We start from the raw sequence: 57,671 nt of genomic DNA on the forward strand, positions 1-57,671 counted from the left end.
CCAGACATCAAGCCCGACCAGCACGGGGTATAACTTAATTGGCACTGGCTTATCAAGCACCCTGTTGAGTTCTCAAAGAACAACCACACACCATCCGGCAACCCCCTCAGGGGCCCCATCCGGGGCATCTCGTCCTCGCACCCGCCGCTTCCGCGTCGAGCACTTCTACTACGTTACCTCACCGTTTCCGCCGTGTCAAACCGTGTGTCCCGGTCTGTCGTGCTTGGTACGGTTTGGCCCCGCTGACCGCAGGCAGCGGCGAACCACTGCGCTTTGATCATCGGATTCAGCAGGCCGGCCGCTGCGGTCTCCCGCTCGCTCGCCCGGTTCCCTGCCGGTCGTAAACCTTACCCGGCCGGTTCCGCCCCGCCAAATCGACCCCTCGGTCGACCGGTGAAGCACCACCCGGTCCCGGTGCCAGAGGAGTGAACCCCTCCCGCTCCGGTGCCGGCCCGTTTCGGACTCCCAGGTGTTTTGCCCTGTTTCGTCCGTTCCGCGCTGGCAGAGAGAAAGTTACGCGTCGGGGGTTTGAACGTCAAATCGAGGGGGTAGCGGTCCGCGTCACATCGTCGATGACTGGCTATATCGCATGGTCAGACGGGTGATGGGCACGGCTGTGGGCACGCCGCTGGGCGAGCACGCCACGGACACCCAGCACGCCGACCGCCGTACCGATGGTCAGGGACGCAGCGATCAACAACGCGTGGATCCAGAGGAAACCCGTACCGCCGCCCTCGCCGACCGTCCCGGTCGACCAGGCCCTCGGGTCGTTCCAGATCGCGACCGCGAACCTCGGCCAGATCGCCCAGGTCCAGACCCCGACACCGACAAGGAAGAGCGCCCAGCCCCGTGACAGCACCATGGCCGCCGAGTATGCCAGCGCCGGGGACGCGTCGCCCCTGGTCAGGGCAGCACGCATCGGCCTGCGGGGTTAACGTGGACCCGTGGTCCGGACGAGCAACCTCCCGGCGGCGGGCGTCGAGCTGAGCGACGACCTGCCCGCCGGTGCCGCGTCGTATCCGGCGGCGACCATCTCCGGAGACGGGCGTGACCGCCTCCTGGACGTCCTTCGTGCCCGCGGGCTCCGGTTCCGCGACGGCGCGCGATGGCAACCGGCTCGCTGAGCCGACCCCTGCCGACACACCGACCGGGACGTTCCGTCCCGCGTCGACGCGCGCCCGCGAAACCCCACCCGTACGACACGAGAGGCGTACCACCATGTCCGCTGCACGGATGCTCACCGGCGACCGCCCGACCGGGCGGCTGCACCTCGGCCACTACGTGGGCAGCATCGCCAACCGGGTCCGGTTGCACCAGCGCTACGAGAGCTTCTTCATCATCGCCGACCTGCACATGCTCACCACGAGGAACACCCGCGAGGACATCTCCCGGGTCGCCGGCAACGCCCGGGAGATGGTCCTCGACATCCTCGCCGCCGGGGTCGATCCGGACCGGGCCACGTTCTACCTCCAGTCCGCCGTCCCCGAGGTCGGCGACCTGAACACGCTCTTCCAGAACCTGGTCAGCGTGCCGAGGCTGGAGCGGGTGCCGTCGCTGAAGGAGATGGCCCGGGCCGCCGGCAAGGAGGAGATGCCGTACGGGCTGCTCGGCTATCCCGTCCTCCAGGCGGCGGACATCCTCTGCGTCCGGGCCGACGTCGTGCCGGTGGGCCGGGACAACGCCGCGCACGTGGAGGTGACCCGGGAGGTGGCGCGCCGGTTCAACCATCTCTACGGGGAGGTGCTCCCGGTACCGGAGATGATCCACGCGGAGACGCCGACGCTGGTCGGCACGGACGGCCGCGCCAAGATGAGCAAGAGTCTCGGCAACGCCATCGCGCTCGCCGACGAGCCGGCGGTGGTACGGCGCAAGGTGCGGGGCATGTACACCGACCCGAAACGGGTCCGGGCCGACGTGCCGGGGACCGTGGCGGGGAACCCGGTCTTCGTCTACCACGACGTGTTCAACCCGGACCGGGCCGAGGTCGACGAGCTGAAGGAGCGCTACCGGGCCGGCCGGGTCGGCGACGTGGAGGTCAAGGAGCGTCTCGCCGCGGCGCTCAACCGGTTCCTCGACCCGATGCGGGAGCGCCGGGCCGGCTTCGCGGCCGAGCGTGGCCTCGTCGACCAGCTGATCGCCGACGGCACCGAACGGACCCGGGAGGAGGTCCGGCGCACTCTCGCCGAGGTACGCCGGGCGATGGGGCTGACCGGCGCGTACCAGCAGATCCGCCGCCGGGCCGAACGGGCCCGTGGCCGGGCGGGCACGCCGGCCGCGGTGAGCACGAGCCGCGCCTGAGGAGCGGCCCGCCGGGGCACGTATCCTGGAGAATCCGTCTGCCCGCTGCCCAGGAGCTGCGACCTGATGACCTCCCCGGACCCTGCCGCCCCGGCGGGCCCCTCGCTGGACACCGCCCACGGGTCGGTCGTCCTGCCCACCTTCCTGCCCGACGGCACCCGGGCCTCGGTCCGGGCGGTCGACACCCTCGACCTGGCGACGGTGGGCATCCAGGCGGTGATGGTCAACGCGATGCACCTGGCCCAGCGTCCCGGGTTGCAGACCATCAAGCGGGCCGGCGGGCTCCACCGCTTCATGGCCTGGGACGGCGTGATCGTCTCCGACTCGGGTGGGTTCCAGGTCCTCTCCCTGCTCCGCAAGCAGGGCAAGAAGGGGGCCATCCGGTCCAGCGGGGTGACCTTCCAGGAGTCGCCGAGCGCGAAGAAGATCGTGCTGACCCCCGAGAAGGTCATCGAGTGGCAGTTCGGGCTCCGCTCGGACGTGGTGGTCGCCCTCGACGACTGCACCGGCCCGGAGGACTCCCCGGCCGAGCAGCTCGCCTCGACCGAGCGGACGATCCGCTGGTTCCGGCAGGCCCGGCAGGCGTACGACCTCCAGTGCCGGCAGCGTCGGATGACCGAGCCGCCGATGCTGGTCGGGGTGGTGCAGGGCGGTACCGATCCGGAGCTGCGCCAACGCTGCGTGGACGCCCTCGTCGAGTCCGGCGCGCAGGGGTTCGGCTTCGGTGGCTGGCCGTTGAGCGCCGAGGGTGAGCTGGAGCGTGAGATGTTCGCCCTGCTCTCCCGGATCACCCCGCAGGACGCGCCGTTGTTCGCCCTGGGGGTCGGCCGGCCCGAGCACCTGGTCTCCCTCTGTGAGCTGGACATGCGCTGGGTCTTCGACTGCACGATCCCGACCCGGGACGCCCGGCACGGCCGGTTGTACGCGTTCGTGCCGGAGATCGCCGACCGGCTGCTCACCCCGGACCGGAGCTTCTACCAGAACGTCTACATCCTGGACGAGGAGAACTCCCGCAAGGACGAGCCGATCTGCGCGACCTGCGACTGCCCGACCTGCCGGCGGTACAGCCGCAGCTACCTGCACCACCTCTTCCGGGTCAAGGACGGGCTGGCGGACCGGCTCGCCACCCTGCACAACCTGCGCTTCTACACCCGCCTACTGGAGATGATCCGGGCCGGGCGGATGGCTCGGCCGGGCCTGCGCGAGCCGGCCCGGCTGGGGTGACCGGCCGGTGACGTCGACCCCGCCGGACCTGGTGCCGGCCGGTGAACCGCCGCCGGCCACCCGGCCGGAGTCGGCTGCGCTGCCGGAGGCGGCTGCGGCCGTGCCGTCGTCGCCGGCGGCGGAGTCACCCGCCGTGCGGAAGGTGATCGCCCGGCTCACCGCCGCGGCGAAGTACCGCGACGTGCACCCGGAGACGATCGCCGACCTGGTCCGGCGGGAGGGCCGGGCCACCGGCGACGCCGCCGAGCTGGAACGGCGGGTCCGGGCCCGGCTGCACAAGGTCGCCGCCCTGCACCTGCTCACCGCCCGGCCGGCGGCGCTGCGCAAGGCGCTGGACCGGGCCGACCTCGACGACCCGCAGTCCCGGCGGGACTGGTGCCGGCAGGTGCTGGCCGGGCACTTCTCCACCGCCGAACGCCTGCCCGACCTGGACACCTTCTATCCGACCCTGTTCGGGCTGGTGCCGCCGCCGGAGACGGTGGCCGACATCGCGTGCGCGCTGAACCCGTTCACCGTGCCCTGGCTGCGGGAGGTGAGCGACGCCCGCTACGTCGGCTACGACTTCAACGCGACGTTCGTGGAGCTGGGCAACGCGTTCCTCGCCCGGACCCATCCGGACTGCGAGATCCGGCACGAGGACGTGCTCACCGACGGGCACCGGGTGAGCGCGGACCTGGGGTTGCTGCTCAAGACGTACCACTGCATGGAGGGACGCCGGCCCGGCGCGGGGCTGGCGCTGGTCGACCGGCTGGCGTGCCGGCACGTGGTGGTGTCGTTCCCCACCCGGGCCATGAACGGCCGGGCGGCGGTCTTCGTGCCCCGACACGTCGAGGAGCTGACCGAGCTGGCCCGCGACCGGGGATGGAGCTGGTCGCGGGCCACTCTGGCGTCCGAGGACCTGGTGGCGATCCACAAGGCGTGAACCGCCGGGTCTCAGTCCTCCCAGAGGCGCTCGACGATCGCGGTGGTCTCCTCCCGGGTGCGCGGCCGGTCCGCCAGGCCGTCCATCGCGCCCCAGGCGCTGGCGTACCAGGACTCCTCGGTGAGTTCGCGGTCGGTGAAGCGGCCGGTCAGCGCGGCGCTGACCCGGTCGATCCGGCCGCAGGCGTCCTCGACCACCTCGTCGGTGAAGGCCGCCGAGGGGGTCTGGTTGTCGCCCTCGAAGAAGAGCAGGCCCTCGGCCGCCGCGGCGGCGTGGAAGGCGTCGGCCACCTCGTCGTCGGCACAGACGAACTGGAAGAGGTTGCCGTTGCCGGCCAGGTCGATCGGGACTCCGGCGCCGGCGAACGCCGCCCGGGTGTGGGCGATGAACCGGTCGCCGGCGGCCCGGATGGCCTGCTGCGGTTCGCCGGTCGCCATCCGCCGCAGCGTGGTGGTCGCGGCGGCCATGGCGGTCGGCTCGAAGTACGAGGTGAACGAGACGTCCTCCAGCGCGGCGAGCAGGTGGGCGTCCCCGCCCACCGCCGCGACCGGGGAGCCGTTGGCCAGGCACTTCGCCACGATCCAGACGGCCGGGTCGAGGAGCGGGGTGGAGAGCCCGGCCCGGTAGCGGAGGCCGACCTTGACCTCGTCGGCGATGACCGGGACGTCCGCCTCCTTCGTCAGCCGGGTGAACTCGGTGTACCAGCGCTCGCCCAGGTGCATGTGGTCGGGGCTGATCACCACCGCCGCCACCTGCTCCGGGCGGCTGAGCCACTCGGCGAGCACGTCCAGGTCGAAGAGGAACTCGACGATGCCGTGCTGGTTGGGGGTGAACGGCTCGTCACAGTGCCACATCGGGTCGTACCCGTGGTAGCCCGAGCTGAGGACGATCGAGCGGTCCCGGGCGTCCCGGACGGCGCAGGTCACCGAGCGGAGCGCGGCGGTGCCGGTGCGGTAGAGACCGACCACGTCGCCGCCGCACACCTCCTGCAACTGGCCGAGCAGGGAGTCCAGCACCGGGCTCCAGGCGGTGCCCACGCCGGAGCGGCCCCGGGCGGCGCGGGCGATCGCCTCGGCGACCTCCTCGTCACCGTGGCCGAGGATGACCGAGCCCCGGGCGTTGTCGAAGTCGACCCACCGGCGGCCGTCCGGGTCGGTCAGGTACGCGCCCGAGCCCTCGACGAACACCCGGGGGCGTCCGTCGGCGTCCCGGGGGCAGGTGGGTTCCTGGGCCAGCAGCTTGCCGGCGCCGATGTCGATGGTCATGCACTCCGCTCGATTCGTTCCGTTCCGACAGGTCACAGCGAGAAGTCGGGATCGAGGCCGAACTCCCGGACCAGGAGCTCGCGGGCCATCCGTAGGGCGAGGGCCTGGATGGTGAGGGTGGGGTTGACGCCGCCCGGGTAGGGCATCACGCCGCCGTCGACCACCATCAGGTTGGTCAGGCCGTGCACCCGGCCGTCCGGGTCGGTGACCGAGGTGCGGGGATCGGTGCCGGAGCGGCAGGTGCCGTGCAGGTGGGTGCTGCCCATCCAGAAGTACGACGACTCACGCCAGGTCAGCTCGCAGCCAGCGGCGCGCAGGATCCCCTCGGCCCGCCGTTGCAGGTACTCCAGTCGGGCCCGGTCCCGGGGGTGGGCCGAGTAGTCCATCACCACGTCCGGCAGGCCGAACTCGTCGACGCCCCGGCCGAGGGACACCCGGTTCTCGGCGCGAGGCTGGTCGGGGACGATGCACTCCAGCCGGATGATCTGCTCGTCCGGACGCAGCCGGAGGGCCTCCTCCGGCTGGGACTCGAAGATCACCCCGCCGAGCCCGCCGGGTGCGTCGTCGGCGGTGTAGTAGTCGGTGATGGCGGCGGTGGAGAACGGCCCCGGACCGGTGACCCGGTCGCCGCCCGGGGTGTCGGTGCGCCGGTAGCCGAGGACGTACCCGCTCATCTTGAAGCACAGGCCTCGGCCGACCATGTCGTGCTCGTTGCCGAGTCCCTGTGGGCTCAGCTCGTCGGTCGAGCGCAGCAGCAGGGCGGCGCTCTGGACGGCGTTGCCGGCGACGACCACGTGCCGGGCCCGGAAGACGTGCCGGTTGCCGTTGTCCACCCGGACGCACTCGACACCGTCCACGCTGGTGGCGTCCCGCCGGAGCAGCCGGACGGCCTTCAGGCCGGCGAAGAGCCGCAGCCCCGCCTTGCGGGCCGGTTCGAGGAAGACGGTGAGGGCGTCCCCCTTGGCACCCCGGTCGCACCGGTTGGAGATGCACGGGCGCTCGCCGGCGCAGGGAAGCCGGCCGTGGTAGGCCTCGGTGGCGATGGCCAGCGGCGTCGGGAAGGGGTTCAGGCCCAGTGAGCGGGCCGCCTCCAGGATGACCGCCCCCTCCGCGGTGGTCTCCACCGGCCGCATCGGGTACGTCGGGTTGCGCGGCAGGCTCGGGTCGTTGCCCCCGCCGGAGATGCCGAGCGCCAACTCCACGAACTCGTAGTAGGGGTCGATCTCGTCCACCGTCCACGGCCAGCGCAGCGGCAGGTCGGAGCGGCCCAGCCGGCTCTCCGCGTCGAAGTCGACCGGACGGTAGCGGAAGGCCGCGCCGCCGAAGAAGACGGTTCCCCCACCGACGTTGCAGGTGGACCAGGGGTTACCGGTCTTCTCCCAGAGGCCGCTGTCCTGACGGATCCAGGCGGTCTCGGCAACCGTCTCGACGTCGTCGTAGCTCACCCAGGGATCCACGAAGGGACCCTGTTCGACGACCACGACGTCGAGACCGGCTCGTTGCAGGGCCCACGCGGTGATCGCACCGGAGGCGCCACTGCCGATCACACAGACGTCGGCGACGCGGGTGGTGTCGTCGGCGGTCGGCTCCGGACCGTACCGCAGCCGGGCTGTGATGTCCTCGTGACCGGTACTGAGGTCGGCGGAAACGCTGATGAGAACCTCCCGGGTTGGGTCTGCGTGCCGGCCGGCCGCCTGGGGTCCCGACGGGACCGACCGGTCACTGGGGTTGTCCGTGCGGGGGTACGACGGTCGGGGGTGCGCCGACGGTCACGGGGTCGGCCCGCAGCGCGTCGGGGGGTTGACGGACGCTGAGCACCTGCCCGGTGGTCCCGTGTTCCCGGGCGGCCGTGACGGCCCAGGCCACCAGGCGCGCGGCGGCCATGGTGTCGTCGGGCGCCTCCGGGCCGCCCATGTCGGTGGGGATCCAGCCCGGATCGATCGCGTTGACGACGATGTCCTGCTCGCGCAGGGCGACCGCCAGGTTGACGGTCATGATGTTCAGCGCGGCCTTGGACATCCGGTAGCCGGTGGCCTCCCCGTCGGCGGTGGCCGGGTCGGCGTCGTCGGCGCTCACGTTGACCACGGCGGCCCCGGTCGCGGCCCGTAGCAACGGCAGCATGGCGCGGGTCACCAGCAGGGGGCCGACCGCGTTGACGGCGAGCAGCTCGTGGACCGCCTCGGCGGTCACGCTCTCCAGGTCGGCGTCGCGTTCGTCGAGGAAGACCCCGGCGTTGTTGACCAGGCCGGCGAGGCGCCCGCCGGTGCGGTCGGCGACCAGGTCGACCGCGGCCGCGATGCTCGCCGGTGAGGTCACCTCCAGGGGTACGTGCGCGGCCCGACCGCCCCGGCGGCGCAGCGCCTCGGCGGCCGCCGCGCCCCGCCGCTCGTCGCGGCACCCGAGCAGGACGGACCAGCCGTCGTCGGCCAGGAGGGTGGCGGTGGCCAGCCCGAGGCCCCGGTTACCACCGGTCACCAGGACGTGGCCCCGGGTCGGGTGGACGTCCGTGCGCGTCGGGGCGGTGTCCATGCTCCGCTGCCCGGTCACTTCCCGCTCGCCGCCCCGGCCCCGGCGAGGGCGGCGCGGTAGCAGTCGATCATCCGGTCCCGGGTGGCGGCGACGTCGAAGGTGCTGGCGGTGCCGGTCTGCGCGGCGCGGATCTGGGCGACCACCGCGTCCCGGTCGGCCAGGACGTGCCGGACGACGTCAGCGAGTCCGCTCACGTCGCCGGGCTCGCTGAGCAGGTCGGGGCAGGCGGAGCCGATGGTGCTGCGCAGGCCCCCGACCGCGTAGGCGGCGACCGGGGTGCCCGTCATGATCGCCTCGATCGCGCTGCCGCCGAGTTCCTCGTGGATCGAGGGCATGACCAGGGTGTCCACCAGCGCGAGGGCGGCCGGCACCTGGTCGTGCGGGAGGAAACCGGTCACCACGAACTGGTGCGCGCGGCCGGCCTCGGCGATCTCCCGTTCCATCCGTTCCCGCTGGGGGCCGTCCCCGACGACGAGGAAGGTCGGGGAGAGGTCGTCCAGGAGTTCGGCCAGGCGGAGCAGGTCCGGCCAGCCCTTCTCGTGGGCGACCCGGCCGATGTAGCCGATGATCGGCCGGCGGCCGGTCAGGCCGTGCCGCTGCGCGAACGCCGCCGCTTCGGCGGGCGTGGCCGGGGTGATGTCGACCGCGTCCGGGTTGACCACGATGGCGGACCGGTCCAGGCCGGTCGCGGCGCTCACCACGTCGGCGGTGCGGGCGGTCAGGGTGCTGACCCGGGCGGCGGAGCGCAGCGCCTGTCGTTCCGCCTGGGTGACCAGGCGGTGCGCCATCGCGTCCACGGCCGACATCGGCTGGTAGACGGAGAGCCGGGAACAGTGCAGGGTGAGCACGTACGGCACGCCCAGGATCCGGGCGGCGATCCGCCCGGCGACCAGTGGCCAGATCTGGCCGTCGGCGTGCACGTGAACGAGATCGGGACGCCAGTCACCGCGGCGCAGCCGGAGGCATTCCCGGATGGTTCCGATCAACCATGCCTGTCCCAGCCCGACCAGACCGGTGATCTCGGAACGGATCTGGGGCAGGGACACCCGGGCGATACGAACGGTCAGCCCTGGCTCGATCTGCTTCGTCGGTGGTAGTCCCGGAAAGCCCAGGGTCAGCACGAGCTGGTCGACGCCCGCCCTGGCCAGGCTGCGGGACAACGCCAGGATCTGCACCTGCATACCGCCCACCGGATCGAACTCGGCCGGCCAGTGGTCGACGTAGTCGTGGTGGAAAAAGGGAGTCAGCCGAAGTACACGCACGACGCCATCCGATTCTTCCGGAAGAGTGCCGAAAAGCTATTTCTGAATGACGTAAATCAGCTCGTTGCCGATCTCCAGTCGCTGAATGCGGCACGACCGCTCTCTGGCCTGGGACTCAAAACTTTGTGAATAGTTCTGAAACATCCCCTTCGATCGCTGACCGAGAGACTTGGTCGGGAAGGTTACCACGATAATCGGCGAGTTGACAATGTCAATCACTTCCCAGCCGGAGCCTCGTCGCTGAGTCTCCAGACAGGGCAGCGTCTTCAGCAATAGCGTGACGTCGGTCGGCTCGTCAAGGCGGTCCTCGAGGAGGTCGACCACACTCGTGCGGTGCGCGACGCCCAACCTCGTCAGGGCGGCGTCCACGAAGTCGATCAGCCGGGCGTCGATGTCGGAGGCGACGTAGACGGTCTCGTCCGACAGGCTCATCCACGGGGCGGCCAGCGGGTTGAGGCCGCAGGCGAGGTCACGCAGCGTGTTGGGCCGGGGAACGTGGCGGAAGACCTCCCGGTAGAACTCCGCCAGGTGCGGCAACCGTTCGCGAGTGGACACGTGCACCGACATCGCGCGCCGCAGGGCCGCCTGGACCGCCTCGTCGTCACCGTCGTCCACGGCGGAGTCGAGCTGCCTGAGCAACGCTGCGTAGTTGGGTGGACTGGGCGGCAGGAAGGCGCCGTAGATCTCGTGCAGCCCGCGCTTGGTGCGCTTCACCGCGTCCGGCACGTCACCCCGCGTGGCGACGAGGGCAGCCCGGGCCAGCCGCCGCACGGTGGCCGGGGCCACCGTCTGGTAGCGCCGGCTCTTGGTGATGGCCTGCTCGACCTGCTCGATACGGTCGTCGGGCACAGATGTCGTCATCGAATCCTCCGAAAGATCATGAACCGGCAGCGAAGCGGAAAAATTCCCCCACCAATACCCGCTCCGCACACCAAGAGTCATTGCCTTGTGTACTTAAAGTTATTGCAGGAGTATTACCGAGCGAGCATGGGAGCGCTCGCAGCCCACCCCGCGCCACGTCCATATTGGTCGGCCTGTCCTGCAAGCCCGGCTTGGCCGGTTTTTGCACGTCGACACTGGTGATTGTGTCTGGCACACTTGGCCGGGGCCGCGATCTAACGGTTGCCGCAGTCTGGCTTGGGGAGGACGTGAAAGTGACCCTTCTTGCCGTCAATGGTGGTTCCCCTATACGTTCGCAGCAGTGGCCGTTGTGGCCCGCTCCTGCGCCCGGCGCCCTCGACGCCCTGAATGAGGTTCTCCATTCCGGTCGGTGGGCCATCAGCGGGCCATATCAGGGGAAGCAGAGCTTCGAGCGGCGATTCGCAGCGGCGTTCGCCGAGTTCCACGAGATCGGGCACTGCGTGCCGACCTCCAGCGGGACGGCCAGCCTCATGGTCGCGCTCGAGGCGTGCGGGGTCGGGGCCGGTGACGAGGTTATCATCCCGGGTCTGACCTGGGTCGCCAACGCATCCACCGTCGCCGGGGTCAACGCGGTCCCCGTCCCGGTCGACGTGGATCCGCAGACCCTCTGTCTCGACCCGGCGGCCGTCGAACGGGCGATCACCCCGCGCACCGCAGCCATCGTCGTGGTCCACCTCTACTCCGCCGTCGCGGACCTGGACGCGTTGACCGCGATCGCCGAGCGGCACGACATCCCGCTGATCGAGGACTGCGCGCAGGCACACGGCGCGCGCTACCGCGACCGTCGGGTCGGCACGTTCGGCGCCTTCGGCACCTTCAGCATGCAGCACAGCAAGGTGCTCACCAGTGGTGAGGGCGGTGCCGTCATCACCGGGGACCCCGCCCTCTCCCGGCGCGCCGAGCACCTGCGCGCGGACGGCCGCACCTACACGCCGGACGAGCCCGCGGTGGGCGAGATGGAACTGGCCCAGACCGCGGAGCTGATGGGCAACAACCGGTGCCTGTCGGAGTTCCAGGCGGCGCTCCTCCTCGGCCAGCTCGAACTGCTCGACGAGCAGAACGGACGGCGGCGGGCCAACGCGGCCCTGCTCGACGAGGGTCTCGGCGCGCTCGGCATGCAGCCCCAGGTCTCCTCGCCCGGCACCACCGAGCGCACCTACTACGAGTGGGCCGGTCGGATCGAAGACGACGAGATCGGGCAGATCGGCGTCGAGCGGATCGCCCCGGCGGTCGCCGCCGAACTCTCCGGCGCGGCCATCTACGCCAGCTACCCGCCGATGAACCACAACCGGCTCTACCGGCCCGCCACCCGGGCGCGGTTCAAGGGCGTCGCCGGGCTGGACCTGACCGGCTACTCGCTGCCGGTCGCCGAGGACGCCGGCCAGCGGGTCGTCACCATCCACCACTCGGCGCTGCTCGGCGACGAGTCGGACATGAAGGACATCGTTCGCGCTTTCGAGAAGGTGTTCGCGAATCACCGGGAACTACGCGGCTGACCACCCAGGCCGGACGGGGAGGTTCCCCATCGACCCCGGCCCCGGTAGCCGCGATCGGGAGCCCCGACCCCGGGGTTCCCGTCGGTTAGGGCCCCATCCAAGGGTTGTAGGGACCCGTGACGAAGGGTTGTGCGTATGGAGGTCGAGATACGCCTGGGCTCGGTTCGGTATCCGTTCCGGCTCGGCACCGACTGCCTCGGTGCCATCGTGGAAGACCTGGTCGCCATGTCGGCCAGTCGGCTCCTGATCGTCTGTGACAGCAACACCGGTCCACTGTTCGGCGCGGAACTGGTCGAACGACTCTCCCCACGGGTTCCGGCGAACCTGCTCATCCACCGCGCCGGTGAGCCGTACAAGGATCTCCAGGCCGTCGGCACGTTGGCCGACTCGGCGCTGCAACTCGGCGCCGACCGCGCCTCGGTGGTCGTCGCCGTCGGCGGCGGCGTGATCGGCAACATCGCGGGCCTGATGGCCGCGCTGCTCTTCCGCGGGATCCGCCTCGTGCACATCCCGACGTCGCTCATCGCGATGTCCGACTCGGTCCTCTCGCTCAAGCAGGCGGTCAACGCCTGCGTGGGCAAGAACCTGATGGGCACCTTCTACGCGCCGGAGTCCGTCCTGGCCGACACCGCCATGCTGCGGAGCCTGCCGTTCCGGGAGACGGTCTCCGGTCTCTGCGAGGTCGTCAAGAACTCGCTGGCCATCCGGCCGAGCATGGTCGAGATGCTCCGCACGTCGCTGCGGCAGGACGCCGTCTACGACGACGAGACCATGTACGAGATCATCTCCGAGAGCATCCTGGCGAAGGCCTCGGTCACCGAGGACGACATGCACGAGTGCCGCGCCGGGCTCGTGCTGGAGTACGGCCACACGGTCGGACACGCCATCGAGTACACCGCCGCCGGCGGGCTCTCCCACGGCCAGGCGATCGGCCTCGGCATGGTGGTGGCCGCCGAGGTGTCCCACCGGCTGGGTCACCTCGACCAGGAGGCGGTCGCCCTGCACCGGGAGCTGTTGACCCGGGCGGGCGCGATGGTGACCATCCCCGAGGAGGTCGACCTCGACGAGGTGATGCACCGCCTGCGGTTCGACAACAAGCGCGGCTACCTCGCCGACCCGGCCGAGAGCAGCGCGATGGTCCTCCTCGGTGGACTGGGCGAGCCGCTGTGGCACGACGGCCGTCCGCTGGTCTCCGTGCCGATGGCGCTGGTCGGCGAGGTCATCAACGAGATCGCCTGTCCGGAGATCCCGAACTTCGAGTTGGTGGCTCCGGTCGAGACGGTGGAGGAAGGCCGCGTGCCGGACACGGTGGGTGCTGCCGATGGTTGAGCGCTTGGGCGTCGCCGTCGTCGGCGGCGGGTTCATGGGTGGCGTGCACGCCGAGGTCCTCACCGCAGATCCCCGCGTGGATCTGCGGTGGGTGGTGGACCGGGACGAGCGCGTCGGCACGGACCTGGCCACCCGGTTCGGCGCACGCGTCACCACGACCCTCGACGAGGCGCTGGCTGACGACACGGTCAGGCTCGTGGTGGTGGCCACCCCGGCCGCCACCCACGAGCCGATCGCGGCACAGGTCATCGCCGCCGGCCGGAACGTCCTGGTGGAGAAGCCGCTCGTGCTCTCCACCGGGCACGCCCGGCAACTGGCCGCCGCGGCCCACGAACGCGGGGTGGTCCTCGCGCACGGTGGCAACTTCGTCTACGCCCCGAAGTTCGTCCGGGCCCACGAACTCGCGGCCGACCGGGAAGCACTGGGCACTGTCCACTCGGTCCGGGTAGCCTTCCGGACGTCCGGACCGGACACCGACTGGTTCCGTTCGAAGGCGACCGCCGGCGGTGGCGCCCTGACCGACCTCGGCTGGCACGCGGTCGAACTGTGCCGCTGGATGCTCGGCAAGCCGGCCATCCGCGCCGTCACCGCCTGCACCCGGCAGCTCAGTGCCGCCGGGGACGTCGAGGACCAGGGTGTCGTCCTGATCGAGTTCGCCGACGGCGCGATCGGTCAGTGCGACGTCTCCTGGGCCTGCCCCGGCGGTGAGCAGCTCACCGTCGAGGTGATCGGCACGGAGGGGCTGGTCACTGCCGATCTCTGGCAGGGCATGGGCGTCGAGGCCTACACCAACACCAAGTTCGGCGCGGTGTGGGAGCCCAACCAGGGATGGCTGCGCCCCGAGTGGGAGTGGATCCGCAACAGCGGATACGTGCACCAGGACCGTCAGGTCGTGGACGCGGTGCTCGACGGGCGGCCCATGACGCACACCCCGGACGACGCCGTCGCGGTCGTCGAAACGCTCGAAGCGGCGTACCGCAGCGCGGCCGACGGGCGGAAAGTGGAGATGAATGCCTGACAACAAGGCCCCCCGGGGCGTCCTCTCGCTGACACCGTTCTTCCTCTACGCCGATCACCAGAAGCTGTGGAAGCCACGGTTCGACCCGATGGGCGGCATGCACGTGTTGGGCCACGCGATCGTCACGGAGATGGGCCGGCGGGGCTTCCCGCAACGGGTCCTCACCATGGCCCCGCCCGGCGTCCCGAAGGACCTCCAGATCGCGCCGAACGTCACCGTGCACGCCCGGCGTCTGCCGGTGCTGCCGATCCCGTCCAAGCTGGAGGGCTACTTCGGCCTGGTCGGGGCGTGGGCGAAGGCCAGCCTGCTCTACGTGATGCGCAACAAGGAGCAGCTCAAGCGCGAGATCGGGATCGTGCACGCGCACTGTGACGGTTCCGGTTCCGCCCCGGCGTACGCGTACGCCGCGGCCCAGGTGCTCGACGTGCCGATCGTGTCGCACATCTACTCCTGCCGGTCGCTCACCCAGCACCCGACCACGGTGTTCGAGCGGGTGGTCGACCCGGTGGCGAAGTCGGCGGAGAAGTACGTCATCCAGCACTCCGGCGCCGTGCTCACCCTCAGCGACAAGGTGCGCGAGCGGATCCGGGACGAACTGCACGTGCCGGACGACAAGGTGCACCGGCTGGCGCATCTGGTCACCGACAACTTCGTCGGGCACGACACCCCGGAGCGCCGGGAGGAACTGCGGCAGCGGTTCGGGCTGACCGACGACAAGCCGACCGTCCTCTACGTCGGCCGGATCTCGTCCGAGAAGGGCGTGGACTGGTTCGTCAAGGCCGCCGCCGAGGTGAACAAGCGGCGCGACTGCCGGTTCCTGATCGCCGGGGACGGCCCGCAGCGCGGGGACATCGAGGCGCTGGCCCGCCAGCTCGGCGTCGCCGACAAGCTGGTCATCACCGGCTTCCTGCTCCCCGAGTACATTCCGTCGATCATCTCGCTCTCGACGCTGGCCGTCCTGCCCTCGCAGTACGAGGAACTGGGCGTCGTCGTCCTGGAGTACATGATGATGAAGCGCCCAGTCGTGGCGCACGACGTCAGCGGCGTACACAAGCTGGTCGAGCACATGGAGACCGGCGTGCTGGTGCCGCCCTTCGACCCTCCGAAGCTCGCCGACTCCATCGAGATGGTGCTCGACGATCCGGACCTGGCCCGTCGCCTCGCGAAGAACGCCGAACCGATTCCCCAGCGGGAGTACTCGCTGGCCTCGGCCGGTGAACGCCTCGAGGCGATCTACCTATCCCTCATGGAGGAGTCCTGAGATGACCGTCACTAAAAAGATCGTCACCGGTGTCGCATTCCCACCGTCGTTGTTGGCGGAGACCCCGCCGATCTCGGTGGCGACCCTCACGGCCTACCTTCGCGACAAGGGTATGCCGGCTCTCGGCCTGGACCTGAACGCGGACTTCAACAAGTACCTGCTCGACCGGGTCGAGATCGAGCAGGTACAGGGCCCGGAGAACACCCACGAGTTCACCGAGCCGTTCATCAAGCGGTTCTTCCTGAACCACATCACCGGCAACTACTTCACCGAGACGAACTTCGAGCAGTGGGACCTGCAGCAGCAGTGCCAGGTCGCGCCGGAGAGCCTCTCCATCTGGGACCCGCCGTTCCCGTACTCGTACTGTGAGTTCCTGTCGATCCTGCGCGACGAGCCGGAACGCATCGCGAAGCTGGTCCGGGACCCGGACGCGAACATCTACCACGCCTTCTACCACGAGAAGGTGGCCGGTAAGGCCGCCGACCTGGGCCTGATGGGCTTCTCGATCATGGGGTACAACCAGGTCATCCCCGCGCTGACCCTGGGCTACCTGATGAAGCAGGAGAACCCGGACCTCTACATCTGCTGGGGCGGCCCCTGGGTGACCTCGTTCGCGGACATGCTCATCCCGCGCCTGGAGGCCTGCCCGGAACTGGGTGACCTGATCGACTCCCTGGTCGTCCGGGAGGGCGAGGAGCCGCTGCTGAAGATGGCCGAGGCGTTGTCCCGGGGCGAGCGGCCGGTCGGTATCCCCGGCGGCTGCAAGCCGATGTCGGAGCAGAGCGTGCTCGACACCAAGCCGGTCGGTCGCAAGCTGCTGCTGGAGATGTCCAAGCCGCGGGAGAACATGCCCAACACCCACTGGCGCACCGAGGACGGCACCTACGAGCGCAGCGGTGACATCTCCTGGGTCGCGGACATGAACCAGCTCCCGACCCCGGACTACAGCGACTTCGACCTGTCGCTGTACACCACTTTCCAGGAGGGGCAGGGCAGCCTCGTCCTCCAGGGCTCGCGGTCCTGCTACTACATGAAGTGCTCGTTCTGCAACGCGATCACCAACTTCGCGCCGTGGAGTTACCGGGAACGCAGCACCGAGAACCTCCAGAAGGACATCGACACCTTCCTGGAGCAGTACCCCGGGACCGTGCACTTCGACTTCGCCGACGCGGTCTTCCCGGCGAAGCGACTGGTCGAGCTCGCCGACTTCTTCATCGCCAAGCAGCGCCCGGAGCTGTTCTGGGAGGTCGACGTCCGGTTCGAGGGCAACATCGACAAGGCCGTCCTGACCAAGATGCGTGACTCGCAGGGCACCCTGCGCTTCGGCCTGGAGACCGCGAACGAGCGCCTGCTCGACCTGGTCCGCAAGGGCAACCGGATGGAGGTCGTCCACCGCCTCCTCCAGGACAGCCGGGAGCTGGGCTACAAGCCGTTCCTGATGACCATCGTCGGCCTGCCCACCGAGGAGCGGAACGAGGCCGAGGAGCTCTACCAGTTCCTCAGCGACTACCACGACACGGTGACGTACCAGATCGCCGACTTCATCGTCGAGCGGAACTCGCCGATCCAGCTACGGCCGGACGAGTACGGCATCCACATCGACGACGACGAGCAGGAGAGCTTCCACCACAACCTGCACTTCACCCGTCGCGCCGGCTACAGCGACGAGGAGGCGCAGGAGGTGTACCAGGACATCCTGGTCCGCACCATGCAGCGGTTCAAGGGTGCTCACGAGGTCGACGTGGAGCAGGAGCGCAGCCGGGTCGCCCCGGACGACTCCGTCTACCGCCTGAGCCTGCGGGCCGGCTCCTTCGCATTGGAGAACTACTGGGTGAAGCACAACAACCTGCCGTTCGAGGGCCTGGTGCCGATCGGCTACAAGGTCCAGCAGCAGTGGACCGACATGAGCGACAAGGGCACCGTCTTCGAGATCGACCCGGACATCGCCCTCGGGGCCCTCGCCGGGGCAGGTAGCCGCTGATGACGCAGAAACTGGCCATCCTCGGTGGCGACCCGGTCCGGACCCGGCCCTGGCCGGAGTGGCCGCACGTCGGCCCGGAGGACGTGGATCGGCTGCGGACCGTCATCGAGACCCGCAACCTCGGCGGCATCCCCTTCCCGAACACCATGCACCAGCAGTTCGCCGATCGGTTCACCGCCAAGCTCGGGGCGAAGTACGGCCTCCTGGCGACCAACGGCACGGTGACCCTCTCCATGGCGCTGCGCGCGCTCGGGATCCACGCTGGCGACGAGGTGATCACCACCGCCTTCACCTGGGTCGGGACGGTCGCCGGCATCGTGCACGTCAACGCCGTGCCGGTGCTGGCGGACATCTCCGACGACAACTGGTGCATCGACCCGGTGAAGGTCGAGGAGGCGATCACCGACCGGACCAGGGCGATCATGGTGGTGCACCTGGGCAACCAGGTCGCCGACATGGACGCGCTGCTGGACATCTGCCGCCGGCACAACCTGCTGCTCATCGAGGACTGCGCGCACGCGCACTTCGCGGAGTGGCGCGGCCAGTGCGTCGGCACCATCGGCGACGCCGGCAGCTACAGCTTCGAGACCAGCAAGATCATGACCTCGGGCGAGGGTGGCTTCCTGGTCACCGCCACCGAGGAGGCGTTCCACCGGGCGATGTCCCTGGCGCACGTGGGCCGCAAGGAGGCCCCGTACGACAGGTTCCCGGGCCGGGTCTTCGGCTGGAACCACCGGGCCACCGAGATGCAGGCGGCCGTCCTGCTGGGGCAGCTCGACCGGTACGACGCCCTCGACAAGCAGCGGACCGCGATGGCGGAGATGCTGACCCAGGGGCTGGTCGAGATCGGCGGCTTCAAGCCGCTGGCGGAGGACCCCCGGGTCACCCGCCGGCAGCGCTACGAGCTGCTCTTCCGGTTCGACGCCGAGGCCTGGGACGGGCTGCACCGGGACAAGGTGCTGGAGGCGATCCTCGCCGAGGGCGTCGAGTTCGAGGGGAACACCTTCTACCCGCCGATGCACCGCGACGAGCTGTTCCACATCACCGCCGACGACTGGCCGGCGATCCGGGAGCGGTACGGCGAGAAGATCGAGCCGGACGCGTTCCACCTGCCGGTGGCGGAGCGGGTGGCCTTCGACGAGGCGGTGTGGATCCACCACTCCCTGCTCTCGGTGGAGCCGGAGGACGTACAGGACATGCTGGATGCGGTGGTCAAGGTCCGGGACAATCTGGGGGCGCTGAAGAAGAGCCTATGATCGGATCATGGCTCTGACGAAGCTCGGTCGGGCGGACACCCCGCCCGACCGATCCCTCGAAACATTCCCGATCGGCGACAGCTCGCAGGAGATCACCATCGACTGCCGGGAGTTCACCTGCCGCTGCCCCATCACCGGGCAGCCGGACTGGGCGACCATCCGGATCGAATACCGTCCCGGCGACCGGGGAGTGGAGACCAAGAGTCTCAAGCTCTACCTGGAGACCTTCCGGGACGAGGGGATCTTCCACGAGCACCTGGCGACGAAGATGCGTGACGACCTGGTGGCGGCCCTCGAACCGGTCTTCCTCAAGGTCACGGTCGATTTCAACGTCCGGGGCGGCATCGCGTTGGCGGCGTCGAGCACGTACCAGCGCTGACCCCACGACGCGACGAACGGCGGCGGCCGGTGGTTCCTCCGGGAAACCACCGGCCGCCGCCGTTTCGTGCTGTCCGGGTCGGTTCCGCCCGAGTCAGTTCTGTGCGGGGACGAGGACCGGCTTGATGCTCCGGTCCCGGTTGACCACCTTCTCGATGGTCGCGTCGATCAACGCGTTCGTCTCCTCGTCGTCACGCAGCAGACCGCCGAAGGCCTCCTCCGCGAAGTCGAGCTTCCGCTCCTCGGTCAACTCGCCGCCCGACGTCGGCGCGATGTCCGGCCGGTCCGCGATCACCTGACGCGTCGCCTTCCGGAACCCCGACAACGCGTGGTCCACCGCCGCCTCGTCGAACGCTGCCGTCACCAGCTGCGTCCCCGAGTCCTCGAAATACACCCCGAAGTCGTGCGCCGTCTTGTAGATCTCCCAACCCAGGTCGTCGTTCGGCAGCACCACGTCGAACATCAGGGCCGGACCACCCACCCAGTTCGGAATACCCTCACCGGTCAGGATCTCCCGCATCCCGTCCGCCAGCCGACGGCCCATCGCCTCCGCGTTCTCGTACACACCCGGCGTGTCCAACACGTCCAGCACCGCGAGCGCCGCCGCCATCGGCGGCACCTCCCGCGTGTACGTCCCCTGGATCCCCGACACGTCGTACGCGTCGATGATGTCCCGACGACCCATCACCGCCGCCAACGAATGACCGTTCGCCAGACCCTTGCCGAGGACGACGACGTCAGCCGGCACACCCAGACCGTGCACACCCTTCGGCCCCGCCCGGAACCCCGTGTACACCTCGTCCAACATGAACGGCACGTCGTACCGCGCGCACAACGCCGACATCCGGCGGTAGTGATCGAGGTCGAAGTACAGGACCTCGGGAGAGACGATGACGCCGGCGACCTGCTCGCCGAACGCCTCCAGCATCTTCGCCAGGGCCTTCTCGCTGTACCCGAAGCCCACCACACCGGTGGACTGCTGGTACCCGAGCTCCTCCCCGGCCATCTGCCACTCGTGCCAGCCGTGGTAGCCGGACGACAGGACCAGCTCCCGACCCGTCGCCGCCCGCGCCAACCGGACCGCCATCGCCGTGCCCTCGGTACCGGTCTTGTGGAAGACGACCTTCTCCGCACACTCGTACCGCTCACACATCCGCTCCGCCAACTCCACCCGCGGAACCGACAACGTCGACGCGAACGTCGTACCGTAGTCCCGGATCTGCCGCGTGATCGCCTCGTTGACCGCCGGGTGCCGGTAGCCGAGGATGACGGCGGCATCAGCGCCGGTCAGGTCGACGTAGCGGTTGCCCGACAGGTCCGTCATCCAGGCGCCCTCGGCGTGCGCGATCACCGACGGATAGCGCCCCGAGATGTCGTACTCCTCCGCCGCGGTCGTCCGCCGGGCCCGCTCGATCAACTCACGGTAGTTCATGTGCCCACCACGCCATTCACGTCGGGGCGGGCCGGCGTCCGTCGGACGCCGGCCCGCCCGGGTCAGCTCAGAGAAATTCGTCCAGCAGCTGGATGTAGGTCACCTTGTGCTGGTCCAGGGTGATGCCGTACCGCCGGAGGAAGTGCTCGGCGTGCGGCGGCCCGTAGCCCCAGACGTCGTCCTGGCCGATGTTGTACAGCGCCAGGGCGAGGTCCATCCACCGGTCCGACACTCCGGCCCGGTCGACGTCGAGGACGCCGGCCAGGGTCAGCGTCTCCGGATCGACCAGCACGTTGTCGAGGCAGAAGTCACCGTGGCAGACGACGAGATCGTCCTCGGCCGGGGGTGTCATCTTGCTCAGCTCGTCCCAGAGCTGCTGAGCCGTCCAGCCCTCGTGCGAGGGGTCCACGTCGTCGAGGTCGAGCGCGCCCAGCGCCATCGAGGAGCTGGCCTGGTGGATCAGGTCGGCCAGCCGACGCTCGAACGGGCACTCCGCCACCGGAAGCGCGTGCAGCGTACGCGCGACGTCGGCGACGACGTCGATCACCCGCCAGCGTTCCTCCGGCTTCCAGTGCCGGGCGGCGGGCCGCCCGGGCAGCGCCCTGGTGACCACCCACGCCAGTTCGTCGTTGGCGTCGAGGGCAACCACCTCGGGGACGGGCAGCCCCTGGGCGGCCAGCCAGCGGAGCCGCTCGGCCTCCTTGGTCGGGTTGAACCGGTGGTCGTCGGGGTGCCTGGGCGGCGTGGTCTTCACGTAGAAGGAGGGACCCTCCCCCACGCGATAGACCGTCGCGCCGGACGAACGTTCGCCCAGGCACTCCCACGGTTCGTCCTTGTCGCCCCAGCCAGTCACCGGTATCGGTGCTGCAACCATCTTCACCGGCCCTGTCGTTCGTACGCCAGGGTCCGGGTCAGTTCTGGGCGGGGATGAGGACCGGCTTGATGCTGCGGTCCCGACTCACCACCTGCTCGATCGTCGCGTCGATCAACGCGTTCGTCCGCTCGTCGTCACGCAGCAGGCCACCGAAGGCCTCCTCCGCGAAGTCGAGCTTCCGCTCCTCGGTCAACTCACCACCCGACGTCGGCGCGATGTCCGGCCGGTCCGCGATCACCTGGCGCGTCGCCTTGCGGAAGGCCGACAACGCGTGGTCCACCGCCGCCTCGTCGAACGCCGTCGTCACCAGCTGCGTCCCGGAGTCCTCGAAGTACACCCCGAAGTCGTGCGCCGTCTTGTAGATCTCCCAACCCAGGTCGTCGTTCGGCAGCACCGTGTCGAACATCAGGGCCGGGCCACCCACCCAGTTCGGAATACCCTCACTGGTCAGGATCTCCCGCATCCCGTCCGCCAGCCGACGGCCCATCGCCTCCGCGTTCTCGTACACACCCGGCGTGTCGAGCACATCCATGACCGCCAGCGCCGCCGCCATCGGCGGCACCTCCCGCGTGTACGTCCCCTGGATCCCCGACACGTCGTACGCGTCGATGATGTCCCGACGACCCATCACCGCGGCCAACGAATGGCCGTTCGCCAGACCCTTGCTGACCACCACCACGTCAGCCGGCACACCCAGACCGTGCACACCCTTCGGCCCCGCCCGGAACCCCGTGTACACCTCGTCCATCATGAACGGCACGTCGTACCGCGCGCACAACGCATACATGCGCTGGTAGAACTCGACGTCGAAGTACAACAGCTCCGGCGAGATCAGCACCCCGGCGACCTCGTTGCCGAAGGCCTCCAGCATCTTCGCCAGGGCCTTCTCGTTGTACCCGAAACCGACCACACCGGTGGTCTGCTGGTACCCGAACGTCTCGCCCGCCAACTGCCACTCGTGCCAGCCGTGGTACCCGCACGACAGGATCAACTCGCGACCGGTCGCCGCCCGCGCCAGGCGAGCCGCCATCGCCGTGCCCTCGGAGCCGGTCTTGTGGAAGACGACCTTCTCCGCACACTCGTACCGCTCGCACAACCGCTCCGCCAACTCCACCCGCGGAACCGACAACGTCGAGGCGAACGCCGTACCGAAATCCTGAATCTGCCGCGTGATCGCCTCGGTCACCGCCTGATTCCGGTGACCCAGGATGATCGTCCCGCTGGAGGCGGTGAGGTCGACGTAGCGGTTGCCCTCGACGTCGGTCAGCCACGCGCCCTCGCCCGACTGGACCATCGCCGAGAAGCGGGTCCCGATGTCGTAGTTCTCCGCTGCGGTCACCCGGCGGGCCCGCTCGACCAGCCCCCGGTTCGTCAAGTTGGCAGAATCCATGTCCTGGCTACCTTCTCTCGCCGATTTGACCCTTGCCCAGGAGTGCCACCGGGATCGGCGCCGGGCTGTCCGGCCGGCGCGCCAGCTGGGCCCGCTCGACCTGTGGTCGGCGGTTGCCATCAGCTATCCCCAAGGGACACCGTGGCCGCCAGCATATAGCACTGTAACTATGCGCGGAATGGCTGAAACAGCTACTGACGTTTAGTGATTTCACTTTCCGTAACGCGGCGGGAGCAGGGCGGAGTATCTGCCGGTCAATCCGTTGCCGACCACTCCACACGGGGACGCCACGAGGTGCGTCAACCGCATCGTCGACCCACCTGCGGATCACTTACCGTGGTTTCCCGGGCGAGCCTTCGGGACAATCCGGCGGCTGCGGCTGCCCGGGGAAACCTAATTCTGGCTGAACAGCCCGGTACGGCTCGGCCGAATTGTCCGGGACGTTGCCCCGGAGACATTTTTCCGCATCCGCCACGAACCCATCCACACCCGCCCACCACCGTGACTTTCCGTAGCCATCGGCCGGTGCCGTGGGGTTGCCGATGACGGGGCCGCCGACGGAATCCGTGGTCGACTTCCCCGCCAGCTTCGCGACCGGCAGAACGGGAGTGGTGCGGCGGGTGTGGTTGGGACGAGGGTCAGAGGGGAACCGCTTCGGCGGCGACCAGTTCGGCATCCCGACGGTTCTCGTCGAGCAATTCGACGAAGCGGCGCTGGATCCGGCCGATCCGCTCGTCACCGGTGGGCCGGACCATGAACGAGCACCCTTCGGCATCTCCGGCCGTCTGCGCTCCGACCTGCGCGCTGACCTGCGGCTGACCGCTGTACAGCGCGATGGCCGCAGCGATCATGTCACCGGCGAAGCGGCAGAACTGGTCGGCGCCGGCGCCCTTGTCGGCGTCCGCGACGTGCTGCATCACGCAGACGCAGCCCAGCGGGTGGCCGAGTGCCAGCAGCCCGTCGGCGGTCTCCCGGATCGCCCGCACGGTGGCCGGCAGCTCCTCCGGGCTCTCCGGGTCGAGCTGCGCCATGCTGTGCTCGACCAGACGTGCGCCGGCCTCCGCCGCGGAGACCGGCCCCTGCTCGCGGCGCTCCGCCCCCTCGAGGACGTACTTCGGCCACAGCGCCATGGCGAGGGTGCCCACCCAGGCCGTGTAGAGCTCGTCCGCCGCCAGGACGCCGTTGGCGAAGGCGAAGTTGAACTGGTCGAACAGGGCGGGGTCGGTCAGCGGGTCGACGATGCCCCGGCTCAGACAGGTCTGGTAGTCCGGGGAGCCGTAGATCGGGTAGAACGGGTTGGTCCAGAACTCGACCCCGGCCAGCACCAGGTTCACCGCGTCCTGCACGATCGCGTCGAGGCTCTGGTCGGGCAGCCCGACGATGATCGCGGCGCTCGCCGTCAGCCCGAACTTCTCGAACAGGGCGACCCCGGCGGAGACCTTGTCCAGCGAGGTGAACCCCTTGCGCATCTTGCGCAGCCGGGCCGCGTCGGTGGTCTCCAGCCCGAGGAAGAGATCGTCGAAGCCGGCCGAGACCATGCTCTCCACCAGGTCCTCGGTGAGCTTCACGACGGTCATGCCGTTCGGCAGGCTGAGCCGGACGTCGAGCTGACGTCGGACGATCTCCTGGCAGATCGCGTGCACCCGCTCGATGTCGAAGGTGAAGTTGTCGTCCTCCACCAAGAAGCGGCGCACCCCGTGCACGTTGACGTAGTGCTCGATCTCGTCGACCACGCGCTGCGGGTCACGGGCCCGGAACTGCTTGCCGACCGTGGCGTGCACGGTGCAGAACGAGCAGGAGAACGGACATCCCCGGCTGGTGATCAGGGTCACCGCGTTGCCGTACCGGTCGAAGTCGAGCTGGTCGGCGGCGGGCGGCGCCAGGGAGTCCAGGTCGGCGACGAAGGGCGCACGGGGGCGGATGTGCGGCGTGCCGGGCGTGGCGCAGTCGCAGAGCCCCTCGCCACAGCGGAAGGCCACCCCGAGCAGCTCGGTCAGGGGCCGCCCGGTGGCGAACGCGTCCAACAGCGCGACGGTGGTCACCTCGGCCTCACCGAGCATCACCGCGTCGATCTCGGGCACCTCGAGCACGTGCGGGAAGGCGACGGTGCCGTGCTGACCGCCAAGGATCACCTTCGCGTTCGGCAGGACCCGCTTGGCCATCCGGGCCAGCTCGTAGGCGCTCTCGTAGTAGGGGGTGAACATGCAGGAGATGCCGACGACGTCCGCTTCGCTGGCAGCGAGGGCCGCCTCGATGCGCTCCGTCCGGGCGCCCCAGTGCATGATGTGCCGCCAGCGCGGGTGACGCTCCAGCTTGGCCCGCTCGATCGTGGTCAGCTCCGCGTCCGGGACGACATGGTTGTCCTCGGTGTAGGCGAGGGAGTCGAAAATCTCCGTCTCGTGCCCCGCGGCGCGCAGCGCTGACGAGACGTAGGCGAGCCCGATCGGAACGTGACGTCCGATTTCCACCATGCATCCGCGGATCGGCGGCTTGACGAGGAAAACCTTCACTTGATTACCTTCCGTAACAGAAGGCGCTGCCACCAGCGCGTTCATCCGCTGACCCCGTGCCTCTCCACGGTAATCGACGCGGCGACCGAGACAAATACCTGAAAGTACTCGATCCGAGGCGGGCCTCCATACTGGACGAATTCCCCAGATAATTGACGGCTTGCTCACCCGGTGTCGCTTGTCGATACCACTCAGTGGTGGGCACTCGCGATTCGGCTTTGTCGCACCCTATGATTTGCCGCGTGTCGCCCACGACCGGCCGAGGGGCGCAGGACAGCCGGAGGTTCCACTGATGATTATTGCCAACGCTGACGGGTGCACGCCGTACGAGGTGGCGCGGGGTGTCACCATCGTCCGTGGCGAAGGCGCCTACGTGTACGACGCGGAGGGTCGTGGCCTCATCGACCTCTCCAACTCCTTCGGTAGCGTGATGCTCGGGCACCAGGACCCGGTGGTCACCGAAGCCGTGCTGAAGACGGTGCGCTCGGGCGTCCCGGCGGCGGCCTCGCTCGACCTGCAGAACCGCCTGGCCGAGCAGATCGCCGGGGACCTTCCCGGTGACCAGCGGGTGGCGTTCTTCAAGACGGGCACCGCCGCGACCCGGGCCGCCGCCTCGGCCGCGCGCCAGGTGACCGGCAAGCGGCTCATCGCCAGCTGCGGTTACCACGGGTACGACCTGATGTGGGAGTTCACCCCGCCGGGCCAGCCCAACTCCGAGGACGTGCTGCACTGCTACCACCTGCCGGAGCTGATCGACCAGGTCCTCGACAAGCACGCCAACGAACTGGCCGCCGTGATCATCGCGCCGGACTACATCCACGTCTCGCCGGAGTACATCGCCGACCTGTTCGAACGGTGCGAGCGGGTCGGGGTGGTCACCATCGCCGACGAGGTGAAGCACGGTTACCGTCTCCGGCAGGGCGCCTCGGTCACCGAGGCGAGCGTCGTGGCGGACATGTACACGTACGCCAAGGGGATCAGCAACGGCTGGCCGCTCTCCTGCGTGGCCGGCGACGAGCGGTTCCTGAAGCCGCTGGCCGAGTTCGTCTCGACCCTCACCTTCGAGGCACCCAGCTTCGCGGCGGCCTCGGCGACCCTCGACCGGCTGGCCGAGCTGGACGTCCAGGCGCAGCTGGCCATCGACGGCGCCCGCTTCGTGTCCGAGTCGGCCAAGATGATCAGCACCCGCGACCTGCCGATCGAGATGGCCGGCACCGGGGCCGCGTTCCAGTTCGTCTGCGCCCCGGAGGTGGAGGAGGTCCTCCTGCCGCACGCCCTGGCCGAGGGGCTCATCCTCGAACCGTCCGACCAGCAGTACCCGTCCGCGTGCTTCCGCGGCGAGGTGGTCGACGACGCGCTCGACCGGCTCGACCGCGCGCTGACCACGATGGCCGCCGCGCGGCCCGACCTGGTCGGACGCGAGGTGACCCAGCTCGACCGGGTCAACGCGGCCTTCTGCCAGATGGACGGCCTGCCGGGCCGGCCGGACGGCTGGAGCCTCGACCAGTGCGTGGAGTACGTGACCGCTCAGCTCTGACCCTACGGCAGGGGCCGCCCCCGACAGTTTCCTGTCCGGGCCGGCCCCTGTCGTGCTCACGGCTGCCAGGACGGCACAAGCCGTGGTGACGACGGACTCACTCGCCCGTCGCGCCGTCGATGCTCTGCCGGATCAGGTCCGCGTGACCGTTGTGCCGGGCGTACTCCTCGAGGATGTGCACCACCGTGGTCCGGAGGTTGCGCACCTCGCCCTCGTCCTCGTAGGTCTCCCCGAGGTCGCGCAGCGTGAACGCCTTACGGGTCAGCTCCGCCTCCTGCCGGAAGAGGTCGAAGTCGGCCTGCACGTCCGCCGAGGCGACGTCGTCGAAGGCCGCGTCCGGGCGCTCCTCGGAGGAGTACGGGTCCTCGGCCGTCTCGCCGGTGAAGAGGGTACGCAGCCAGCGCTCCAGCTCCGTCATGTGGCGCACCAGCCCGAGCAAGGTCAGGTTGGTCACCGGGACGCTGTTGGTCTTCAGCTGTGCCTCGGTCAGGCCGGAGCATTTCCACAGCAGGGTGTCGCGGTGGTAGTCGAGCCAGCCCGCCAGCACGGCGGTCTCGTCGCCCAGCATGGGGTCCGGTTTCCGGTCGACGGCAGGGGCGGTCCAGGTCATGGGGTGGTCCCTTTCGTTAGCAGAGTCAGTGAGGGGTACGGCGGTCCCGACCGTCACCCGGCAGCAGGGTACGCCGGGAACGGCAGGATCCGGGCGGTCCCGTCCTGGCTGGCGGTGACGATGCGCTCGCCGGACCGGTCGAAGGCGATGTTCCACACCGGAGCGGTGTGTCCGGTCTCCACCTCACCGACCTGCTGCCCGGTGACGACGTCCCAGACCCGCACGGTGCAGTCCTCGGCCGCGCTGACCAGCAGGCGACCGTTCGGGTGGAAAACCACCCCGTCGACCGCGTCGGTGTGTCCGACCAGCGGCTCGACCGCCGCGCCACCCGCCGCGTGGTCCCAGATGCGGACGGTCAGGTCGTCGGACCCGCTGGCCAGCAGCCGCCCGTCGGGACTGAAGGCGACGCTGACCGCGCCCTTCGTGTGCCCGACCAGCGGGGTGCCGACCGGGCGCCCGGTCGCGGTGTCGTAGAGACGCACCGCGTCGCCGGTCGAGGCGACCAGGTGACCGTCCGGGTGGAAGGCCACCCCGTCGATCTCGTCGGTGCTCTCGGTGAGGGGCTCACCCACCGGCTCGCCGCCGGGCACCTTCCACAGTCGTACGGTGTGGTCGGCGCTGCCGGTGGCCAGCAGCCCGCCGTCGGGGTGGAAGGCCACGCCGTAGACGCCGGCGGTGTGCCCGGTGAGCGGGGCACCGACCTGCTCACCGGTGCTGACGTCCCAGATCCGGGCGGTCCGGTCCTCGCTGGCACTGGCCAGCAGCCGACCGGCGGGGTCGAACACCACGAGCCAGACCGTGTCGGTGTGTCCGGTGAGGGTCCGGCCGACCTGCTCGCCGGTGGTCGCGTCCCAGAGACGGACGGTGCCGTCCTCGCCGCTGGTGGCGACCAGGTGATCGTCGGGGTGGAAGACCGCGCCGATCACGCCCTCCTGGTGCCCGGTCAGCACCAGGGACGGTCGAGTGGGGGGCACTGCTGCCGACTCCACCTGTCTGCTCCGTTCTCCACATTGCGTGGGGGGGGGTGGGGGTGGCCCGGGGTGCGCCGGGTCGCGCGCCGCCGCGCCCTGGACGTAGGGGACCAGGGCCGGGACGTTCCCGTCCCGGCGGAGGGGCCGGTCGGTGACCGGCCCGGACACGGGTCGCCGTCCGCCGGGTCCGACGGACGGCGACCCGCATCGTCAGTTCACTCGGTACGCGACCGACGGTTGAACAGGGCGAGGACGGCCGGCAGCGCGGCGATGACGGCGGCCACCCAGAACGCCCGACGCATCCCCTCGACCGGGTCGGCGGGCGTGCCCGCTGCGGTGACCAGCACGGCCAGGCCCAGCGCCGGGCCGATCTGCTGGACCGCCTGCAACACGCTGGACGCCGCGCCGGTCACCTCCGGAGCCACGTTCGACATGATCGAGGCGGTCACCGAGGAGTAGATCAGGCCGGCGCCGAAACCGGCGATCGCCAGCGGACCGAGCAGCGAGGTGACGTAGCCGCCGTCGGCGGAGATCTGGGTGAGCCAGACCATCCCGAGCGTGGTGAGCAGCGCGCCGATCCCGGCCACGACGCTCGGACCGAGCTTGGGTACCAGCTGTCCGCTCAGGATCGCGGCGACCAGGACCAGGACCGCCGCCGGAATGAAGGCGAAGCCGGTACGCAGCGCGGAGTAGCTCCACACCCCCTGGAAGTACTGGGTGAGGAAGAAGAACATGCCGGCGAAGGCGGCCGGGAAGAACAGCAGGGTGACGAAGCCGCTGGCCCGCACCCGGTCGGCGAACAGCCGCAACGGCAGCAGCGGCTGCCGGGCGCGACGCTCGGCCAGGATCAGCACGGTGAACAGGACGGCCGCCGCGGCGAGGCAGGCCAGGACGACCGGGTCGTCCCAACCCTCGGTCGAGGTGCGGACCAGGGCGTACACCAGGGCGACCATCGCACCGGTCGAGGTCACCGCTCCGACGATGTCGAACGAGCCGCGCTGCGGCTGGCTCTCGCTGAGGACACGCGGCGCGAGCAGGAGCACCAGCGCGACCACCGGCACGTTGATGAAGAACACCCAGCGCCAGGAGGCGGCGTCGCTGAGCACCCCGCCGAGGATCAGACCGAGCGTGCCGCCGGCCGCGGCGATGCCGGTGTAGACACCGATCGCCTTGTTCCGGGCCGCGTTGTCGGTGAAGTTGATCGGGATCAGCGAGAGCGACGTCGGGGCGACCAGCGCTGCCCCGACCCCCTGGAGGGCACGAGCGGCGATCAGCATCTCCGGGGTGGTGGCGAGGCCACAGATCAGCGAGGCGACGCCGAAGATCGCCAGCCCGACGAGAAGGATCCGCCGCTGGCCGACGATGTCGCCGGCCCGGCCGCCGAGCAGCATCAGACCGCCGAACGCCAGGGCGTACGCGTTGACCACCCAGACCAGCCCGGTCCCGCTCGCCTCGAGGCTCTGCTGGATCTTCGGCAGGGCGACGTAGACCACCGTCGAGTCGAGGACGATCATCAACGCGCAGGAGGCCAGGAGGGCCAACGCGAGTCCCGGTCGGTTGGGGCCCGCCGTGCCGGGCTGCTGGGCTCCGGCGCCGGTCGCTTGTTTGGCCGTGTCAGACATAGACAGCCTCACTCATTATGGTCGGAATCAGGATCGGCCAATATATGCGATTCGGCGTGTCCGTCTGAAGACCCGGAACGGGTCCATCCGTCCACTTCGGAGAAACTCTGGCGGCTGGAGGCCGTTTTCCTCGCACCACAGTGGAGTGATTCGGCGACCTCCCGGCGGCCAACGAGGAAACGGCCGGTGACGATTCGGGTCACCGGCCGTTGGTGGCCGGCGGCCATGGAACCGGCCGGCCGTGGTGCCGCCCCGCCGGAGGGCGGCACCACGTTCCGACTCGCGTGTCGGCTACTCGTTCCGCAGGTCGAAGACGACCCGGACCGTGCCGTCGGTGCGGTTGATGGCCCGCTCGATGGCGGGGGCGTAGTCGTCCAGCGTGACGATGTCGGTCAGGATGGGCTTCGTGTCGATCGCCCCGTTCGCGATCAGATCCACGGCTTCCCGGTACTTGCCACCGGGCCCCATGACGCCGACCAGGCTGGCGTACGACAGCGGCAGCCGCGCGGTCTCCAGCGAGTGCTCGGCACCGACCTGGTAGCCGACCAGGCAGACCCGCCCGCCGGGACGGACCAGGTCGAGCGCGCGGACGACCGACTCCGGGTCGCCGGACGCCTCGAACACGACGTCCACCTTGTCCGCGTAGCTGGTGAGCTCGGGCAGCTCGCTGGGGTGCACCGCGGCGTCGGCACCGCTCTCCTCGGCGATCTTGCGACGCTCGGCGACCAGGTCGGTGGCGAGCGTGACCGAGGCCCCGGTGGCCCGTGCCGACTGGAGGATGAGCTGGCCGATGCCACCGGCACCCAGCACGGCGACCCGCTCCGCCGGCCGGAGGTTGATCCGGTCCACCGCGTGCAGCGCGACGGCGAGCGGCTCGACCTGGCTCGCTGCGGCGAGGTCCATCCCCTCCGGCAGCAGGTAGAGGTTGGTGATCGGCACGGCCACGTAACCGGCGCAGCCACCGTCCACGGTGAAGCCGATCTCGATCAGGTTCTCGCACATCACCGGCAGCCCGTCCCGGCAGGGCCCACAGCCCTGGCAGCCGACGATCAGATCGCCGGTGACCGGACGGCCGACCCAGGACTCGTAACCCTCCGGGGCCGAGTCCACCACGCCGGCCCACTCGTGACCGGGCACGATCGGGTACCGGTTGCCGTGCCACTTGCCCCGGTAGAGCCAGAGATCACTACCACAGAGGCAGCAGTAGTGCACCTTGACGACAGCCCATCCGGGAGGTGCCTCCGGGCGGGGAGTGTCAATGATCTGAGCCTTGTGTCCTCCGTGGAACTGTAGCGCCCGCATTCGTCCCCCCACGCGGCTGTGAGATGTTCTCCGAACACCTTAGATGCCGGTTGATCGAGGCTCAACAAGTTCCGCTCTGGAAATTCCACCTTGACAGATCATCCATACCTGACTATCGTCCCGAAAGGATCCTCCAACCTCTGGGAGATTTGACGGCCGGTTCTCCGGTGACGTCCTCCAGCATCGGGGCTTGGCTGTGTCGAGGTCGTGCCCACGGGCCGTCTGACAAGTTTGGGGGTGTGGCGGTAGACATCACGAGAACTGTCGTCGTGCTGCGTCTCGAAAACGCTGTTCTCCACTGCCGCCGTCGCGCCGCAATTCCGGCCCGTCAATCTGGTCACCAAATCTCGGCCATTCGATGATGGCCTATGTCCGGAGTTCGGGGCGGAGCCCGGTTCCTACCGGGTGAATCGTCGCGACCGGTGGCGGGATGGCCGCGCCCGAGGCGCCGACGCCTGAACATCCTCCGCGATGCCCGCGCGCGTGTGCTCCCAGGCGGGGCGAACACTCGTCCCCGGTCCGGCCCCCGTCCCACCACCGGCAGGTGTGGCGATGGTCCATGCTCTGAGATCACCGGCGCTGGTCCCGACTGGTACCCGTACCAACAGCTCAAGGACCCAGATGGACTCCGTGCACTCCGACCTCAAGGTCGCCATCGTCGTCGCCGACATCGCCATCGTGCTGATCGTCGGCTCACTGCTCGTCATGCTGCTCCGCCGGCTGAAGCAGCCGCCGGTCATCGGCGAGATCACCGCCGGCATCGTGCTCGGCCCGAGCATCCTCGGCCTGCTCCCCGGGGACGTCACCGGTTTCCTCTTCCCCGTCGAACTCCGCCCCCACCTTTCGATGATCTCGCAGGTGGGACTTCTGCTCTTCATGTTCCTGGTGGGCTGGGAGTTCAACAGCCAACTGCTCAAGCGCGGGTCCCGTGCGATCGCCTCGGTCTCGCTCTGGGCGTTCGTCCTGCCCTTCGCGCTCGGCCTCGGCACCGCCGCCCTGCTCTACGAGCGGCACGACGTGGTCGACGGAGAACACGTCTCCTTCTGGTACTTCGCCGCCTTCCTGGGCATCGCGATGTCGATCACCGCGTTCCCGGTGCTGGCCCGGATCCTCCACGACACCCGACTGGCGGGCACCCGGATCGGGGCCCTGACCCTGGCCTCCGCCGCGCTGGAAGACGTGATGGCCTGGATCCTGCTCGCCGTCATGGTGGTCGGGTTCACGGCGAGTGGCGGCACCACCACCCTGCTGACCGTCCTCGGGCTCTTCCTGCTCTACGCCCTGGTGATGGCCGTCGGGGTCCGCCCGGCGCTGCGCTGGCTCGTCGCCCGGCTCACCCAGGGCGGCAAGGCCTCGCCGTTCCTCGTGCCGTTGATCGCCGCCGGAGCATTCCTCTCCGCCTACGCCACGTCCTGGATCGGGGTGCACGCGATCTTCGGGGCGTTCGCCTTCGGTCTGGTGATGCCCCGCGAGCCCCGGGCACTGCTCGCCGAAACCCTGCACACTCCCCTGGAGAGCGGCACCCGCCTGCTGCTACCGATCTTCTTCATCGTCACCGGGCTCTCCGTGGACATCAGCGCCCTCGGCTGGACCGGTCTCGGCGAACTGGCCATCATCATGGCCGCCGCCTGTGCCGGCAAGCTCCTCGGCGCGACCCTGCCGGCGAAGCTCTCCGGCATGAGCTGGCGGGACTCCTACGCGGTCGGGCTGCTGATGAACACCCGGGGCCTGACCGAACTGGTGATCCTCAACATCGGCGTCTCGCTCGGGGTACTCGACGGCGAGATGTTCACCATGATGGTGCTGATGGCCCTCATCACCACGGCCATGGCGGTGCCGCTGCTGCCCAAGGGGCTGCCCCGGGCACCGGGAGGCCTGTTCGACATCCCGTCGGTCACCGTGCCGTCCGGTGCGTCCGCCCGGCGCACACCCGCACCGGGCGCCGCCACCAGCGGGCAGGAGGTGCCGTCCGGCAAGTCCTGAGCCGCCACCGCGACACACCGGCGCCGGAACGCCCCGTCGCCGGTGTGTCGCGTACCGCAGGACCGCGCCCTGAGCCGGGTCCCCGCCTGAACGCTGAGTAGGCTTACCGCCGGGTACGACCGTGCCCGTGGACGAGGTGAAGGGTGGTGGCGGCGCGTGCCGACGGAGAAGCGCAGGGCCGTGGTGCTGCTCAGCGGTGGGCTCGACTCCGCCACGGTGCTCGCGATGGCCGTGCACGAGGGGTACGACGCGCACGCGCTCAGCTTCCGTTACGGCCAGCGGCACACCGTCGAGCTGGAGGCCGCTGCCCGGGTGGCGAAGGCTCTGGGCGCGACCCGGCACGTGGTCGCCGACATCGACCTGCGGGTCTTCGGGGGCTCGGCGCTGACCGACGACGCGCTCGCCGTCCCGCACCACGACAGCGCCGACGACCTGGGCGACGAGATCCCGGTCACCTACGTGCCGGCCCGGAACACGATCTTCCTGTCGTTCGCCCTGGCCTGGGCGGAGACCCTGGACGCCTCGGACATCTTCATCGGGGTCAGCGCGCTGGACTACAGCGGCTACCCGGACTGCCGACCGGAGTACGTCGCCGCCTACGAGACGATGGCCAACCTGGCCACCAAGGCCGGTGTCGAGGGGCGGCAACGGCTGCGCATCCACACCCCGCTGATCCAGCTCACCAAGGCCGAGACCATCCGCCGGGGCCTGGAGCTGGGCGTCGACTACGCCTGGACGCACAGCTGCTACGACCCGGTCGACGGCCGCGCCTGCGGCAGCTGCGACTCCTGCCTGCTGCGCGGGCGCGGCTTCGCCGAACTCGGGCTGACCGACCCCGCCCTGTCCGCCACCGGATGACCGGCGTGTACCGCATCAAGGAGATCTTCTACACCCTCCAGGGCGAGGGCACGCACGCCGGCCGGCCCGCCGTCTTCTGCCGCTTCACCAGTTGCAACCTGTGGACCGGGCGGGAGGAGGATCGCCACCGGGCGATCTGCCGGTTCTGTGACACCGACTTCGTCGGCACCGACGGCCCCGGCGGGGGCCGCTTCGGCACCGCCGCCGAGCTGGCCGCCGCCGTCGCCGCCGTCTGGCAGGGGCAGGCTCACCCGCGCAGCCGCCCGTACGTGGTGTGCACCGGTGGAGAGCCGCTGCTGCAACTGGACGAGGCGGCCGTGTCCGCCCTGCACGAGGCGGGCTTCGAGGTCGCGGTGGAGACAAACGGCACCCGCCCGGCGCCTCCCGGCATCGACTGGACCTGCGTCAGCCCCAAGGCCGGCGCGGAGGTGGTGCTCACCCGCGGCGACGACCTCAAGCTCGTCTACCCGCAGCCGGGGGCGGAGCCGGCCCGCTTCGAGCACCTCGACTTCACCCACTTCATGCTCCAGCCGATGGACGGCCCGGACCGGGTCGCCAACACCGAGGCCGCCGTGCGGTACTGCCTGGAGCACCCGCAGTGGCGACTGAGCCTGCAGACCCACAAGTACATTGGAATCGCCTGATGGAGATCTTCCGGGAGTTCACCTTCGAGGCCGCCCACCGGCTGCCGAACGTGCCTACGGGGCACAAGTGCGCCCGCCTGCACGGTCACTCGTACCGGGTGGCCGTGCACGTCAGCGGCGACGTCGACCCGCAGGCCGGCTGGGTGATGGACTTCGGGGACCTCAAGCAGGCGTTCGAGCCGGTGCGGGACCAGCTCGACCACCACTACCTCAACGAGGTGCCGGGGCTGGAGAACCCGACCAGCGAGACGCTCGCCCGCTGGATCTGGGACCGGTTGGCCGACCGGCTGCCGCTCTCGGCGGTGTCGGTACGGGAGACCTGCACCTCCGGTTGCGTGTACCGGGGCGACTGACCCGCCGGACGGGCACTCCCACGTACGACGAAGGGCCGGACCACCGTGGTGGCCCGGCCCTTCTGACGGGTGTCACATCCGGGATTCGCTGACCCGGTCCCCCTCGCCGGCCATCGGGGTCTCCCCCTCGGCCGTCGTCATCGAAGCGTCCTGACCCGTCATCGGGGTCGTGGACTCCTCCGCCATCATCATCGGCTCGTCCATCTGCTCCGTGCGCAGCTCGGGCGGCAGCGCGTGCAGCGGATGCAGGCCGAGGAGCTGTAGACGACCCGGGAACACGTTCAGCCGACCGAAGTCGTCCAACCGGTTGCTGGTCTTGACGATGGACCGGCGGTGCTGCCGGGTCTCCTCCAGGATCTTCTCCCGGGCCACCGGGTCGAGCTGCTCCCCGGTCTGCGGGTCGGTGCCCGCCTTGGCGTGCCCCGGCTGGGCGAAGTCCGGCTCGCTGACACGCAACCAGGTGGCGGTGTCCTCCCGGATGCCGTCGGCGAGCTGACGCACGGCCGCCTCGTGGGAGGTCCCCTCGTCCCGGGCCTGCCAGTACCGGTAGACCCGGGCGGCGTGCCCGACGATGCCGGTCGTGGAGCCCCGGCTGAGCAGGAAGCTGCCGTTGCCGAAGGAGTCACCGGCGACCACGCAGTTCGCCGCCACGAGCGCGTCCCGCCCGATCCGTTCCACGTTGCTGACCAGCTTCGGGGTGGCGAGGCTGAGGGTACGGACGAGTTCCCGGCGCGGGATCTCGGTGAGCAGCGACACCTGGTCGAGGAAGTAGTCCCGGATCAGGTACCGGTGCGCGCCGAAGTACTCGACGGAGTCCCGCCGGGTGCCCGCCGGCACCATGCCGGCCTGGATCGGGTCGAAGGTCCGGTAGTCCGGCACCTCCAGGATCGTCCAGCCGGTCTCGCTGAACCCGTCGTGCCCGAGCGTCATCTGCCGGACCCAGTACTCGTTGCCCTGCTTGTCGAACGCGGAGGCGATGCGCTGGCGGGAGTTCGCCGCGACGTTGACGGCGATCAGTCCGACGATGTAGTCGGCCTGCGCCAGGAGCGGACCACGGCCGTCCTGGTGGTCGATCATCACGCGTTCCTGGGTGAACCCGAGCCGCTTGGCGTCGGTGCTCTCCACCCCCTCGGCGATCATGATCAGTCCGGGCGTGCCCAGGTCGACCAGTTCGGTGCCCCGGGCCCGGATCCGCCGGTAGGTGCCCTTCTCGTCCAGCTCGCGGATCGCCTCGATCCGGACCTGGAGCCGGCCGTCCGCGCCCCGGACGAGGCCGTACTCCTGCGACGACGCTTCCCGACGCGTCCAGCGCTGCCAGCTGGTCGGCCGGCTCGGCTCGGCCACCCGGTGGTACGTGAAGAGCCGGCACCGCGGTTCCCGACCGGCGTCGAGATCCATCCGCTCGATCTCCTCCAGGTACCGGCGGAGCAGGATCAGCAGATCCTCCGCGTTGACCTGGAAGGCGGGGGAGTCGGCGAAGACGTCCTCCATGCTGCGGCCGACGGTCTCCGGCCCGTGTTCCATGCCCGGAGCCGGCGGGTGCGTCACGGTGACCGCCCGGTTCGGCTTGCCGCCCACCCACCGGTCGTCGACGAACTCCGCCGTCCGGACGTGCCCGCCGACGCACGAGTCGGCCCACCCGTAGAGGATCTCGTCGGTCCGGGCCGCGGCACCCTCCTCGGCGTCGGCACGGTAGAAGACCTCGTGCAGGATGAACGGCTTGCCGTCGATCCGGCGGGGGATGCCCTCCTCGCCGTACCGCTCCACCATCAGCCGGTCGATGACCGCCAGGTGGTGGTAGATGTCGGAAGTGATCTTCCACTGCATCAGCGTCAGGTACGGGTCGCCCCGCAGCTCGACGCCGACCGCGCGCCGGCCCATGGCGATCGACCAGAGCATCGCCATCATGTTGGTGCCGCCGAGGCCCACCGCGAGGAAGTCCGGGTCGACCGCGCCGGTTGCGTCGACCTGCCGGTTCGGCGACGTCGAGGACGTCTCGTCCAGCGAGTCGGGCGCGGTCTTGGGCACCTCGCTCTCCACCGCGAAGGCGGCGAGCAGCATGGCGGCCACCATCGTGCCGAAGCCGACCAGGAACGCCATCTGGAAGCCGTCGGTCAGGGCGACCGCGGTCGTCTCGCCCCGGGACAGGGCGGACTCGGTGACGTTGGCCGCCACCGGGGCCAGCACCGCCAGGCCGATCGCCGCACCGAGCTGCTGGGTGGTGTTGAGCAGGCCGGACCGGATGCCGCTGTCCTTGAGCGTGGCCTCGGCCAGGGCGATCCGCAGCACCGGAGGTGTCGCGAGCCCGGAGCCGGTGCCGATCAGCAGCACGGCCGGCAGCACGTCCACCCAGTAGTTGCCGTCGGCCGGAATCCGGGCGAGCAGCAGCAGTCCGACGGCCATCAGCCCCATCGCGGGGAGGAGCAGCGTCTTGGCGTCCCGCTTGCGGGCCAGCCGGGGGGCGACCTTCAGCGAGCCGACCCCGATGGCGACCGCGGCCGGCACGAACGCGAAGCCCAGCTCCATGACGGTGAAACCGAGGACGTTCTGCAGGTAGAGCGCGCAGAGGAAGAACATCGCGGTCGGACCGGCGACCATCAGCGCCAGGACGACGTTCGACCAGGCGACGTTCCGGGCGCGGAGCACCTCGCCCGGCACCAGCGGGTTACGGGCCCGCCGCTGCCAGAGGACGAAGCCGGCCATCAGCAGCAGCGCCAGGCCGCCGAACAGCGCCGTCCGGGCCCCACCGGTGTCGGCCTGCACGATGGCGTAGACCGTCAGCATCAGCGAACCGACCAGGGCGAGTGCCCCGATCCAGTCGATGCCCTCGCCGGCCGAGGTGTCCCGGACGTTGTCCAGCAGCCGGACGGCCGCCAGGATGGTGACCAGGCCGATCGGAACGTTGACGAAGAAGATCCAGTGCCAGCTGAGCGACGCGGTCAGCGCCGCGCCGGCGAGCTGGCCGAGCGCGGCTCCCGACGCCGCCACGAAGGCGTAGAAACCGAGTGCCCGGGCCTGCTCCCGGGGCTTCGGGAACATGGTGACGATCATGCTGAGCACGACCGCGGTGGTGAACGCTCCACCCACACCCTGCACGAACCGGGCCCCGACCAGCACGGCCTGGTCGGTGGCCAGGCCACAGACGACCGAGGCGGCCGTGAACAGACCGAGCCCGCTGAGGAAGACGCGCTTGGTGCCGATCAGGTCGCCGAGCCGGCCGGCGAAGAGCAGCAGCCCGCCGAACGGGATGAGGTAGGCGTTCACCACCCAGGCCAGGTCGGCCTGGGGGAACCCCAGGCCTTCCTGGATGGACGGTAGGGCGACGTACACGGCGGAGCCGTCGACGACGGAGATCAGGACGCCCACGCAGAGCACGATCAGCGCGAGCTGGCGCTCCCGCAGGCTCCGCAACGGCTGCGCGGTGTCGCGCAGGACGACCGTCTCTCCTCCGCCGCCGTAGGAGTCACCCCGGGGTTGGTTGAGCTTGGTCACGACGCCGAACCGGCCCCGGCAGCGACGGTCTCCCGCATGTCGTCACCCATTCCGGACATGTCGTCGGGCATCATCTGCCGCTCGGCCGGGTGGGTCGTCATGAGCGGCGGCAGGTCGCTGCTGTGCAGCCGGCCGCTGCGCACCGAGAGTCGCCGCCAGTCCGACGGGTCGAGCGGCACGAGCGAGTGCCGGTGCCGCCGGGTCGCGTCGATCGTGTTCGCCCGCTCGCCGGACGAACGTCCGGTCTGCTTCTCGATCTCCTTGATCCGCTCCTCACCGAAGTTGATCGGCACGGCCTGGCTGAACTCCTGCGCGCTGACCTGGAGCCAGCCGAGGGTGTCCACCTTGATCTGGTCGGCCAGCTCACGGATCGCCTGCTGCTGGCTGACCCCCGCGTCGCGGGCCTGCCAGTACCGGAGCACCCGGGAGCTGTGGCCCACCATGCCGGTGATCGCGCCACCGCTGGTCATGAAGTGGCCGTTGCCGAAGGAGTCCCCGGCCACCACGCCGTTCGCGGCGACCAGCGCGTCCGCGCCGATCCGCTCGATCAGGCTGAACAGCTTCGGCCCGTACGGAGCCTGGACCTTCTCCAGGTCGGAGACGGGGATCTCGGTGATCAGCGAGACCTGCTCCAGGTAGAACTCGCGCAGCAACTGCTGGTACGCGTTCAGGTACTCCTTGGCCCGCTTCGGCGTGCCCGGCGGGACCAGCCCGGCCAGGATCGGGTCGAAGGTCTTGAAGTCCGGCACCTGGACCAGGATCCACCCCACCTCGGGGTCGTCCTCGTGGCCCACCGCGATCTGGCGCACCCAGTACTCGTTGCCCTCGCGGTCGAACTCGGAGGCGATCCGGCGACGGAGCCGGGCACCGACGTGCAGTTCGAGGTAGCCCGCGAGGTAGTCGGCCTGGGCCACGACCGCGCCACGGCCGTCGTGGTGGTCGACCGCGACGTCCTCCTGCCGGAAGCCGAGCCGGTCCGCGTCGCTGCTGTCGAAGCCCTGCGCGATCATGAACAGCTCGGGCACGCCCAGGTCGATCAGCGGGGTCCCGGGCTTGCGGATCCGGCGGTACCGGCCCCGGTAGTCGAGCTCCTGGACCTCCTCGATGATGAGGCGCTTACGCCCGTCCGGGAGGCTGACGAAGCCGTCCTCCTGCCGCATCCACTTGAGGAAGCCGTCACCGTCGCCCTCGTCGCCGACGGCCACCCGGTGCGACAGGAAGAGCCGGACCCGGGGCGTCACGCCGGCGGCGATGTCCATCTCCTCGACCATCTCGAGGTAGCGGCGCAGCATGATCAGCACCTCGGAGGCACCGGCCTGGAACGTGGACGGGCCGTCGAGGACCGTGACCATGTCCCGGCCGACCTTCTCGGGGTCGTGCTCGGCCGGCGGCTTGGCCGGCTGAAGGACAGTGAGCACCCGCTTCGGCGTGCCGTCCGTCCACCGGTCGTCGATGAACTCGGTGTGGTGGATCAGGCCCGATACGTGGGACTCCTCGCCACCGGAGATGATCTCGTCGGCGTACACGTCACCCGGCTCGGTGACCGCGCTGTAGAAGGTCTCGCGGAGCTTGAAGAGCCGGCCGTCGCCCTTGCGGGGAATGCCCTCCTCGCCGTACCGCTCGAGCATGAGCTGGTCGATGAGACCGAGGTGGTGCCAGAAGTCCTCACGGATGTTCCAGTGGACACCGAGCGAGGGGTCGCCACGCAGTTCGACACCGACGCAGCGGCGACCGTTGGCCACCGACCACAGCATCGCCATCATGCTGGTCCCGCCCAGCCCGAGTGCGACGAAGTCGGGATTGTGGATACCGGTCCAGTCGATCTCGGTCTTCGTGCCACGCGATGCCCGGGACCGCTCCGTCGGGTCGAGCGCGCTCGGCGCGCTCCCACGCGACATACGCTCGACCAGGGAAGCTAATCGCAGATTCTTCATGACCTTTCCTCGACTCTTGAGGTTACGGACAAATACCAAGCAGTCGACCGTCGAACGCGACGAAATGGCCGCCATTCGACTAGTTCAATGCTAATTAAACTGTCAAGCGGGTTGCCGCTCATCAGCCCCAGATCGGGTGCATTCACGGAGGCCTGAACCAACAGTCGCGGATCTACGCGCGTCCTGGCGCGCTGGGCGCGATTGGCGTGGCCGACCCCGGCCGCGTGCACGTCAACAGCCAGCTCGCTCGCCGCTGGCCGGTCGCATCGCTGCCGGTCTATCGCATCGCCACCTAACATCCGAGGCAACACCGGCCTCCGACTTTAACAGCGGGATCGTAGACCGTCCACATGGGCGGCCTCGGCCGACCGGTCGGTCCGGAATTGGCGATCTGCCCGGCCGGGTCACGCGGACGCGTCGGACACTTCCCCTATTCCCGACGCCTCCGGCATTTCCGCGGCTCTATAGCGACAGATGGTGACGACCCGCAATCGATACGTTACCGCAGCCCCGTCCGGGAGCCGCTATCCACTGCTCCGGCCGCCGGAACGCCCGGCTCCGACCGGCCGCTCCGCAGCGCCCGCGTCCCGCTGCTGCGCCGCCAGGCGCACCTGCTCGTAGACCCAGTTCCGGGGCAGCCCGGTCACCTCCCGGACCACCTCGCGGACGAGCCGGGAGTCGGCCCCGTGGCGCATCAGCGTCTCGGTGAGCCGGTGGGCCAGCGCGTGCTCCTCGTCCGCGGGCTCCTCACCGGCACCGGCGACGACCACGGTGAACTGCCCCCGGACCACCGCTTCCGCGTCGAGTCGGGCGACCAGTTCGGAGAGCGGACCACGGAGGAACTCCTCGTCGTCCTTGGTCAGGTTGCGGGCCAGTGCCGCCGGACGGTCGCCGAGCACCGCGCGGACGTCCTCGAGCATCGCGACGATCCGGTGCGGCGCCTCGAAGAAGACCAGGGTGGCCACGCTCGACCGGAGCGAGGTCAGGGCGGTCCGCCGCGCCGCCTCCTTCCGGGGCAGGAACCCGACGTAGTGGAACTGGTGGTTCGGCAGCCCCGACCCGATCAGCGCGGTGACCGAGGCGGTCGCGCCGGGCAGCGGTCGGACCGGCACGTCGGCCTCGACGGCCGCCACGACCAGCCGGTAGCCCGGGTCGTTGACCAGCGGCGTACCCGCGTCGGAGACGAGAGCGACGTCCGTGCCCTCCCGGAGCAGCCCGAGCAGCTGCTGACTGCGTGACTCCTCGTTGTGGTCGTGGTAGCTCAGCAGGCGGGTGTCGATCTCCAGGGACTGGAGCAGGCGGCGGGTGTGCCGGGTGTCCTCCGAGGCGACGACACCGACCCGGCCGAGGACCTCGATCGCCCGCAGGGTGATGTCGCCGGGGTGGCCGATCGGAGTGGGCACCAGGTAGAGCGTGCCGGCGTCGGCAGCGCCCGACCGTCGCGTTCCGTCCGCCTCTGCCACCTGCCACCCTCCGTGCCGTCGCCGCCAACTGTATCGCCAGTCACCGGCCGCCGACCGCCGGCCTGCGGACCAGGCGGGGTTTTTCCGGGCCCACCGGTCATTTACCCGACACCCGCACCGCGCCACGCCGGGTAATCGGAACCGGACGGTACGGACGCGGAATCAGCGGACCGCCCGACCTCGCCATTCCGACTACACATTGTCACCAATGGAATACTTGACACCCTATCGACGCATACTTAAGATCGAACTCCGTCGGGACCTCCCGATACCTCTTGGCGAATACCGTCCACGACAATTATCCGAATCAGATCCCGTCTTGCTTCCGCCACAATCGCTCGAAAGGGCGTCGAATGCCTGACCAGGATCACTCGACGATAACGGACATCGTCGTTTCGCCACATTTCGACGACGGCGCGCTCTCGCTCGCGTCGGTGCTGCGCGCAGGACGATCCGTGCTCCTGGTGACCGTCTGCGGCGGAACGCCGACCGAAGGTGACGACGAGTGGGACCGCCTGTGCGGTTTCGAGTCCGGCCCGGCCGCCGCCCTGGGGCGCGCTGCGGAGGACCGCGCCGCCGCCGCCCTCGCCGGCAACCGGGTGACGCACCTGCCCGTGCCGGACTCGCCGTACCGGGCCGACTTCCCGGCCGAGACGGTGGTGGCGGCGCTGACCCCCCTGTTCCGGCCCGGCGTACGGGTCTGGGCCCCGGTCGGCATCGGCGACCACCCGGACCACGTCGGCACCCGGGACGCGGTGCTGACCGCGGCGGCCGGGACCGGCTGCCAGCTGACCTTCTACGCCGACTGCCCGTACGCCTTCGGCTCCGGTTGGGATGCCACCGACCGGGAGCGGCCCCCCGCCGACCGGTGGGAACCGCAGCTCGCCGCCCTGGCCCATCTCGTGGACGTGACCAGCCCCCGGATCACCCGTCTGGACGACTCCACGATGCGGCTGAAGATCGCTATGCTTCGCTGTCACGCCTCGCAACTGGCCGGTCTCTCCGTGGACCACCCCCACTTCATGGCCTGGGAGGGGCCGTTGCGCCAGGAGGTCTTCTGGCCGGCGTCCGTCCTGATCCCCAGCCTGGAACCGACTCTCGGGAGTAGCGCATGATCGTCGGAGGCTCGACCATCCAGCCGGAGCGCGTCGACGCGGCGGCACTTCGACAGCTCGGCGACGCCATGCGGAAGGTGGTCGGCTCGGCCGAGCGCACCCCGCTCGCCGACCTGCTTTCCGGCACGCCGGTCGACCCGGACGAGCTGACCCGGGAGGTCGGCGTGGACGGCCGGCAGGCGCTGCTCGACAGCGGCACGGCCGTCGACGACGGGACGACCTTCTCCTCGCCGCTGGTCGGCCATCAACTGCACGGCGTCGTGGTGCTCAGCGACCCGGACGTCGAGGAGGAGGTGCAGCACCGCTGGTACGTCGACCCGCTCTGGGAGGCGGACCTGCTGATCCGGCTGATGCTCCGGCGCGGCGGCGCGCGCGCCCTCGACATGGGGTGCGGCTCCGGGGTGCTCTCGCTGGTGCTCGCCGAGCGGTACGAGTCGGTCCTCGGGGTGGACGTCAACCCGCGCGCGGTGGCGCTGTCCCGCCTCAACGCCGCCCTCAACGGCCTGACGAACGTCACCTTCCGTGAGGGCGACATGTTCGAGCCGGCCGAGGGCCGGTTCTCCCGGATCGTCTTCAACTCGCCGACGAACGAGGAGGGCAACGAGTTCGTCGACCTGCTCGAGGCCGGCGAGCCGATCCTGGAGACGTTCTTCCGCAGCGTGCCCCGCAAGCTGGAGTCCGGTGGCATCGTCGAGGTCAACCTCGCCATGAACGACTACCCCGGTGACCTTTTCCGGGAGCGGCTCGCCGACTGGCTCGGGCTGACCGAGAACGGGCTGCGGGTGCAGATCTTCACCTCGCAGCGGCGGGCGACCCAGAGCGGGGGCGAGTGGAAGCGGGGCTGGCTGGTGGTCGCTCCCGGTCCGGTGGGGCTCACCGAGGTCGAGTGGCCGTACCACGACCGGTACGAGGAGGACCCGGACGCCCTGCTCGACGGGACCGACCGGCTTCTGCGGGGCTGACACCCCCGGCCCCGACACACTCCGGCCCCGCCGCACCGGATCGGTAGGGCCCGACGGACCCACGCGCATCGGCCCCGCTCCCGTCGAGGGAGGCGGGGCCGATACCGCTCACCCGGAAGGCGGCGGAGGTCCGGCGACGGGGCACGCCGTCGGAGCCGGGCCGGTCGGTCCGGTCAGTCGGGCCTGGTCAGTCGTCGTCCCGGTCGTCGTCGTCATCGTCATCGTCATCGTCGTCGCGGTCGTCGTCATCGTCGCGGTCGTCGTCGTCATCGTCGTCGCGGTCGTCATCGTCGTCGACCGGCTCCTGCTCGGCCTTGACCACGCTGCCGTCGGCCCGGTCCACGTCGATCTCGTGCTCGGTCGAACCGTTGACGATCTCCACGCTCCACACGTCGCGGCCGCGCTCCTTCTCGGCCTCCACCTCGACGACCCGGCCGCCGCCGGCCTTGGCCAACGCGATCTCCTCGGCGCGCTTCCGGTCCACCTTGTCACCGGTCGCCGGGGGCGTGGTGCCGGACGGCGAGCCGGGGACGCTGGTCGCCGCAGGAGCCGTGGGGGTGACGGCGCCACCGTCCGGGGTGGTCGTCGGGGTGGCCGGCGACGTCGGGGCGGTGGTCGCGGCGGTCAGGGTGGTCCGACCGGCCCGCTGCTCGCCGGCGGCGGCGGTGCCGATCGCCGCTCCGGTCAGTGCCAGCACCGCCGCACCACCGACGGCTGTCATGATCAGGGGCTTGCGCTTCATCTCGACGCACCTTTCCTCGGGTTCTGCCTACGAGGATCGGCCGGAAGGGGATAGCGGCGCGCTGTATCGGGGCTAAGGCCCGGTTAAGACCCGTTCCGACTCACCCGACCGGGTGCTCAGGCACCGGTCGGGGCCGCCGGGGCGAGCCGGAGCAGCACCTCGGCACCGCCGTTCGGACCGGTCCGCAGTTCCAGCCGTCCGCCGCCGGCCTCCGCCGCCCGGCGGGCGATGTCCAGCCCGAGACCGGTCGACCCGGCCGTGCTGGCACCCCGGCGGACCGTGTCCGGCGGCATACCCGGCCCCTCGTCGGCCACGCTGAGCAGCACTTCCCCACGCGATCCGGCGACCGCTCCGCGCGCCACCGGAGTGCCGGCGAGCCGCACGGTGAACGGGGTGCCGTCCGGGGTGTGCGCGAACACGTTGCCGAGCAGCGCGTCGACCGCCGCCGCCAGGTCGTCGGCGGACACCGCGACCGGCAACGGTCCGGACGCCAGTTCCCGGTGGACCGTCCGCCCGGTGTCCTCGGCCAGCACCGACCAGAACTCCACCCGGTCGGCGACCACCGCCGCCGCGTCGCACCCCGTCGGACCGGTTGCCGGCCGCTGTCTGCGGGCCTGGCGGATCAGGCCGGTCACGGCCCGTTCCAGACCGTCCACGGCAGCGGTGATCCGGACCGCGTCCTGCGGGTCGCCCAGCGACTCGGCTTCCAGCCGCAACGCGGTCAACGGCGTACGCAGCCGGTGCGACAGGTCGGCCACCTGCTCGCGTTCCTGGGACAGCAGTTCCTGGATCCGGCCGGCCAGGTGGTTGAGGGCACCGGCCACCTCGCGTAGTTCGGTCGGACCGGCGGGGGTGACCCGGGCGTCCAACTCGGCGTTGGCGAGCCGGTGCGACACCGCGGAGAGTTCGCTGATCGGCCGGACCAGGGTGCGGGCCAGCCGGTCGGCCACCACCAACCCGATCACCACCAGCAGCACGCCGAGCAGGGCGAGCACCAGCCAGGCGCGGCCCACCCCGGCGGTCAGCTCCGCGCTCGGCACCACGGTGCGGATCACGCCGGTGCCGTCCGGCCGGCCCTGCACCGCGATCACCACCTCGCGTCCGTCCGCCGACTCCGCGGTGAGGCTCTGGCCGCGCGCCGCCAGCTCCACCGCCGGGGTACGCGGCGCCGAGGTGCCGAGCACCGTGCCGTCGGGCAGGAAGACGCTGACCGGCCGGTCGGATTCGGCGGCGAGTTGCTCGACGGTCAGCCGGATCGTCGCCGGGTCGGCGGTTCCCACCACCGGCACCAGGCTCTGCGCGTCGGCGGTGGCCCGCACGGTGGCCCGGTCCTCGGCGACGGTACGGACCAGCAGCGCGAGCGGCACCAGGAAGGCGACCAGGGTGAGCACGCTGACCGCGGCGGCCAGCAGGGCCAGTCGTGCCCTCACCCGACCTCCTCCGGAGCGGCCAGGCGCACCCCGACCCCTCGGACGGTGTGCAGGTAGCGGGGCTGCTGGGCGTTCTCACCCAGCTTCCGGCGCAGCCACGACAGGTGCACGTCGACGGTCTTGTCCGCGCCGCCGTACGGGATCTGCCACACCTCGGTCAGCAGCTCGCGCTTGGTGACCACCTCGCCGGGGCGGGCGGCCAGGTGGTGCAGCAGGTCGAACTCGCGTGGGGTCAGCTCGACCGGCGCACCGTCCAGGGTCACCTGACGGGAACGCGGGTCGACCCGCAGACCGCCCACGACCAACGCCGAATCGTCCGCACCGGCGACCGAGGCGGCACGCCGCAGCACCGCCCGGACCCGCGCGTCGAGCTGGGCGGCGGTGAACGGCTTCACCACGTAGTCGTCCGCACCCGCGTCGAGGACCCGGACGATCTCGGTCTCGTCGTCCCGCGCGGTCGCCACGATCACCGGCACCGGGCTGACCGCACGCAGCATCCGGAGCAGCTCCCGACCGTCGAGATCGGGCAGGCCGAGATCGAGTACGACCAGGTCCGGCCGGTTGTCGAGGGCGTCCCGCAGCCCGTCCATCGCGGTCGAGGCGGCCGCCACGGCGTGGCCCCGGTCCCGCAGTGCCCGGACCAGCGGGGTCCGGATGGTCAGATCGTCCTCGATGAGCAACAGGCGGGGCACACCAGGCAGGCTAGCCGCCCGGAACGGCACCGGCCCGCTCGTTAACCCTCCCTTATCGTCGTCCGGTGCTCGCCCCAACCCGCGATCGGGGATAGTCGGGGCATGCGCCGTCCCTTCCTCGCCGTCGCCGGGTGGTTGGTCACCGCCGTGCTGGTCACCCTGGTCGGGGTGGCCGCGATCCGCCTGGTCGGGGAGAGCATCGCCGGCACCCCGGGTGGGGTCCGCAGCCAGGAGGAGGTTCGGCGGGCGCTGACCGCCCCCGAGCCGACCACTCCCGGACCGGTCCCCTCGGTCTCGTCGCCCGGCTCCGGACCGCCGCCGTCGACCGGTCCGTCCGTCCCGCCGCCGACCACCCCCACGGCGGTACGGCGGGTGTTCGCGACCACCGGCGGCAGCGCGGTGGCCGAGTGCGGCCCGGACGGGGCACGGCTGGTCTCCTGGGCGCCCGCGCAGAACTACCGGGTCGGCGAGGAGGACCGGGGGCCCGACGACGATGTCGAGGTCAGCTTCGTCGGGCCGTCCGGCGAGCACGAACTGAAGATACGTTGCGTCAACGGCGAGCCGGTCATCGAGAACGACGACGACTAGCCGGGACTGTCGGAGGGCGTGCCGTGGGGTGGCCCTCGGATCCCGCCACGGAACGCGCAGCGGCACCCGCGGCGCGGGCAGCCGGCACCGTGCCGAAGTTTCACCATCTGACAACACGCCGGGGCCGGGTAGGTATTTTTCTTCGTCGATACGACTCGGTAAGGGTGTCCGCCCGGACCGGCCCCCGCCGGCCCCGGGACCCCACCACCGGGAGGAAACCCGTGACCACACGTCTGACGCCACGCGTCCGCCGATCCGTCCTCACCCTGGTCACCGGAGCCGCGACGGCGTTGCTGCTCTCGGTCACCTCCGCCACGGCGGCACCCCTGGACGCCCCCGCCGACAGCCGGACGGGGGCCGGCACGCTGACCACCCCGGTCGACGTCTGGATGAAGGACTTCGACGCGGACACCGGTCTCCAGCCGCACGGGAACCCCACCATCTGGATGAGCCCGGACATCAAGGTCTGCAACACCGCGGTCGACTGCCCCTGGCCCGGTCACTCCCCCATCGTGGGCGCGCGGAACTACATCCACGTCAGTCTCCGTAACCCCGGCCCCTACGGCACCGGGGCCATGGAGCAGGGCCAGATCCACGTGTACTGGAGCGACCCCGGTGCGGGCACGGCCTGGGACACCGACTGGAACGAGATCGGCTGGATGACCGTCCCGGTCTACAGCGGCACGACCAAGGTGGTCATCCCCTGGGACAACGTCCCCGGCCCCGGGCACTTCTGCCTGCTGGCCCGCTGGGTCTCGCCGAACGACCCGATGACCTTCGAGGGCCCCGAGACCAGCGTCAACACCCAGTACAACAACAACATCGCCTGGCGGAACGTCGACACGGTGGAGGTGGAGGCCGGTGGGTCGGCCACGGTGATGCCGTACACCATGGGCAACCCGCTGGACCGGGCGAACCGGAACAGCCTGGTGTTCACCGAGGTCGGCGCACCGCTGCGCGCCGCAGGCGGTCGGCTCGTCGCCAACCTCGGGCCGACGCTCTACCAGCGCTGGGTCGAGGGCGGCAAGGTGGGCAAGGCCGTCCGTGACCTCGGCCGCTACCAGATCGAGATCACCGACCCGGCGACGGCCCGGCTGGACAACCTGACCCTCCAGGCCAAGGAGAAGCTGAAGTTCTCGCTGAACTTCACCGCCGCCACGGTCACCAAGGAGCCGATGGCCGTGCGGGTGACCCAGTTCGGCCCGGACAGCACTGGAGCCCAGTACACCGACCGGGGTGGCGTCCACTACAACGTGAAGGTGGGCGCACCCCGGCGCTGACCTGGGGGCGAGGGGGCGGAGCGGAGGTCGCGGCCGGGACCCGCGACCTCCGCTCCGGCGTGTCCGGGGACGGACGGGTCCTCCTGTCGCCGGCGACTCTCGGGGTCGACGGTGGCCTGCGCCGCGCCCCGCCCCGCGTCGTGCCGCCGCCGGCGTCATGGACGAGCGGTACGGGGCGGCCCGGAACGGATCAGCGCAGGGAGACCCAGGAGGTCCGGACGGCGTATCCGGTGGTGCTGGCGCGGAACTGCACCGGGCCGGACGGCGGCACCCCCATCGAGAAGAAACCGACCGCGTCCACCGGCGCGTCCTCGTACTGACCGGTCGCGGTCCGGGCGCTGACGCGGCCGGGGCGGGCCGGGGAGAGCTGCCCGACGATGCCCGTGGCGGTCACCTCCAGCTCGACGACCACCGTCCCGCTGCGGAAGGTCAGCGTGCGTTCCGCACCGGCGGAGCGGGTCAGTCCGGCCGGCTCCCGGTCGCAGGCCGAGTCGAAGGTCAGCTCGGCCAGCGCCAGCTCGGCGTCGACCGTACGCCAGCTGAAGGCCGCCAGCGCGGCGTCCAGGAACTCCTCGGAGACCGGCCCCGGGTCGCGCAGGGCGGCGCCCAGCTCGACCAGCAGCGCGTCGTCACCGGCGGGCGGCCACTGCTCCATCACGTTCACCTCCGGTCCCCTCCGCCCCGCCGGGGGACAGTCGGACGTACGGGGCGAGGGCCGGGCAGTCCCGCAACCTCGCCAGACAACGGGCCTGCGTCGGCCCGACACTGCCCACCGGCATGCCGAGCCGCTCGCCGACCTCCCGGTAACTGGCCGGCGGATCCCCGGACAACAGCGCGAGCAGCTCCCGACAGCGCGGCGAAAGCTGCGCGAACGCGTCCCGCAGGGCCTGCCGGCGCTCGGCCCGCAGCAGATCCTCGTCCGGGGCGGCCGAATCGACCAGCAGGAAGACCCCGACGTCCGAGTCGTCGTACGGGTCGAAGGGCTGGGTACGCCGGCCGAGCCGCAGCAGCCGGTGACACTCCCGCCGGGTGGTGGTGACCAGCCAGGCCGGCAACGCGTGCGAGTCCCGCAGTCGGCCCAACTGTTCCACCAGACGCAGCCAGACGGTCTGGTTCACGTCGGCGGAGTCGGCCCGGTCCAGTCCGTGGCTGCGGATCACCGTCGCCACCAGGGGCGTGTAGCGGCGGACCAGTTCCGCCCAGGCCGCCTCGTCCCCGGCCGTGGCGGCGGAGACCAGGGCGGGCGTGCCGCGCCCGGTGTCGTCGGCGGTGTTCATTCGACCAGCACGCCGTAGCCGGGCTGCCAGGTCGGGCCGGCGACGAGGAGCGCTGCGGCGGCCTCCGCGTCCAGCCCGGTGGCCGTCATCAGGGCGGCGATCCGTCCGGAGACGTGCGCGGTGGCGAACGAGGTGCCGATCCAGGAGGCGAAGCCGTGGAACACCAGGGGCGGTTGGCCGGGCAGGTACAGCTCGCCGTCGACGTAGGTGCTGCGCCGGTCGCCCCGGGCGGAGGCGTCCACCCAGGTGCCGCGACCGCTGTAGTCGGCCGGCACCGGACCGCTCGGCCCCGCGCTCGCCGCCGCCACGGCCACCACCCCGTCCAACGCGGCCGGCCAGGATTTCCGGGTGGTGCCGGTGTTGCCCGCGGCGGCGACCACGGCCACCGTGGCAGGCAGCGCGGCGAGGGTGTTCGCCACCGGCAGGGGTGGCTGGTCGTCCTGGGTGAAGTAGCCCAGGGACAGGTTGACCACCGCCACCTCCGGGCGGAGCCGACGGATCGCGGCGACCAGGCTCTCCTCGTCGCCGATGCCGGTCGGGGCGAGCGCGGCCTCCGGGTCGACCCGGACGCCCGGGGCGGCCTGCCGGACCACTCCGGCGACGAAGGTGCCGTGTCCGCCCTGGAGGGCGAGCTGGGTGCCGCCGAGGTAGAGCGGATCCTCGTCGTCGGCCTCGGGGAGGTAGCTGCCGCCGAGCCACTGCGGGTGGACGGTGCCGGCCCGACGCCAGATGCCCGTGTCGCAGACCCCCACGGTCACCCCGGCGCCCTCACCGATCCGGGCCGGGTCGGGGGCCGGCAGGGCGGCGCCGACCCGGGGCGGTCCGCCGGGATTGCCCATGATGTTGCCGAACCCGAGCAGCACGTGGTGCGGCTGCACCAGCGGGACCGGCTGCCCCGGCCACTGTTGGGGGTCGCGCAGCTTCGTCACCACGCCGGGGATGTCGGTCTCCTGCTGGAACAGCAGCCGGCGCACTCCGCCGAAACCGGTCACCTCGGTCACCTGGTGGCCCCAGCTCCGCAGCCGGTTCAGCACCCGCGTGAGGTCCTGCGGGGCGGCGAGCAGCTGCCGGGGACGGTAGAGGAACTCACGGCCGACGGTGATGTGCCGGCGGATGGTCGGATCGGCGGTCACTGCCTCCAGGAACGCCCGCTGGTAGGCCTGGTCCAGGGTGTCCGCGGCCCGGGCCGGGCCCGGCCGGCCGAGCGCGCCGAGCGGCACCGCCGCGGCGGCCAGCATCGTCCAGCCCACCAACCGCCGGCGGGAGACCCGACCGGGCGGACACGGCACGATTCGGTGGTCAGGCGACACCGGACCTCCAGGCGGGTGGAAGATGCGTGGCCGAGGACGGGCGGGGCGGCCGCGGAAGCGCTCTCCGAGCAGCACGATTATTTCAAAATATTGCTCTGTGTCAATTGTTGATCACGAGCCGTCCGGCCGGTGTCGTTGACCGGAGCGCGCCGGTCGGGGATTCTTCTCCGCATGGCCGACCGCACCGTTCCCGGTGCCGTCGCGGCACAGGCCGCCCTGGACGCGGTCCAGCGTTACCCGCACGAGGCGATCGCGACCGCCCGGCGGGTGCTCGCCGGCCCGGCGGACGCCGGTGAGCGCTCCACCGCCGAACGTGCCATCGGTCTGGCCCTGCGGGAACTCAACGACCTGCCCGGCGCGCTGCGCCACCTGCGCCGCGCGGTCCGGGCCACCGACGACCCCCGGCTGCGCGCGCTGGCCCGGATGAGCCTCGGGTACGTGCTGGCCAACGCCGGGCGGACCACCGCCGCCCTGCGCGCGGTGACCCTCGCCCTCCCCCTGCTCACCGGAGCCGACGCCGGACGGGCCCGGATGCAACGGGGCGTCGTGCTGCACTACCGGGGCCGGTTCGACGAGGCGGTCCGTGACTACGCCGTGGCCGTGGAGATCGCTCAGCGGGAGGGCGACCTGCTGCTGGAGGCCCGGGCCCGCAACAACCGGGGACTGCTCAACGCCCACCGGGGCTCCGGTCGGGGCCCGGACGACGACCTGCACCGCGCCGCCGCCGCGTTCAGCCGGCTCGGGCTGGACCTGGCCGCCGCCGACGCCCGGTGGAACAGCGGCATCGCCACCGGGCAGCGCGGTGACGTGGCGGGCGCGCTGCGCTGCTTCGCGGCGGTCGACGCCGAGTACCGGCGGCTCGCGGTGCCCCGTCCGGCCCTGCTGCTGGACCGGTTCGAACTGCTGCTGTCCGTACCGCTGATCGACGAGGCGGTCGACGTGGCCGCCACCGCCGTGACCGAGCTGCGCCGCCAGGGGATGGCCTCGGACCTGGCCGAGGCGCTGCTGGCGCGGGCCCGGGCGGCGCTGCTCGCCGGTGACCTCGCGACCGCCACCGAAGCCGCGGCGGCGGCCCGCAGCCGGTTCCGCCGGCAGGGTCGCCGCACCTGGGCCACCTTCGCCCGACACGTCGAGCTGCGGGCCGGGTACGCCCAGGGCGTCCGGTCGCCGGCCCTGCTCGCCGCGATGGTGCGGACCGCCGACCAGCTCGACGCGACCGGCTGGCCCGGGCCGGCGTTGACCACCCGGATCGAGGCCGCCCGGCTCGCCACCGCGCTGGGGCGTACCGGCCGGGCCGCCGGGTTGCTGGCCACGGCGGCGGACTCCCGCCGTCGGGGCACCGCGTCCCGCCGCGCCCAGGGGTGGTACGCGCTGGCCCTGCGGCACCGGCTGGCCGGCGACGAGTCCGGGGCGGCCCGGGCGCTGCGCCGGGGACTGGCGGTGCTGGACGGGCACCGGGCGTCGCTCGGCGCGACGGAACTACGCGCGCACAGCGGGGCGTACGGGCACGAGCTGGCCGCCGAGGGGTTGGACATCGCCGTCCGGCAGGGCATCGCTACCCGGGTGCTGGCCTGGGCGGAACGGTGGCGGGCCAACGCGTTGCGGATGCGGCCGGTCTCCCCACCGGGCGACCCGGACCTGGCCACCGCCCTGACCGAGCTGCGGATGGTCAGCACGGCGTTGGAGGACGCCCTGCTGACCGGCCATCCGGTGCAGGCGCTGCGGCGCAGCCAGGCCCGGTTGGAGCAGCGCATCCGGGAACTGGCCCGGGGCGTGGACGGTGGGGGCGAACTGCTCCGGCCGCCCGGCGTACGGGCGCTCGCTCCGGTGCTGGGGGACGCCGTCCTGCTGGAGCTGGTCGCGCACCGGGACCGGTTGCGCGCGGTGCTGGTCCGGGACGGTCGGGCGACCCTGCACGACCTGGGACCGGTCGCCGAGGCGGTACGGGTCGCCCGGCTGCACCGTTTCGGGCTGCGTCGGCTGGTCACCACCGGCGACGGCGCGGACGCCCGGGCCGGGGTGGCGCACACCGCCGCCATGCTGGACCGGCAGCTGTTCGACCCGGTACGCCGTCGACTCGGCGACCGTCCACTGGTGATCGTGCCGATCGGCGCGCTGCACGCCGTACCGTGGTCGGGTCTGCCGACGTGCGCGGGCCGTGCGGTGACCGTGGCCCCCTCGGCGACGGCCTGGTTGCGGGCCGCCGGGCGGGTCGGGCCGGCCGGGCCGCCGGTGCTGGTGGCCGGGCCCCGGCTACCCGCAGCCGAGGACGAGGTGCGCCAACTCGGCACGGTGCTGCCCGGCTCCCGTCCGCTGACCGGAGTCGCGGCCACCGCCGACGCGGTCACCGACGCGCTGAACGGGGCCGGGCTGGCGCACATCGCCGCACACGGCCGGTTCCGGGCGGACAACCCGCTCTTCTCGACTCTCGAACTGGCCGACGGGCCGTTGACCGCCTACGAGTTGGAGCGGCTGACCAGCCCACCCGGGTGCGTGGTGCTCTCGGCGTGCGACTCCGGCCGGGCCGCCGTCCGACCGGGTGACGAGGTGATGGGCTTCACCGCGGTGCTGCTGGCGCTCGGTACCCGTAGCCTCGTGGCGACCGTCCTGCCGGTGCCCGCCGATCTCACCACCGCGCTGATGCTGGACCTGCACCGGCGGATGCGGGCCGGCGCCGGCCCGGCGGTGGCGCTGGCCGAGGCACAGCGGGCGTTCGGGACCGGCGGAGGAGCGGCGCACGCCACCGCCGCCGCCTTCGTGTGCTTCGGCGCGGGGTGACCGACGCGGTCCGACCCGGCGGGCGGGTGTCCGGGGTGGGTGGGGGCGCGACCGGGCCGGCACCGGTGACCGGTGCCGGCCGGCGTACGGCGGATCAGCAGCCGCAGGTGTAGTACAGGATGTCCCAGTGGCTGCCTTCCTTGGTGTAGAGGTTGCCGGAGGGCGCCCGGTACTGGTAACCCCAGCCGGAGACGTACCCGAGGTAGGTGTAGTACGTCGAGACGTAGTTCTGGACGCAGGTGGTCAGACCGATGTCGACCTTGTATCCGTTCCAGTGGCTGTAGGTGCCGCCGGAGTGGCCGGTCTCGGTGCCGCCGGTGATGGTGATGGCGCAGCCGCTGGCCCGCTTGAACGTGATGATCCCGTCGATGGTCGCCTGACGGATGCCTTCGAAGGAGGTACATGTCGGGTTGTTCCGGTCGCTGCATCCGCCGCTGGAGGTCCAGGAGATCCCGGCGTTGCGCAGTTGCGTGGTGGCACTGGAGTGGCTGATGGCGAAGGCCGGGCTGGCCAGGCCGAGGGCGGTGGTCACGGCGGCGACGGTGGCGACCAGCAGGGTGAGCAGGCGACGACGCGGCCCGGATCGGGTGGGGGACATGGCGCTCCCGTTCGTTCGCGAGGGGGTGGAATTCTGCGAGTTGACAAGCCGGCTTGCAGGATTCCTACCAGATATTGATGGTCGCAACTATGTGGCGATCCCACATGGCGCGGGTTCGCCCTGGTGGAAGAGCCCGACCGACAATGACCCCCGGGCCGTCGACGGGCAGGGCGGACCCGAAAAACGGCGCTTTACATTGACACTTGTCACGCTCTGGCTCGACACTCGTCCACAGTCGGCGTTCTCACCGGCACGCGGCGGGCGCAACCGCGCTCCGGCACCCGGAAGACCGTCGGTCGACGAGTAGGTGGCGGATCGGAAGGACGGGTCATGGGAATGAAGCGCCGATCACTGCTCGGCCGGATCGCCGTGGTGGGTGCGGCCGGCGTCGCCGGGTCCGCCCTGGCCCTGCCCGGGACGGCCCAGGCCGCCACCTGGAAGAAGCGGCTGACCGGCGCGGACCTGGACACCAACAGCCGCTGGCGGGTGGCCGGCACCGACCTGGGCATCCCGTACGTGCTGGAGAACGGCTCCATCGGCTACCTCTTCGGCGACACCTTCGACACCCCGTGGCCGGAGGGGCCGCCGCTGCCGAACGACTGGCGCTCGCCGGTCATGCTGCGCTCGGCCGTCCACCCGGGCGCGGCGGGTGGGGTGGTCTTCGACAGCGCGGCACGGGTGGCCGGCAACGGCCGGGCCCCGGAGGTGATGCACAACGGCCACAACGGCATCGGCATCGACGGCCTGTGGGAGGTCACCGTCATCCCCAACGACGGCATCAGCTTCCCAGAGACCGGTCGGCAGCTCATCTCGTACATGAGCATCGAGAACTGGAACTCCGCCGGCCCCGCCGGGCCGCACTGGAAGTCGCGGTACGCGGGAATCGCCTACTCCGACAACGGCAACGACTTCGTCCGGACGAACCTGAAGTGGTTCAACACGCCGGACAACAAGGACCCGTTCCAGATGTGGACCATGCAACGCGACGGCGACTGGGTCTACGTCTTCTCGGTGCGGTCGGGACGGCAGGACGGCCCGATGATGCTGCGCCGGGTCCGCTGGGACCGGCTCTTCTACCCCGAGTCGTACGAGGGGTGGGGCTGGAACGGCGCGAACTGGGGCTGGGGCCGGCCGTGCAGCCCGATCCTCACCGGCCGGTTCGGCGAGCCGTCCGTACGCCGGCTGGCCGACGGCACGTGGGTCATGTCGTACCTGAACTGCGCGACGGGCAACATCGTCACCCGAACCGCCACCGGCCCGGACCGGGCGTGGACGCCGGAGAAGATCCAGGTCACCAGTTGGCAGGAACCGGGGCTGTACGGCGGTTTCATCCACCCCTGGTCCAGCCGGAAGGCCAACGACCTGCACCTGCTGGTCTCCAAGTGGACCCGGACCCCGGACGGTCGCAGCACCGCGTACCACGTCAGCCAGTTCGTCGGCACGGTCTGACCGTCGGGACACACCGCCCGGTCGGCGCCGGTGCGGGTCACCTCCCTGGGTGGGGTGCTTGAATCGGGGTCCTATGCGACCCTCCGCCAACGAGCCCACCGGCCGGGAGATCCCGACCCCGGCGGCCACCGACGCCGGTACGCCGGCCGGATCCGGCCCCGCACGGGTCGACCCGGCGCAGGGCGACCCGACCCGGATTGACCCGGCACCGGACGCCTCGGCCCGGACCGCTCCGGGGCGGCGGGCCGGGGCGGCGAAGGGTGACCGGCGGCGCGCACAGATCGTCTCGGCTGCCGTCGAGTGTCTCGTCGACGACGGCTGGCCAGGGGTGACCCACCGTCGCGTCGCCGACCGCGCGGGCGTCAACGCCGGCCTCCTGCACTACTACTTCGGTGGTCTCGGCGGTCTGCGGCGGGAGGTGGCCGCGCGGGTGAGCGCCGAGGTGCTCGCCACGTTCGGTGCGGCGCTGCGCGCCGACCCGGCCCCGAGGGATCTCGTCGACGTCTGGTCACGGGAGATGGCAGACCCCGGAGCCGGCGACCGCCGGGTCCGGGCACTGGTGCAGATCATGGTGGGTACCGCCTACTACCCGGAGGTCGCGACCGTCGTCCGGGACTCCCTCGGGGCGACGAGGCAGACGCTGGCCGGTTATCTGCTCCGGGCTCACCCGGACTGGACACCGGCACAGGCCGACGTCCGGGCCGCACTCCTGGTCGCGCTCCTCGACGGCGTGGCGCTGCACGCTCTGGCCGACCCGGACGGACATTCCGTCGGCGGGTCGGACGGCCTCCGATCCGTGCTCGGCGTCCTCCTCGGGAACGGCCCGCAGGGGTGACCGTGACCCCGCCGGTCACCCCTGCGACAGGCCGGTGACCGGGCGGTACGGTTCCTCCCGGACGGCGTGCGCCAGGGTGAGCTTGAGGAACATCACGACCGGCAGCCAGGCGAAGCCGTCCGGGGCCGGCAGGCCGCAGGCGACGACCGTGGCGACGACGCAGCACCCGAGGGCGACCGGGCGTTGCAGGTGCAGTGCGGCACGCCGGACGACGACGACGGATGCCAGGACGGCCACGTACCACAGCGGACCCCACCACCAGGACGCGCCGGGGAAGAGCAGACCGACGGCGACCGGTTGCACGTGGACCACGGCGAAGCGGACCGGACGCCGGACCAGGCGACCGAGGCGCGAGGCTTCCAACGGCGAGTCGGTGGCGTGGTGGTCCCGCTTGGCGGAGTTGAGTCCGTTGGCCACGACGCCCCCGGCCAGATCGAAGGTGACCAGGGCGGCGAGCGCGTACTGCCAGGCCGCCCAGGTCTGCCCGGTGGGGCCGACGG

47 protein-coding genes and 1 pseudogene (1 of these 48 running past the window's edge) are annotated in these 57,671 nt (G+C 70.8%); 22 read left to right on the forward strand and 26 right to left on the reverse strand.

Annotation, left to right across the window (positions count from 1 at the left end):
* Positions 1–580: 580 nt before the first annotated feature.
* On the reverse strand, positions 581–919 hold the full coding sequence (locus QSK20_RS26660; RefSeq protein ID WP_502889033.1) for an SCO4848 family membrane protein: 339 nt from the start codon (positions 917–919) through the stop codon (positions 581–583).
* Between the two features lie 299 nt (positions 920–1,218).
* Here QSK20_RS26660 and trpS point away from each other — a divergent pair, with 299 nt between their 5' ends.
* The 3 genes from trpS (at position 1,219) to QSK20_RS26675 (ending at position 4,444) form a co-directional block, all read left to right on the forward strand.
* Positions 1,219–2,298 (forward strand): tryptophan--tRNA ligase, encoded by a 1,080-nt coding sequence (gene trpS / locus QSK20_RS26665; protein WP_285791362.1) that lies wholly within the window; start codon positions 1,219–1,221, stop codon positions 2,296–2,298.
* 66 nt (positions 2,299–2,364) lie between these two features.
* Positions 2,365–3,522 carry a tRNA-ribosyltransferase family protein gene (locus QSK20_RS26670; RefSeq protein WP_285791363.1) on the forward strand — a complete coding sequence of 386 codons (1,158 nt, stop codon included), beginning with the start codon at positions 2,365–2,367 and terminating at the stop codon, positions 3,520–3,522.
* A 7-nt stretch (positions 3,523–3,529) separates the two neighbouring features.
* Entirely contained in the window at positions 3,530–4,444 is a 915-nt protein-coding gene (locus tag QSK20_RS26675) for a class I SAM-dependent methyltransferase (protein ID WP_285791364.1), read from the forward strand.
* An 11-nt stretch (positions 4,445–4,455) separates the two neighbouring features.
* Here QSK20_RS26675 and QSK20_RS26680 read toward each other — a convergent pair whose 3' ends face one another.
* The 6 genes and pseudogenes from QSK20_RS26680 to QSK20_RS26700 all read right to left on the reverse strand — a co-directional run bounded on the left by QSK20_RS26680 (position 4,456) and on the right by QSK20_RS26700 (position 10,361).
* On the reverse strand, positions 4,456–5,709 hold the full coding sequence (locus QSK20_RS26680; protein WP_285791365.1) for an aminotransferase class III-fold pyridoxal phosphate-dependent enzyme: 1,254 nt from the start codon (positions 5,707–5,709) through the stop codon (positions 4,456–4,458).
* Positions 5,710–5,741: 32 nt separating this feature from the next.
* Positions 5,742–7,166 (reverse strand): GMC oxidoreductase, encoded by a 1,425-nt coding sequence (locus QSK20_RS26685; protein WP_285791366.1) that lies wholly within the window; start codon positions 7,164–7,166, stop codon positions 5,742–5,744.
* 12 nt (positions 7,167–7,178) lie between these two features.
* Positions 7,179–7,256, reverse strand: a pseudogene (locus QSK20_RS32190) (NAD(P)-binding protein); the annotation flags it as partial.
* A gap of 172 nt (positions 7,257–7,428) precedes the next feature.
* Positions 7,429–8,238 (reverse strand): SDR family NAD(P)-dependent oxidoreductase, encoded by an 810-nt coding sequence (locus QSK20_RS26690; RefSeq protein ID WP_285791367.1) that lies wholly within the window; start codon positions 8,236–8,238, stop codon positions 7,429–7,431.
* 14 nt (positions 8,239–8,252) lie between these two features.
* Positions 8,253–9,500: a glycosyltransferase family 4 protein gene (locus QSK20_RS26695; protein ID WP_285791368.1), complete on the reverse strand. Its 1,248-nt coding sequence runs from the start codon at positions 9,498–9,500 to the stop codon at positions 8,253–8,255.
* A gap of 36 nt (positions 9,501–9,536) precedes the next feature.
* Entirely contained in the window at positions 9,537–10,361 is an 825-nt protein-coding gene (locus QSK20_RS26700) for an Rmt family 16S rRNA (guanine(1405)-N(7))-methyltransferase (protein WP_285791369.1), read from the reverse strand.
* 293 nt (positions 10,362–10,654) lie between these two features.
* Here QSK20_RS26700 and QSK20_RS26705 point away from each other — a divergent pair, with 293 nt between their 5' ends.
* From QSK20_RS26705 to queF, 7 genes are all read left to right on the forward strand, one after another.
* The gene (locus QSK20_RS26705) at positions 10,655–11,917 is read left to right on the forward strand and encodes a DegT/DnrJ/EryC1/StrS aminotransferase family protein (protein WP_285791370.1); all 1,263 of its coding nucleotides are present in this window, start codon (positions 10,655–10,657) and stop codon (positions 11,915–11,917) included.
* A 135-nt stretch (positions 11,918–12,052) separates the two neighbouring features.
* Positions 12,053–13,246, forward strand: coding sequence for a 2-deoxy-scyllo-inosose synthase (locus tag QSK20_RS26710; RefSeq protein WP_285791371.1), 1,194 nt, complete (start codon positions 12,053–12,055; stop codon positions 13,244–13,246).
* Positions 13,239–14,264: a Gfo/Idh/MocA family protein gene (locus QSK20_RS26715; RefSeq protein ID WP_285791372.1), complete on the forward strand. Its 1,026-nt coding sequence runs from the start codon at positions 13,239–13,241 to the stop codon at positions 14,262–14,264. The genes QSK20_RS26710 and QSK20_RS26715 overlap by 8 nt, the downstream gene beginning before the upstream one ends.
* The gene (locus QSK20_RS26720; protein WP_285791373.1) at positions 14,257–15,525 is read left to right on the forward strand and encodes a glycosyltransferase family 4 protein; all 1,269 of its coding nucleotides are present in this window, start codon (positions 14,257–14,259) and stop codon (positions 15,523–15,525) included. Before QSK20_RS26715 ends, QSK20_RS26720 begins: the two co-directional genes overlap by 8 nt.
* A gap of 1 nt (position 15,526) precedes the next feature.
* Positions 15,527–17,506: a B12-binding domain-containing radical SAM protein gene (locus tag QSK20_RS26725; protein ID WP_285791374.1), complete on the forward strand. Its 1,980-nt coding sequence runs from the start codon at positions 15,527–15,529 to the stop codon at positions 17,504–17,506.
* Complete coding sequence (locus tag QSK20_RS26730; RefSeq protein WP_285791375.1) at positions 17,506–18,762, forward strand: DegT/DnrJ/EryC1/StrS family aminotransferase; 1,257 nt, start codon at positions 17,506–17,508, stop codon at positions 18,760–18,762. The genes QSK20_RS26725 and QSK20_RS26730 overlap by 1 nt, the downstream gene beginning before the upstream one ends.
* 7 nt (positions 18,763–18,769) lie before the next feature.
* Complete coding sequence (gene queF, locus QSK20_RS26735) at positions 18,770–19,141, forward strand: preQ(1) synthase (protein WP_088981630.1); 372 nt, start codon at positions 18,770–18,772, stop codon at positions 19,139–19,141.
* 93 nt (positions 19,142–19,234) lie between these two features.
* Here queF and QSK20_RS26740 read toward each other — a convergent pair whose 3' ends face one another.
* From QSK20_RS26740 to QSK20_RS26755, 4 genes are all read right to left on the reverse strand, one after another.
* The gene (locus QSK20_RS26740; protein ID WP_285791376.1) at positions 19,235–20,572 is read right to left on the reverse strand and encodes an aminotransferase class III-fold pyridoxal phosphate-dependent enzyme; all 1,338 of its coding nucleotides are present in this window, start codon (positions 20,570–20,572) and stop codon (positions 19,235–19,237) included.
* A gap of 67 nt (positions 20,573–20,639) precedes the next feature.
* Positions 20,640–21,446: an APH(3') family aminoglycoside O-phosphotransferase gene (locus QSK20_RS26745; RefSeq protein WP_285791475.1), complete on the reverse strand. Its 807-nt coding sequence runs from the start codon at positions 21,444–21,446 to the stop codon at positions 20,640–20,642.
* Between the two features lie 37 nt (positions 21,447–21,483).
* Positions 21,484–22,836, reverse strand: coding sequence for an aminotransferase class III-fold pyridoxal phosphate-dependent enzyme (locus tag QSK20_RS26750; protein WP_285791377.1), 1,353 nt, complete (start codon positions 22,834–22,836; stop codon positions 21,484–21,486).
* 638 nt (positions 22,837–23,474) lie between these two features.
* Positions 23,475–25,346, reverse strand: coding sequence for a B12-binding domain-containing radical SAM protein (locus QSK20_RS26755; protein ID WP_285791378.1), 1,872 nt, complete (start codon positions 25,344–25,346; stop codon positions 23,475–23,477).
* Positions 25,347–25,638: 292 nt separating this feature from the next.
* Between QSK20_RS26755 and QSK20_RS26760 the strand changes: the two genes are divergently transcribed.
* Positions 25,639–26,883, forward strand: a complete 1,245-nt coding sequence (locus QSK20_RS26760) for an aminotransferase class III-fold pyridoxal phosphate-dependent enzyme (RefSeq protein WP_285791379.1) — start codon at positions 25,639–25,641, stop codon at positions 26,881–26,883.
* Between the two features lie 97 nt (positions 26,884–26,980).
* On the opposite strand, the gene QSK20_RS26765 is transcribed toward QSK20_RS26760, so the two are convergent.
* The 4 genes from QSK20_RS26765 to QSK20_RS26780 form a co-directional block, all read right to left on the reverse strand.
* The gene (locus tag QSK20_RS26765) at positions 26,981–27,493 is read right to left on the reverse strand and encodes a DinB family protein (RefSeq protein WP_285791380.1); all 513 of its coding nucleotides are present in this window, start codon (positions 27,491–27,493) and stop codon (positions 26,981–26,983) included.
* A 53-nt stretch (positions 27,494–27,546) separates the two neighbouring features.
* On the reverse strand, positions 27,547–28,482 hold the full coding sequence (locus QSK20_RS26770; protein ID WP_285791381.1) for a WD40 repeat domain-containing protein: 936 nt from the start codon (positions 28,480–28,482) through the stop codon (positions 27,547–27,549).
* 197 nt (positions 28,483–28,679) lie between these two features.
* Positions 28,680–30,005, reverse strand: coding sequence for an MFS transporter (locus tag QSK20_RS26775; protein WP_285791382.1), 1,326 nt, complete (start codon positions 30,003–30,005; stop codon positions 28,680–28,682).
* A 372-nt stretch (positions 30,006–30,377) separates the two neighbouring features.
* Entirely contained in the window at positions 30,378–31,388 is a 1,011-nt protein-coding gene (locus QSK20_RS26780) for a zinc-dependent alcohol dehydrogenase (protein ID WP_285791383.1), read from the reverse strand.
* A 621-nt stretch (positions 31,389–32,009) separates the two neighbouring features.
* Here QSK20_RS26780 and QSK20_RS26785 point away from each other — a divergent pair.
* The 4 genes from QSK20_RS26785 (at position 32,010) to queD (ending at position 35,226) form a co-directional block, all read left to right on the forward strand.
* Positions 32,010–33,371: a cation:proton antiporter domain-containing protein gene (locus QSK20_RS26785; RefSeq protein WP_285791384.1), complete on the forward strand. Its 1,362-nt coding sequence runs from the start codon at positions 32,010–32,012 to the stop codon at positions 33,369–33,371.
* Between the two features lie 156 nt (positions 33,372–33,527).
* Positions 33,528–34,229 carry a 7-cyano-7-deazaguanine synthase QueC gene (gene queC / locus QSK20_RS26790; protein WP_285791385.1) on the forward strand — a complete coding sequence of 234 codons (702 nt, stop codon included), beginning with the start codon at positions 33,528–33,530 and terminating at the stop codon, positions 34,227–34,229.
* On the forward strand, positions 34,226–34,873 hold the full coding sequence (gene queE / locus QSK20_RS26795) for a 7-carboxy-7-deazaguanine synthase (protein WP_285791386.1): 648 nt from the start codon (positions 34,226–34,228) through the stop codon (positions 34,871–34,873). The genes queC and queE overlap by 4 nt, the downstream gene beginning before the upstream one ends.
* A complete protein-coding gene (gene queD, locus QSK20_RS26800; RefSeq protein ID WP_285791387.1) occupies positions 34,873–35,226 on the forward strand; it encodes a 6-carboxytetrahydropterin synthase QueD in 354 nt (117 codons plus the stop codon). Before queE ends, queD begins: the two co-directional genes overlap by 1 nt.
* Positions 35,227–35,298: 72 nt before the next feature.
* On the opposite strand, the gene QSK20_RS26805 is transcribed toward queD, so the two are convergent.
* From QSK20_RS26805 to rsmI, 3 genes are all read right to left on the reverse strand, one after another.
* Entirely contained in the window at positions 35,299–38,718 is a 3,420-nt protein-coding gene (locus QSK20_RS26805) for an MFS transporter (RefSeq protein ID WP_285791388.1), read from the reverse strand.
* Positions 38,715–40,616, reverse strand: a complete 1,902-nt coding sequence (locus tag QSK20_RS26810; RefSeq protein ID WP_285791389.1) for a hypothetical protein — start codon at positions 40,614–40,616, stop codon at positions 38,715–38,717. Before QSK20_RS26810 ends, QSK20_RS26805 begins: the two co-directional genes overlap by 4 nt.
* Before the next feature lie 560 nt (positions 40,617–41,176).
* Positions 41,177–42,115 (reverse strand): 16S rRNA (cytidine(1402)-2'-O)-methyltransferase, encoded by a 939-nt coding sequence (gene rsmI, locus QSK20_RS26815; RefSeq protein ID WP_285791390.1) that lies wholly within the window; start codon positions 42,113–42,115, stop codon positions 41,177–41,179.
* 353 nt (positions 42,116–42,468) lie between these two features.
* Here rsmI and QSK20_RS26820 point away from each other — a divergent pair, with 353 nt between their 5' ends.
* Together QSK20_RS26820 and QSK20_RS26825 are read left to right on the forward strand one after the other, a co-directional pair.
* On the forward strand, positions 42,469–43,230 hold the full coding sequence (locus tag QSK20_RS26820) for a PIG-L deacetylase family protein (RefSeq protein WP_285791391.1): 762 nt from the start codon (positions 42,469–42,471) through the stop codon (positions 43,228–43,230).
* Positions 43,227–44,192 carry a methyltransferase gene (locus tag QSK20_RS26825; protein WP_285791392.1) on the forward strand — a complete coding sequence of 322 codons (966 nt, stop codon included), beginning with the start codon at positions 43,227–43,229 and terminating at the stop codon, positions 44,190–44,192. The genes QSK20_RS26820 and QSK20_RS26825 overlap by 4 nt, the downstream gene beginning before the upstream one ends.
* Before the next feature lie 187 nt (positions 44,193–44,379).
* On the opposite strand, the gene QSK20_RS26830 is transcribed toward QSK20_RS26825, so the two are convergent.
* From QSK20_RS26830 to QSK20_RS26840, 3 genes are all read right to left on the reverse strand, one after another.
* Positions 44,380–44,934, reverse strand: coding sequence for a PepSY domain-containing protein (locus tag QSK20_RS26830; RefSeq protein WP_285791393.1), 555 nt, complete (start codon positions 44,932–44,934; stop codon positions 44,380–44,382).
* Positions 44,935–45,050: 116 nt separating this feature from the next.
* Positions 45,051–46,364 (reverse strand): sensor histidine kinase, encoded by a 1,314-nt coding sequence (locus tag QSK20_RS26835; protein ID WP_285791394.1) that lies wholly within the window; start codon positions 46,362–46,364, stop codon positions 45,051–45,053.
* Positions 46,361–47,056 carry a response regulator transcription factor gene (locus QSK20_RS26840; RefSeq protein ID WP_088981610.1) on the reverse strand — a complete coding sequence of 232 codons (696 nt, stop codon included), beginning with the start codon at positions 47,054–47,056 and terminating at the stop codon, positions 46,361–46,363. Before QSK20_RS26840 ends, QSK20_RS26835 begins: the two co-directional genes overlap by 4 nt.
* A 102-nt stretch (positions 47,057–47,158) precedes the next feature.
* Here QSK20_RS26840 and QSK20_RS26845 point away from each other — a divergent pair, with 102 nt between their 5' ends.
* Positions 47,159–47,644 carry a septum formation initiator gene (locus QSK20_RS26845; protein ID WP_285791395.1) on the forward strand — a complete coding sequence of 162 codons (486 nt, stop codon included), beginning with the start codon at positions 47,159–47,161 and terminating at the stop codon, positions 47,642–47,644.
* A gap of 221 nt (positions 47,645–47,865) precedes the next feature.
* Positions 47,866–48,924, forward strand: a complete 1,059-nt coding sequence (locus QSK20_RS26850; protein WP_285791396.1) for a hypothetical protein — start codon at positions 47,866–47,868, stop codon at positions 48,922–48,924.
* Between the two features lie 190 nt (positions 48,925–49,114).
* Here QSK20_RS26850 and QSK20_RS26855 read toward each other — a convergent pair whose 3' ends face one another.
* The 3 genes from QSK20_RS26855 to QSK20_RS26865 are packed head-to-tail and all read right to left on the reverse strand — an operon-like array spanning position 49,115 to position 51,511.
* The gene (locus QSK20_RS26855; RefSeq protein WP_088981606.1) at positions 49,115–49,579 is read right to left on the reverse strand and encodes a hypothetical protein; all 465 of its coding nucleotides are present in this window, start codon (positions 49,577–49,579) and stop codon (positions 49,115–49,117) included.
* Positions 49,554–50,201, reverse strand: a complete 648-nt coding sequence (locus QSK20_RS26860) for an RNA polymerase sigma factor (RefSeq protein WP_285791397.1) — start codon at positions 50,199–50,201, stop codon at positions 49,554–49,556. Before QSK20_RS26860 ends, QSK20_RS26855 begins: the two co-directional genes overlap by 26 nt.
* Positions 50,198–51,511 carry a S8/S53 family peptidase gene (locus QSK20_RS26865; RefSeq protein WP_285791398.1) on the reverse strand — a complete coding sequence of 438 codons (1,314 nt, stop codon included), beginning with the start codon at positions 51,509–51,511 and terminating at the stop codon, positions 50,198–50,200. The genes QSK20_RS26860 and QSK20_RS26865 overlap by 4 nt, the downstream gene beginning before the upstream one ends.
* Positions 51,512–51,682: 171 nt before the next feature.
* Between QSK20_RS26865 and QSK20_RS26870 the strand changes: the two genes are divergently transcribed.
* The gene (locus QSK20_RS26870) at positions 51,683–54,289 is read left to right on the forward strand and encodes a CHAT domain-containing protein (RefSeq protein WP_285791399.1); all 2,607 of its coding nucleotides are present in this window, start codon (positions 51,683–51,685) and stop codon (positions 54,287–54,289) included.
* 94 nt (positions 54,290–54,383) lie between these two features.
* On the opposite strand, the gene QSK20_RS26875 is transcribed toward QSK20_RS26870, so the two are convergent.
* Complete coding sequence (locus tag QSK20_RS26875) at positions 54,384–54,887, reverse strand: hypothetical protein (protein ID WP_285791400.1); 504 nt, start codon at positions 54,885–54,887, stop codon at positions 54,384–54,386.
* A 330-nt stretch (positions 54,888–55,217) separates the two neighbouring features.
* Between QSK20_RS26875 and QSK20_RS26880 the strand changes: the two genes are divergently transcribed.
* Entirely contained in the window at positions 55,218–56,336 is a 1,119-nt protein-coding gene (locus QSK20_RS26880) for a glycoside hydrolase family 183 protein (RefSeq protein ID WP_285791401.1), read from the forward strand.
* A 73-nt stretch (positions 56,337–56,409) separates the two neighbouring features.
* Positions 56,410–57,171 (forward strand): TetR/AcrR family transcriptional regulator, encoded by a 762-nt coding sequence (locus tag QSK20_RS26885; RefSeq protein ID WP_285791402.1) that lies wholly within the window; start codon positions 56,410–56,412, stop codon positions 57,169–57,171.
* Between the two features lie 15 nt (positions 57,172–57,186).
* On the opposite strand, the gene QSK20_RS26890 is transcribed toward QSK20_RS26885, so the two are convergent.
* On the reverse strand, positions 57,187–57,671 hold the 3' portion of the coding sequence (locus tag QSK20_RS26890; protein WP_285791403.1) for a hypothetical protein. Its footprint extends 103 nt past the window's final position; 485 of the gene's 588 nt are visible here — the last part of the coding sequence; the start codon falls outside the window, past its right edge; it ends in the stop codon at positions 57,187–57,189.

It is taken from the genome of Micromonospora sp. NBRC 101691 (assembly GCF_030269285.1).
GTDB lineage: Bacteria > Actinomycetota > Actinomycetes > Mycobacteriales > Micromonosporaceae > Micromonospora > Micromonospora echinospora.

Coding starts and splice junctions, on each gene's coding strand:
- QSK20_RS26720 (WP_285791373.1), top strand. CDS start 14,257: ATGCCTGACAACAAGGCCCCCCGGGGCGTCCTCTCGCTGACACCGTTC.
- QSK20_RS26885 (WP_285791402.1), top strand. CDS start 56,410: ATGCGACCCTCCGCCAACGAGCCCACCGGCCGGGAGATCCCGACCCCG.
- QSK20_RS26780 (WP_285791383.1), bottom strand. CDS start 31,388: ATGCGGGCGCTACAGTTCCACGGAGGACACAAGGCTCAGATCATTGAC.
- QSK20_RS26740 (WP_285791376.1), bottom strand. CDS start 20,572: ATGAACTACCGTGAGTTGATCGAGCGGGCCCGGCGGACGACCGCGGCG.
- QSK20_RS26710 (WP_285791371.1), top strand. CDS start 12,053: ATGGAGGTCGAGATACGCCTGGGCTCGGTTCGGTATCCGTTCCGGCTC.
- QSK20_RS26830 (WP_285791393.1), bottom strand. CDS start 44,934: ATGAAGCGCAAGCCCCTGATCATGACAGCCGTCGGTGGTGCGGCGGTG.
- QSK20_RS26845 (WP_285791395.1), top strand. CDS start 47,159: ATGCGCCGTCCCTTCCTCGCCGTCGCCGGGTGGTTGGTCACCGCCGTG.
- QSK20_RS26725 (WP_285791374.1), top strand. CDS start 15,527: ATGACCGTCACTAAAAAGATCGTCACCGGTGTCGCATTCCCACCGTCG.
- queD (WP_285791387.1), top strand. CDS start 34,873: ATGGAGATCTTCCGGGAGTTCACCTTCGAGGCCGCCCACCGGCTGCCG.
- QSK20_RS26860 (WP_285791397.1), bottom strand. CDS start 50,201: ATGAACACCGCCGACGACACCGGGCGCGGCACGCCCGCCCTGGTCTCC.
- QSK20_RS26690 (WP_285791367.1), bottom strand. CDS start 8,238: ATGGACACCGCCCCGACGCGCACGGACGTCCACCCGACCCGGGGCCAC.
- QSK20_RS26730 (WP_285791375.1), top strand. CDS start 17,506: ATGACGCAGAAACTGGCCATCCTCGGTGGCGACCCGGTCCGGACCCGG.
- queF (WP_088981630.1), top strand. CDS start 18,770: ATGGCTCTGACGAAGCTCGGTCGGGCGGACACCCCGCCCGACCGATCC.
- QSK20_RS26745 (WP_285791475.1), bottom strand. CDS start 21,446: ATGGTTGCAGCACCGATACCGGTGACTGGCTGGGGCGACAAGGACGAA.
- QSK20_RS26765 (WP_285791380.1), bottom strand. CDS start 27,493: ATGACCTGGACCGCCCCTGCCGTCGACCGGAAACCGGACCCCATGCTG.
- QSK20_RS26880 (WP_285791401.1), top strand. CDS start 55,218: ATGGGAATGAAGCGCCGATCACTGCTCGGCCGGATCGCCGTGGTGGGT.
- QSK20_RS26760 (WP_285791379.1), top strand. CDS start 25,639: ATGATTATTGCCAACGCTGACGGGTGCACGCCGTACGAGGTGGCGCGG.
- QSK20_RS26820 (WP_285791391.1), top strand. CDS start 42,469: ATGCCTGACCAGGATCACTCGACGATAACGGACATCGTCGTTTCGCCA.
- QSK20_RS26660 (WP_502889033.1), bottom strand. CDS start 919: ATGCGTGCTGCCCTGACCAGGGGCGACGCGTCCCCGGCGCTGGCATAC.
- QSK20_RS26810 (WP_285791389.1), bottom strand. CDS start 40,616: ATGTCGCGTGGGAGCGCGCCGAGCGCGCTCGACCCGACGGAGCGGTCC.
- QSK20_RS26870 (WP_285791399.1), top strand. CDS start 51,683: ATGGCCGACCGCACCGTTCCCGGTGCCGTCGCGGCACAGGCCGCCCTG.
- queE (WP_285791386.1), top strand. CDS start 34,226: ATGACCGGCGTGTACCGCATCAAGGAGATCTTCTACACCCTCCAGGGC.
- QSK20_RS26825 (WP_285791392.1), top strand. CDS start 43,227: ATGATCGTCGGAGGCTCGACCATCCAGCCGGAGCGCGTCGACGCGGCG.
- QSK20_RS26785 (WP_285791384.1), top strand. CDS start 32,010: ATGGACTCCGTGCACTCCGACCTCAAGGTCGCCATCGTCGTCGCCGAC.
- QSK20_RS26670 (WP_285791363.1), top strand. CDS start 2,365: ATGACCTCCCCGGACCCTGCCGCCCCGGCGGGCCCCTCGCTGGACACC.
- QSK20_RS26715 (WP_285791372.1), top strand. CDS start 13,239: ATGGTTGAGCGCTTGGGCGTCGCCGTCGTCGGCGGCGGGTTCATGGGT.
- QSK20_RS26700 (WP_285791369.1), bottom strand. CDS start 10,361: ATGACGACATCTGTGCCCGACGACCGTATCGAGCAGGTCGAGCAGGCC.
- QSK20_RS26875 (WP_285791400.1), bottom strand. CDS start 54,887: ATGTCCCCCACCCGATCCGGGCCGCGTCGTCGCCTGCTCACCCTGCTG.
- QSK20_RS26680 (WP_285791365.1), bottom strand. CDS start 5,709: ATGACCATCGACATCGGCGCCGGCAAGCTGCTGGCCCAGGAACCCACC.
- QSK20_RS26750 (WP_285791377.1), bottom strand. CDS start 22,836: ATGGATTCTGCCAACTTGACGAACCGGGGGCTGGTCGAGCGGGCCCGC.
- trpS (WP_285791362.1), top strand. CDS start 1,219: ATGTCCGCTGCACGGATGCTCACCGGCGACCGCCCGACCGGGCGGCTG.
- QSK20_RS26855 (WP_088981606.1), bottom strand. CDS start 49,579: ATGGAGCAGTGGCCGCCCGCCGGTGACGACGCGCTGCTGGTCGAGCTG.